Genomic DNA, 51521 nt, shown 5'->3' with positions numbered 1-51521 from the left:
CGACCAGGCGACCTGGCAGCTGGATGCGCCGCTGGGGCCCTCGCTCACCGGTCTCGCCCGCCGGCTGGGGATCGAGGACGACCTCGGTCCGGTGGTCGATGGCGAGTACGCGACGGGCCTGCCGCTCGGCCTCGTTTGAGAATTATTATCAAATTGGCCTAGGGTCGTCGGCATGTGGGCACGAGGCGACTACACGCAGGTGGGGGAGCGGCTGCTGCCGATGGGGGCGGCGCTGCTGGATGCGTGCGAACGTGCGGTCGGTGGGCTGACCGCCACGCGTCTCGTGGACGCCGCCTGCGGGGTGGGCAACGTCGCCCTGCAGGCGGCGGCCCGCGGCGCCACCGTCACCGGTGTCGACCTCACACCCGAGCTGCTGGCGCTCGCCGCCGATCGCGCGGATCGCGCCGGCCACCAGATCGACTGGGTGGCAGGGGATCTCGCGGACCCGGCGACGGCCGACCGCGCCACGTCACGGGGGCCCGCCGACGTGGTCGCGTCGTGCGCCGGCCACGCCTTCGTGCCCGACACCGCGGCCTGCACGGCCGCCATCGCGCAGATGCTCCGCTCCGGCGGGCTGTTCGCCTACACCGCCTGGGAGCGGTGGCCGGACGACCCCTTCGGCCGCCCCCTGGCCCCCTACGTGTCGGTGTGCTCCCCGGAGCGTATGCCGTTCGCCTGGGCGGACGAGCAGGTCGCCGAGTCTCGGCTGGCCCCCTTCTTCGACGACGTCCGGGTCGAGCACCGGCGCCACGACTGGGAGTTCGCGTCGGCGCGCGGTGCGGCGGACTGGGTCCTGCACGTGTCGCCGCTGCACGTGGCCGTCGTGGAGGGGCTGGCGCCCGCCGAGCGGGCCGCCCTGCGGGGTCGCTTCGTCGATGCCGTCACCGAGCACCTCGACGGTGACGGTGCGGTGCGGTGGAGCACGCCATACGTGCTGGTGACCGCCCGCCGGCGGTGAGGGGAGCGGTAGCGTCCGCTCGGCCGTGGCCGCGAGGGCGGCGCCTGGCACGGTCTGTCGGTGGTCTGTGATGGGGTGGGCCCGTGAACGAATCCTCCTCGTGGCGCACGCCCCTCGACCCGCCACCGCAGGCCGGTCGCGCCGCCTCCGACCAGCTCGACGCGGGCAAGCACCAGCGGCCGGGCATCGACCTCGGCAAGCCCGTCGAGGTGCCCTGGGCCGACCGGCACGGCACGGGCCTGTGCCTGTCGGGCGGCGGCTTCCGGGCTGCCATGTTCCACCTCGGGTCGACGCGGCGGCTGGACGAGCTGGGCATCCTCGGGCGCCTTCGCACCGTGTCCGGGGTGTCCGGGGGCTCGATCATCGCCAACCTGCTGTGCGACCCGCGGCTCGGGTGGCCGAGCGGGGCCGGCGGGGACGGCGGGGCCACGCGCATCGAGGGCTTCGAGGAGCTGGTGGCCGGGCCGGCGCGCCGGCTGGCCTCGACCAACGTGCGCACGCCCGCGCTGCTGAGTCGGCTGCGGCCCGACCGGTGGCTGGTCCAGGACGGGGCCGTGCGCGCCATGGCCGACGGGTTCGCGCGCGAGATCGACTGGTGGGCAACGCCGCTGCGTGACCTGGGGGTCGTCGGCGCCTCGACGGTGACGGGGGCGACCGATGTGGCCTACGGCGTGGACTGGCGGTTCTACGACCCCACCGCGGTGCGCCCGGCGGGCTGGATGGGCGACTACCGGCTCGGCTTCGGCCCGCCCCCGCCCTGGTTGCGGGTGGCGGACGTGGTGGCGACGTCCTGCGCGTTCCCGCCCGTCTTCGGGCCGTGGCGCCTCGACGGGCGCGGGCTCGACCTGCGCGGCGGGGTGGCGGGGCGCGAGGCGGCCGAGACCCGCGACGCGATCCGCCGCAGCATCCCGCTGTCCGACGGCGGCGTCTACGACAACCTCGGGCTCGAGCCGGTGTGGAAGGACCACGCCGCCGTCCTCGTCTCGGACGGCGGCGGCGTCTTCCGCGCCCGCACGACCCGCACCCCGCTCGGCCAGATGCTGCGCACCATGTCCATCGCGTCGGACGGGGGCACCTCGGTGCGGCTGCGGTGGCTGCACTCCTCGATGAGCGCGGGCGAGCTCGCCGGCGCCACCTGGGCGCTGGACGAGGTCGTGGGCTATCCACCCGACGTGGTCGAGCTCGTCAACGCGATCCGCACCGACCTCGACGCGTTCACGCCGGGGGAGCAGATGGTGCTCGAGCGGCACGGCTACCTCGTGACCGACGCTCTGGTGCGCGAGCACTCGCCCGATCTGATCGCCGTGGACGCAGCGCTGGACCCGCCCCACCCCGAGGTGGCCGACCCCGAGGTGGCTCGGCGACTGCTGCGCGACTCCGACCGCCGCACGGTGCTCGGCCGTTGGCGCAGCGGCTGATCGTCGGGCTGAGCGGCAGGCCGGGGCTCGCTGCTGCCGAGCAGGGCCCGCGCGGCGACCCGGTGTGCAGGGTGCGCGCTGGGAGCGCGGGGGTGGCGCGCGCCGCAGCCGGATCCACCACGTCCAGCGCGGTCAGAAGGGGTAGGTCGCGATCCGGCTCTGCAGGGTCACCCACTGCAGGTGGCAGAAGGTCTCGAGGTTGGCCCGGGCGCCGCCGAAGTGGCCGCCGCTGCCGGAGGCCTTGACCCCGCCGAAGGGGATCACCGCCTCGTCGTCGACGGTCTGGTCGTTGATGTGCAGCATGCCGGTCTCGATGCGGTCGGAGAGCTCGTATGCCGCCAGCGCGTCACCCGTGAGGACGCCCACCGACAGGCCGTACTCGCTGGCGTTGATCAGGTCGATCGCCTCGTGCACGGACTCGTAGGTCGTGATCGGGGCGACCGGGCCGAAGATCTCGTCGGTGAAAGCCGGGCTCTGCGCCGCCACCCCCGACAGGACGGTGGGGCGGTAGAAAAGCCCGTCGTAGGTGCCGCCGGCGTCCAGCCGCGCGCCGGCGTCGACGGCGCGCGTGACCACGTCGTGCACGCGGTGTCGCGCTGGCGCTCGTCGATGATCGGCCCCAGCGCGTTGGCCGGGTCGGTCGGGTCGCCGACGGTCAGCCGCTCGGCGCGGGTGGCGAGGGCCCGGGCGTAGTCCTCGGCCAGGGACGCGGGCACGAGGTGCCGCCCGGTCGTCATGCAGATCTGGCCCTGGTGCAGGAAGGACCCCCACGCGCCGGCCGAGGCGGCGGCCTCGACGTCGGCGTCGGGCAGCACCAGCAGGGCGTTGTTGCCGCCCAGCTCGAGGTGCACCTGCTTGAGCAGGCCGCCCGCGGTCGCGCCGATCCGGCGGCCCACGGCCGTGGAGCCGGTGAACGACAGGCACGGCACGTCCGGGTGCGCCACGAGGGCCTCCCCGAGGTCGCCACCGCCGGGCAGCACGTGCAGCACGCCCGCCGGGAGACCGGCGTCGGCGAAGAGCTGGGCGAGCGCCATACCGCCCGCGACCGTGGTGCGCGGGTCGGGCTTGAGGACCACGGCGTTGCCGAGGGCCAGGGCGGGCGCGACCGAGCGCATCGACAGGATCGCCGGGAAGTTGAACGGTGACACGACCCCGACGACGCCGTAGGGGACGTAGCGCGCGATCGACAGGCGGGGCTTGGCCGAGCGCAGCACGTCGCCGTAGGGCGCCGCGGCCGTCGCGGCGGCCTCCTGGAGCTCGGCGACGACGAGCCCGACCTCGAAGGCCGCCTTGCCCTGACCCGACCCCGCCTCGCGCACCAGCCACGGCGCGAGCCCGTCCGGCGCCGCCTCGAGGAGCTGAGCGGCCTTGTGCATCACGGCGGCTCGCGCGGGATAGGGCTGCGCCGCCCACTCGCGCTGGGCGTCCCGGGCCTGCTCGACGGCACGGTCGAGGTCCTCGGTGGTGGCGGTCCCGACCTGCCCGAGGGTCTCGCCGGTCGCCTTGTCGGTCACGTCGGCGGGTCGGCCGGAGCCGTCGACCCAGCCGCCGGACCAGACCTTGCCCTCCCAGGGCGTCGTCGCGCTCGTCATCGTCCTTTCATCCTCCGATGGGGTGGTTGGGCCAGCCGGTGTAGCACTCGGCGACGTAGGCGCGGCCCTGCTTGGTCGAGGTCACGGTCTCGAGCTCGCCCATCTGGCGGCGCACGTCGAAGGCGTCCGCACCGGGCGGCGTGTGCAGCATCTGGGTCATCCAGTAGGAGAAGTTCTGCGAGCGCCATACGCGCGCGAGGGCCCGCGGGCCGTAGGTCTCGAGCACCCCGACGTCCTGGGTGTGGAGGGCCTGCTCGAGCACCTCCGCCAGCACCTTGACGTCGGCCAGGGCGAGGTTGAGGCCCTTGGCGCCGGTGGGCGGCACGGTGTGCGCGGCGTCCCCGGCCAGCACGAGCCGGCCGTGGCTCATCGGCTCCTGCACGAAGGAGCGGAAGTTGAGGCGGGCCCGCTCGAAGATCGGGCCGGTCCTGAGCTCGAAGCCGTCCCCGGCGACGCGCGCCTGCAGCTCCGACCAGATCTGGTCCTCGCTCCAGGCGTGCACGTCCTCGTCGGGCTCGCACTGGAGGTACATGCGCTGGATGCTGTCGGTGCGCTGGCTGATCAGGGCGAAGCCGCGGCCGGACTGGGCATAGATGAGCTCGGGGGCGCTCATCGGCGCCTCGCACAGGATCCCGAACCACGCGAAGGGGTACTCCTTGCCGTAGACGCGTCGGCGGGTCTCGGGCACCAGCCGTCGGCACTCGCTGCGCGACCCGTCTGCCCCGACGACATAGGTCGCCCGCAGCTCGTGACGCTCACCGCTTGCGTCCGTGAAGCGCACCGTGGGACAGTCCGTCTCGACGCCGTCGACCTCCACCTCGGTGACCCCGAAGCGCACGTCCCCGCCGTCGCGCTCCCGAGCGTCCGCGAGGTCGATGAAGACGTCCGTCTGCGGATAGAGCCAGACCGAGGCGCCCACGAGCTCCTGGAAGTCGATGCGGTGCCCCTGGCCGTGCAGCCGCAGCTCGACCCCTTCGTGCTCGTAGCCGTCGCGCAGGATCCGGTCGGAGACCCCGTCGAGGAGCATCCGCGCGCTGTCCGCCTCGAGGATCCCCGCACGGTGGGTGGTCTCGATGTCCTGGCGGGTGCGGGTGTCGATCGCCACGGACTCGATCCCGCGCTGGGCGAGCAGGTGGGAGAGCATGAGCCCGGCGGGTCCTGCCCCGACGATCGCGACGGGCGTGGTGCTGACGGTCATGACGAGCCTCCTTGCTGGTCGTGGGTGCAGTCTGTCACCGGGCGCCGAGGAGCGCCCGCGAGACGACGATCCGCTGGATCTGGTTGGTCCCCTCGTAGATCTGGGTGATCTTGGCGTCGCGCATCATCCGCTCGACGGGGAAGTCCGCGGTGTAGCCCGCCCCGCCCAGCACCTGGACCGCGTCGACGGTGATGGCCATGGCCGCGTCCGAGGCGAAGCACTTGGCGGTGGCGCCCGCGACGCTCATGTCGGGGCCGGCGGCCTCGGCCTCCTCCGCGGCGGCGTAGGTCAGCAGGCGCGCGGCGCGCAGCCGCATCTCCATGTCGGCGAGCATGAAGGCCACGCCTTGGAACTCGCCGATCGGTCGACCGAACTGGCGGCGCTCGCGGGCGTAGCGGACGGCCACGTCGAGCGCGCCCTGGGCCACGCCGACGGCCTGCGCGGCGACGATCGCGCGGGTGCGGTCCAGCGTCCCGAGGGCCAGCCGCAGCCCCTGCCCCTCCTCGCCGACGATCCGGTCGGCGGGGATGCGGACGTCGCGCATCACGACCTCGCGGGTGGGGGAGCCCTTGAGCCCCATCTTGCGCTCCAGGCCACCGAGCTCGATGCCCTCGTCCGTGGCCTCCAGGACGAAGGCCGAGATGCCGCGCGCCCCCGCCTGCGGGTCGGTGACCGCGAAGACGACGTAGAGCCCCGCCTCGCCCGCGTTGGTGATCCAGCGCTTGGTGCCCTTGAGGACGTAGTGGTCGCCCTCGCGCCGGGCCCGCGTCGTCATCGCGGCGACGTCGCTGCCGGCCTCGGGCTCGGACAGCGCGAACGCCCCGAGGCACTCGCCCGCGGCGATCCGCGTCAGGTAGCGCTGCTTGACCTCCTCGGACCCGCCGAGCAGCAGCGGCCAGGTGAACAGCTCGTTGCCCCCGATGACCTGCTGGGTCGTGGTGCACGCCCGGGCGATCTCCTCGGCCACGACCGCGGACCCGAGCAGGCTCGCACCCTGACCGCCATACTGCTCGGGAATCCCGATGGCGTGCAGCCCTGCTCGCGTGAGCGCCTCGACCGACTCGCGGGGGAAGCGCCCCTCGGCGTCCACCGCTGCGGCGTGCGGCGCGACCTGCTCGGTCGCGATCTCGCGGGCCAGGGCCCGCAGCTCCTCGTGGTCCTCGTCCAACCGGAACATCGTTGTCCTCCAGGGGGATCGGCGGTATGACGGAAGCGGGGTCGCCGGGTCAGCGCAGACCGAGCAGCCGGGCGGCGTTGTCCTTGAGGATCCCCGGCATGACCTCCGGCTTGAGGCCGAGCTGCTCGGCGTCGGCGATCCACCGCTCGGGCGAGATCAGGGGGTAGTCGCTGCCGAACAGCACCTTGCGGCGCAGCATGCCGCCGGCCGCCTTGACCAGCTCGGGCGGGAAGTAGCGCGGCGACCAGCCCGACAGGTCGATGTGGACGTTGGCCTTGTGGGTGGCCATCGAGATCGCCTCGGCCTGCCAGGGCACGGACGGGTGCGCCAGGATCACCTGCAGCGCAGGGAAGTCCGCGGCGACGTCGTCGAGCAGGATCGGGTTGGAGTAGCGCAGCTTGATGCCGCGGCCGCCGGGCAGCCCGGCGCCGATGCCGTTCTGCCCGGTGTGGAACAGCGCGGGCACGCCGAGCTCCTCGATGGCCTCCCACAAGGGGTAGAACGCCTCGTGGTCGGGGGAGAAGCCCTGCAGCGACGGGTGGAACTTGAAGCCCCGCGCCCCGTGCTCGCGGACCAGCCGTCGCGCGAGGTCCACGGCGGCCGCGCCCTGGAGCGGGTCGACCGAGCCGAAGGGGATGAGCACGTCGGGGTGATGCGCGGCGCGGTCGCAGAGCTCCACGCTCGAGATCCCCGGGTGGCCGAGGTTGGTCGTGGCGTCGACGGTGAACACCACGGCGGCCATGGCGTGCTCGCGATAGCGGTCGGCGAGGAACTCGACCGTGGGGGTGCGGTTGTCCGACGAGCGGAAGTACGCCGCCGAGGCGTCCATCAGCTCCTGGTCGAGCGACAGGCAACCGTGCCCGTCGGACTCGACGTGGACGTGCACGTCGATCGCGGTGATCGTGTCGAGGTCGATGCTGAGCTCAGTCATGGTGGCCCCACTGCTCCTTCACGCGGTTCTTGACGAGCTTGCCGGAGGCGTTGTGCGGCAGCTCCTCGATGATGACGACCGACTTGGGGATCTTGTAGCGCGCGAGCCGGCCGTCCAGGTGCGCGAGCAGCTCTGCCTCCGAGGCGGACTGGCCGGCGCGGAGGCTGACGACCGCTCGACCGACCTCGCCCCAGTGCGCGTCGGGCACCCCGATGACGGCGACCTCCGCGACGGCGGGGTGGGTGTAGATCGCCTGTTCCACCTCGGCGGGATAGATGTTCTCCCCGCCCGAGATGATCATGTCCTTGAGCCGGTCGACGATGCGCAGGTAGCCGTCGTCGTCCATCGTCCCGAGGTCGCCGGTGCGCAGCCAGCCCTCGTCGACGAAGGTCTCGGCGGTGGCGTCGTCGCGCTGCCAGTAGCCCGGGGTGACGTTGGGTCCCTGCACGAGGACCTCGCCGGGGGTGCCGGTCTCGGCGTCCTCGAGGGTCGGCGTCACGACCCGCACGTCGCTGAAGAAGCACGGCGTGCCGGCGGAACCGATGCGGGTGACGCCCTCGTGGGCGCGCAGCATCGTCGCGCCGGGGGAGGACTCGGTCAGCCCGTAGCCCTGGATGATCATGAGCCCGCGGTCGAGGTAGGCCTGCAGCAGCGACTCGGGCAGGGGCGCCCCGCCGGACTGGACGATGCGCAGGCTGGACAGGTCGCGGGTCTCCCACTGCGGGTGGCGCAGGAGCGACAGCAGCATGGTCGTGACGCCGAAGATCCAGGTGATGCCCTCGGTCTCGATCAGCTCGAGCGCCCGGTCGGCGTCCCACGAGGACTCGATGTAGCTCGTGCCGCCCTTGAGGAAGCAGGGGAACATCAGCTGGTTGAGCGCCGCGGTGTGGAACAGCGGCGCGCTGAGCAGGCACCGCTCGTGGGAGGTGAGGTCGAGGTCGACGATCAGGTTGTAGACGTTCCAGGAGATGTTGGCGTGCGTCATCATCACGCCCTTGGGGCGCCCGCTCGTGCCCGACGTGTACTGGATCATGAACAGGTCGTCCAGCGACACCGGCTCGTCCAGCACCTCGTCCGAGCCGCTCTCGAGGACCTCGGCGAACGACGGGTGACCCTCGGCGCCGGCCACGCTCACGGTCAGGACGCCCAGGGAGGCGACGTCCTCGGAGCGGACCATCTGCTCGAAACCCTCGTCCCACACCAGGACTCGCGGAGCCGAGTCCTGCAGGACGAAGGCCGTCTCGGGAGGGGCCAGCCGCGTGTTGAGCGGCACGGTGACCGCGCCGAGCTTGGCCGTGGCCAGCATGGTCAGGACCAGCTCGACGGAGTTCAGCCCGAGATAGGCGACCCGGTCACCGCGCACGACGCCCAGGGCGCGCAGCCCGTTGGCAAGGCGGTTGGAGCGGTCCTGGACCTGGCCGTATGTCGTCCGCACGCCCCGATGGACGAAGGCGACCTGGTCGGGCGACATCCGGGCACGACGACGCGCCCAGGAGCCCATGCCGGCGTCACGCATGCGAGCCCCCTTGTCCTGCAGCTGATCCGGTGTCGGCGGGCGCGTCGATGCCCGACGCGGCCTTGAGGGCGAGCAGGGCCTGCAGCGCCTCGTCGCGGCGGCGGGTCACCTCGTCGAGGTCCTGGCCGGCCATCGCGTCGTCCGTCTGGGCGGCGATGGTGCGGCACAGCTCGGGGGTGAGCTCGGGCTGCCCCAGGTCGGCCCACCAGTCCAGCATCGGTGGCCCGAGGTGCTCGAGCACGTGGCCGATCCCGCCCGGCCCGCCCGACAGGTGCTGGGTGGCGAAGGGGCCGTAGAGCGCCCACCGCAGCCCGGGCCCGGAGGCGATGGCCGTGTCCACGTCCGCGACGGTGACGACGCCTCGGGCGACGAGGTCGTAGGCCTCGCGCCACAGCGCCGCCTGGAGTCGGTTGGTGACGTGGCCGGGCAGCTCGGCGTTGATGCGGATCGGGTGCTTGCCGAGGTGGGCGAAGGTCGCCATGGCCGCGTCGACCGCAGCCGCGTCCGTCCTTGAGCCACCGACGATCTCGATCAGCGGCACCAGGTGCGGCGGGTTGAACGGGTGGGCCACGAGCACGCGCTCGGGGTGGTGCGTGCACGCGTCCTGGAAGGAGCTGGGGGTCAGCCCGGACGAGCTGCTGGTGAGGAGCACGTCGGGCCGGGCCGCGGCGTCGGCCGCGGCGAAGATCTCGCGCTTGACGTCGAGCCGCTCGGGCCCGGCCTCGATGACCAGGTCGGCGTCGCGGACGGCCTCGGCCACCTCCCGCACGAGCGTGAGATCGCCTGCCCTGCCGCCGGTCTCGCGTGGCGGGAGCTGCTCGCGCTGGCGGTCGACGGTGCTGCGCAGGCGCTCCTCGGCGTCCGGCGCGGGGTCGGCGACGACGACGTCCAGGCCGCGGGCGGTGGCCAGGGTGGCCCAGGCCGCGCCGATGGCGCCGGCGCCGACGACGGCGACGCGCGTGATGGCGTCGGGAGCGACATACGGGCTCATCGGTCCTCCTCCGGGTCGGTGGCGCGGCGCGAGTCGGCCAGCGCCACGACGGGATCCAGCGAGGTCGGCACCGCGAGGGCGTCGCGGCTGGCGACCTGCTCCAGGGACTGCCCCTGCAGGATCCGCTTGACGGGGAGCTCGAGCTTCTTGCCGGTGAGATTGCGCGGTATGACGGGAAGCTGGAGGACCTCGTCGGGGACATGCCTGGGGGACAAGGCAGTTCGCAACGCCCGGGCGACGGTGCCGCGCAGCGCGTCGTCGAGGTCGACCCCGTCCGAGAGGCTCACGAGCAGCAGCAGGTGCCCGTTGCCGCCCTCGGGGTCCTCCAGGTGCACGACCAGGGAGTCGGCGACGCCGGGGAGCGCCTCGACGACCCGGTAGAACTCGGCGGTGCCGAGGCGGACGCCACCACGGTTGAGGGTGGCGTCCGAGCGGCCGGCCACATGGCAGGAACCGTTGTCGGCGAACACGATCCAGTCGCCGTGCCGCCACACGCCCGGGTAGTGGTCGAAGTAGGTCGAGCGCAGGCGCTCGCCGTCGTCGTCGCCCCAGAACCCGACCGGCATGGACGGCATGGGGGAGGTGACGACCAGCTCGCCGAGCTCGCCGACGAGCTCCTCGCCGGTCTCGGACCGGGCGTGGACGTCGGCGCCGAGGCAGCGCGCGGAGATCTCGCCGGCCCACACGGGCACGAGCGGGGAGTTCTGCACGAGGCCGGAGCACACGTCGGTGCCGCCGGAGCCCACGTTGAGCTGCACGTCGGGGCCGAGCTGCTCGGCGACCCAGGCGTAGCCCTCGGGCGGCAGCGGCGCGCCGGCGGAGCCGATCACGCGCAGCGACAGGCGATCTCGGCGGTCACGCAGGTCGACGCCCTCCTTGCGGCAGGCCATCAGGTAGCCGGGGCTGGCGCCCATGATCGTGGCGCCGGTCTCCTCAGCGAGCCGCCACTGCCACTCCAGGTCGGGCCACAGAGGGTTGCCGTCGATCATCACGATCCCGGCGCGCACGAGCAGCGAGCTGATGAGGGCGTTCCACATCATCCAGGCCGTCGTGGAGAACCACAGCATCCGGTCGCCGGGGCGCATGTCCCAGGAGAACGCGTGGTTCTTGAGGTGCTCCAGCAGGATGCCGCCGTGCCCGTGCACGATGGCCTTGGGCTGCCCGGTGGTGCCCGAGGAGAAGAGCACGACGAGCGGGTGGTCGAAGGCGACGGCCTCGGTCGGCACCTGCGCGAGTCCGTCGACGCGCTCGGGCTCCGGTGCGGCGTCGAGCAGCTCGCGCCAGGACAGGGCGTCCTCGACGCGCCACGGGCCGTACTCCAGGTCGACGACGTGCTGCACCGTCGGCAGGGCGGCGCGGATCTCGGCGACCTCGGCGGACCGGTCGACGTCCTTGCTGCCATAGCGGTAGCCGCCGACGACGAGCAGGACGGTGGGGTCGACCTGGGCGAACCGGTCGATGACCGCCCGGGGCCCGAACTCGGTGGCGCAGCTCGCCCAGATGGCGCCGAGGCTCGCCGTCGCGAGGAAGGCGACGAGCGACTCGGGGACGTTGGGCACGTAGCCGACGACCCGGTCACCGCGGCGGACGCCCAGTCGTTGCAGGGCGTCCCGCGCTGCTGCGACCTGCTCCCGCAGCTCGCCGAAGGTCAGGTCGACGTCCTCGCGGGTCTGCGAACGCCCCATGACCGCAACCGTGCTCGCGTCCTCGGGTCGGCCCAGCGCGTGGTCGACATAGCTGAGCGTCGCACCGGGGAACCACTCGGCGCCGGGCATCTCGCGTCGTCCAAGGACCTCGCGGTGCGGCATACGGGCCTGGACCTCGAAGTAGTCCCACACCGATCCCCAGAAGCCGTCGAGGTCGGTGACCGACCAGCGCCACAGCTCGTCGTGCGTGGTGAAGCGGTGGCCGCGCTCGCGGGCCAGCCAGGTGAGGTACTGCCCGACCTGGCTGGTGTCGAGGACGTCGACCGGTGGCGTCCAGACGATGTCGCCCTGCTGGACGGGGGTGCCGGGGTCCCAGGTGCGCCAGGTCATCGCGCGTCCTCGGTGACCTTGGCGGCGCGGCCCTCGAGGAAGTCGCGCATGCGGCCCTTGGCGTCGTCGGTGCCCTGCGCGATCGCGGCCATGAGCGACTCCATCAGGTAGCCCTCGCGCGGGTTGGCCTCCGCGATCCGCGGAAGTGCCTGCACCACGGCGAAGTTCGTCTGCGGCGCGTTGTCCGCGATGCGCGCGGCGAGGCCCAGCGCGTGGTCCAGGCCGACGCCGTCGTCGACGAGGTACTGCGCGAAGCCCACCGCGTGGCCCTCGACCGCGTCGTAGCGGCGCCCGGTCAGCATCATGTCGACCATGCGGTGCGCGCCGACCAGGCGGGGGACCCGCACGGAGCCGCCGCCACCCACGAAGAGCCCGCGCTGGCCCTCGGGGAGGGCGTAGAAGGTGGAGCGCTCGGCGACGCGCACGTGGGTGGCCGAGGCGAGCTCGAGGCCGCCACCGACGACCGCGCCCTTGAGCACGGACACGACGGGGACGAGCGAGCCCTCGATGGTGTCGAAGGCGCGGTGCCACATGCGCGAGTGGGCGACACCCGCCAGCGTGTCGCGCTCGGCCATCTCGGCGAGGTCCAGGCCGGCGCAGAAGTGGTCGCCCTCGGCGTCCAGCACGATCGCGCGGACCTCGGGGGCCAGGTTGGTGAAGATGCGCTCCAGGCCGAGGATGGTGCGGTCGGACAGGGCGTTCCGCTTGGCGGGGCGGCTCAGGGTGATGATGCCGACGGCACCCTCCCGACGCAGCGACAGGGTCTCTGGGAACTCGCAACCGTCGTGCACGACACCGGAACTCATGGGATCTCCCCGTTCGTCGCTGAATAGCAGGTTTCCTGATACTGACATGACGGCCAGGCGGCGCGCAAGGGTGCGGCGGTGAATTCTGCGCTCCGTGATGAGGTTGAATGGCGGGGTGACTCACCGTGATCGCTCGCCGGCCCCGTCGCTGCTGTACGTCGTCAAGCAGCTCGAGCTCGTCACGCGCGCGCACCTGGACGCGATCGTCCGTGAGTCCGGTGTCACGGCACTGCAGTACACCGCGCTGACGGTGCTCGAGCGGCGGGAGGGCATGACCTCCGCCGACCTCGCCCGCCACTCCTTCGTGCGGGCTCAGTCGGCCGCCGACCTGGTGGGAGGGCTCGAGCGTCGTGGTCTCATCCGGCGCGACCCGGACCCGACCAACCGGCGCCGCCGCCTGATCAGCCTCACCGAGGACGGCCGCGCCCTGCTGCGGCGCCAGGCCGAGCCCGTGGCCGAGCTCGAGGCGCACATGGTCAAGGACCTCGACCCGGACCAGCGCGAGAGCTTCACCGAGGCGCTGCAGATGTGCCGCGCCGCCCTGAGCGACCTTCCCATGGACGGCGACTGACCCGCCGCGCCCATCGTCCCGCGGGGCGGAAGTGGGGTTTCGCCCGCGCGCTGACGCATGTACACAGGATTCCTGTCATGCGACGCTGACGTCGCGGACCCACCCCCCAGGAGTCGACATGTCCTCGCGCACCCTCCGCCCCTCCCGAGTCACGACCGTCGCGGCTGCCCTGGCTGCCGTCGGCGCCCTGGCCGTCCCCGTGGCACCCGCGGTCGCCGCCGGGTCGCCCCGCAGCACCCAGCCTCGCAGCACCGAGCCCCGCGCCACCGAGCCCCGTGCCACCGAGCCGCGTCACGAGCAGGGCACCCTGCCCGACGGCTCCACCTGGGACATCGCGGTCCCGGCCGGCTGGAACGGCGACGTCATCCTGTTCAGCCACGGGTTCCGCACCGGCGCGGTCAACCCCACCGTGGACGCCGGGTTCGCCCCCACCTCGGCGGCCCTGCAGGCACGCGGGTATGCCGTGGCGCAGTCGTCATACGCCCGGACCGGATGGGCGCTCGGCAGCGCCGTCGACGACCAGCTGGGCGTGCTCGCCGAGTTCAAGGCGCGCATCGGCGAGCCGCGTCGCACGCTGGCCTTCGGCCGGTCCATGGGAGGGCTGGTGAGCAGCCTGCTGGCGGAGCGTCGCGACGCTGACGTCGACGCGGCGATCAGCACCTGCGGACTGCTCGGTGGCGGGCTCAACCTCAACAACTACCAGCTCGACGGGCAGCAGGCCGTCGCCTCCCTGCTGCTGCCCGGCGAGGACGTGCGGCTCACGAAGTTCGCGTCCGTGGAGGAGGCGGCGGCCAGCGCCCAGCGGCTGGTCGACGCCGTCAAGGCGGCTCAGGCCACCCCGCAGGGACGCGCCCGGATCGCGCTCGCCGCATCCCTGATGAACATGCCGACGTGGGCGACGGGTGCGACCCCGCCCAAGGCGCGTGACGCCGTGGCGATCGAGCAGGCGCAGTACACCTACCTGATCGGGTCGCTGACGATGATGATGACGCGACGCGTCGACATCCAGGAGGTCTCGGGCGGGGACAGCGGGTGGAACAAGGGGGTCGACTATGCCCGGCTCCTGCGCCGCAGCGACCAGGCGGGCAACGTGGCCCGGCTCTATCGCTCGGCGGGCCTCGACCTCAAGCAGGACCTGCGGCAGATCACCAGCGACGCCGACGTGACGGCCGATCCCGCGGCGGTGACCTGGCTGAAGCGCACGTCGGCCCCGACCGGACGGCTGCGCGTGCCGGTGCTGACGATGCACACGGTGGCGGACCCCGCTGCGCCGGTGGAGTACACGAGCGAGTACGCGACGAAGGTGAAGCGAGCCGGCTCCGGCGCGCTGCTGCGCCAGGCCTACGTGCAGCGCACGGGGCACTGCACGTTCACGCCTGCCGAGAACGTCGCCGCGGTGCAGGCGATGCAGGAACGCCTCGACACCGGTCGATGGACCGGCGCCGTGAGGCCTCGGTCGCTGCAGCGGGTCGCCGAGGCGGCGAACCTGGCCGGCGCAGCCTTCGTGAGCTATCGACCGGGCGCGTTCGTCAACGACCGGGCCGACCGCGACCCCTACGGCCCGCGTCGCTGACGCCGGTGACCTGATCCTCGACGCCCTCGACACCCTCGGCGAGGTCCGACGGTTGCGCGCTCAGACGGAGCGCAGCACCGCCGTGACCTTGCCGAGGATCGTCGCCTGCTTGCCGTCGATCGGCTCGAAGGCCGGGTTGTGCGGGAGCAGCCACGGGTGACCGAGCTTGCGCTTGAAGGTCTTGACCGTGGCCTCGCCGTCGATCATCGCGGCGACGATGTCGCCGTTGTCGGCGTCGGGCTGCTGGCGCACGACGACCCAGTCGCCGTCGCAGATGGCGGCGTCGACCATGGAGTCGCCGACCACCTTGAGCAGGAACAGCTGGCCCTCGCCCACGACCTGGCGGGGGAGCGGGAAGACGTCCTCGACGACCTCCTCCGCCGTGATCGGGACACCGGCGGCGATCCGACCGAGGACCGGCACGTATGACGCCTGCGGCCGCTGGTCGCGCGCACCCGTCACGTCGGTGCTGTCGTCGGCGTCGGTGTGGAACGCCTCGGGAGCCCAGTCCGGGGAGACGACCTCGATGGCTCGGGGGCGGTTGGGGTCGCGGCGCAGCATGCCCTTGCGCTCGAGGGTCTGCAGCTGGTGCGAGACGCTGCTGACGCTGGCGAGACCCACGGCGTCGCCGATCTCGCGGATGCTCGGCGGGTAGCCCCGGCGCTCGACCGTGTCGCGGATGAACTCCAGGATCTTGCGCTGGCGGACGGTGAGGCGCTGCCCGCCGTCGCGCTCCGGCAGGTTGGTGACCTTGGCCATCGTGCTCGCTCCCTCGATGCCGGCAGGGCCCCTGACCTGCAGTGCTGTGCGGTGGAGACACTCGGGGCGGGGGGTGTGTCAGTGGTGCCTGGTTGAGTGTCTCCCGTGGCCACCAAGGCTACCGGGGTCGAAGGCGTGTTTCAAACACTCGTTCGACGCGAGTCTTCACATCAGCCCCGGGGATGCTGTACTTTCGTACAAGCGTTCTATCGAACGGATGAGCGAGCCACCCCGGCTCGTCGAGAAGGAGGACCCAATGAGTGCAGCTGTTGCGTGGGACGACACCATCGCCCCGGCACGTGTGCCCGGCCGTCCCCGACTGCACCTGGTGCCGACCGGCGACGCCGTCCCGGCCCGTGCACCCCGTCGCCTGCGCTTCACGCGGCGCGGGCGGCTCGCGATGACCCTCACCGTGGCCGTGCTCGTCGCCGTCGCGGCGTTCTCCGCCTGGTCGTCGCTGGCCACCGCGGCGCCCGCCGGCACGGCCGCGCACGTCGTGACCGTCGAGGGCGGCCAGAGCCTGTCCGAGATCGCGGCCCGTGAGATGCCCGGCGTCCGCACGGACGACGCCGTCCTGCGCCTCGTCAAGGCCAACCACCTGCAGAACGACCAGATCATGACCGGCCAGACCCTGGTCGTGCCGGCGTCCTGATCGGGCCGATCTCCCTTCCTTTCCGCCGGGAGCAAATCCGTCCGCTGGGACGTTGACGCTCACGAACGGCCCCGACCGATGTTGCGCCAGAGGGCATCCGGGCACGTCGCACGTGCTCGCTGCAAGACCCTCGGCGCCCATCGCCGTCCGGCGGACGCGGTCGCCTGTCGCAGCAGGCGGGCGGGGCCCATGACCTGCGTCGTGGCGGTCACCATCAGGGGGTGGTGACGCCACGGCGCACCTCTTTGCCTCGTGCCTCGTGCCTCGCGCCTCGCGCCTCGGTCAGTCGGTGGTGATGGCGTCCGGCGAGGCGGTCGGCGCGGACCCGTACGTCTGGTGGAGTGCGGCCACGTAGGTGGCGAAGGCGCCGGCCATGTCCAGTGATCCGCCCAACAGGAGCCACTGCGTCTGCAGCCCGTCCATCATGGCCAGGGCGGAGCTTGCGACCTGCTCGGTGGGGGTCTCGGGTGCGACGGTGCCCGTGCGGATGCCTTCGGCCAGGTCGTCCACGATGGCTTGACGGGCCTCGGCGTAGTGCCGCTGAGTCCAGGCGTGGGCCGGGTGGTCGGGGTCCATCGCCTCGCTGGTCACGGTGACGAAGAGCCGGACCAGCTGTGGCCTGGTGCTGTTGAGCAGGGTGAGCCTGCACAGGCGCTCCAGCACCTGCCACCCGGTGGGCGCTGTCGGCTCGAGGGCATCGAGGTCCTCGCGGTCGCGCTGGTCCCGCAGTGCCAGCACCTCGGCGAGCAGGGCTTCCTTGTGGGGGAAGTGGTGCGTCAGCGCGGTGGGGGAGAGGTCGGCGCCCTTGGCGATCTGCGCCAGCGCTGTGGCGCGGAACCCGTGGTTGGCAAAGAGCTCGAGGCTTGCCGCGATGATGCGCGCGCGGGTCGCGGCGCCGTCACCACCTCGGGGGCGTCCCGGGCCACGGCGGACCCGGTCCGTGTCCGTGCTCATAGGCCGACCTTACCCGCGTGTCTGGGCATGGTCACAGACCCCGCGATGTCCGGCTGCGTCCGTGCGACGAGCGTGCTGCCGCCCACGGGCTCCCAAGATCGATCCGTCACCCCTGGTCGATCAGCTCGTTGCGGCTGGTGCGGACATCGATGGGCTCCTCCGGGCCGGGGATCTGCACGGTGTCGGCAATGGGGATCCACGCGCCGCCGTCCACGCTGTACTCCCCGGAGTAGGTCGCCGTGACGTTGATCGCGAACCTGCCGGCCTTGGGGTAGGGGTAGGTCACGTCGCCGCTGGGGTAGGGCCCACCGGTGCTGGACGTCGGCCCCACCGCGCCGCCGTCCCCGAAGTCGTAGAGGTAGCTCTGGCCGACGGGGCGGATGCGCACGGCGTGGCCGAGCAGGTCGACCGTGCTGATCTCCCCGGGCTCGAAACCTGCTGGTTCCCAGGCGATCTGGACATAGGTGGGCAGCGTCACGAGGGTCCGGCCACCCACGGGCTGCACCTCCGCCATCGGCTTCGCGAACGGCGTGGTGTGGAAGGCCTGCACGATCATGGCCTCCGTCAGCACCGGCTGCGGTGGGGCGACCTGCGCCGGTGCCCCCGGCGCGGGTGGGGCCTGCCCCGGCGCGGCTGGAGCCGCCGGGTCCGGCACGAACCCCGGCACAGCGGTCTCCCACTGTCCGGGCCCGTCCTTGGCGACCAGCGGCCGCGTCTCGAACATGAACGTCGGGAACGTGGCCGTGGTTGCGCTACTTCTGGCGTTCCCCGTTGCCGCCCGCTTTGGGCTAGGGGAGGAATTGCCTCCGCCGCTCTGCTCACGAACTGGCGCACGTCCCGGGACTGGACCCTTCGCGACGGTACGTCGCTCAGAGTTTGGCCGAAGCGTCGCCTTCACAGTGATTCCGGTCTTGGTCGATCCCCCGGTGAACTGGGGCTTGGGTGGTGGTGGGCTCGCTTGCAGGAGCAGCGAGGCGCCGAGGCTGACAATCACACCAGGTCCCGAATCTCTGCGACTTTCCAGCCTTCCCCACTGGGCTCGATATGGAAGGCCCGCTTTGCCGTCGTTGGAGTGCCTTCGGGGGGTGTTGTCTTGTTGCCCTGAAGCACGGCGACGGGTGTCTCGACCACCGATACCTGCACGACTGTCTTTCCGGCGGGATCGAGGCTCGACTCGACCTCATCGGCTGACAGGACCGGCTTTGAGTAGCGCGCCTTAGCGGTCTCCAGGTCGCGGGCGCCGCGTTCAAGGTTCGCGCAGGACTTGCAGGTGGGGAGGCTGAGGGCTGAGATCAGGCCGGTCTTGGGGGTCGTCCAGGCGACGTTGACCTGATCGATGAAGTAGCGCGTGAACGCCTCGGCGCCCTCTGGAGTGTGTGCGCGGGCGGCTGCGGGGATGGCGGGGGCGGCGGCGCTGGTGACGGTCGTCGCAGCCGTGGTGGGGGAGCTGATGGACGTGCTCGCTGAGGAGGTCGCCGTGGGGGAGGCGGCGCTGGTGCCCGGCGTGGCCGGTGGCAGCTCGTGGGTGGCGGTGGCTGACCCCTGGCTCGTGCCCGCGGCGCCCGAGCAGCCGGCCAGGGCGCCGGCGGCGATCAGCCCGGCGGCGGTGAGGAGACGTCCGTGTCCACGCATGGCGTCGAGCCTAGACGTGCGGCGACGCCTCCTGCTTCCGTCATACAGGGGTCTGTGGATAACTCAGGATCAGCGGCGGTCGCGGGTCATCACGGACACCGCGTAGACCATGAACCCGGCCGCCACGAACATCAGCAGGCCGCGCACCAGACCCCCGCTGCGGATCATCAGGGCGACCGCGAAGCAGAGCAGGCCGACGACGAGCGGGGTGAGGGCGCGGCGATCCATGGGTCGAGCCTAGACCGTGCGACCACCACCAGATGTTGGAGTCGGGCCGTCGATCGTCTGGCCCTTCGTCACCATCACGCAGAGTGTCGATACCGACACGATGAGTGCAACACGCCGTGTGACCTGGGACAACACGTCAGGTGGGTGACTTGTTTGATCACGAGGCCGTCACGGGCATAAGATCACTACATCTAGTGGTTACACCGGTGTAAGTCATCCACATGTAGTCCCCAGGGTGAAGCCGGTTACCCACAGGTTGTCAACAAGCCATCCACAGCCGCGTCCACAGGCGGCCGCCGATCAGGGGAGGAGCCTAGCCGTGCACTGCCCGTTCTGCCGCAACACCGACAGCCGCGTCATCGACAGCCGCACGACCGACGACGGCTCCGCCATCCGTCGTCGTCGTCAGTGCCCGGCCTGCCAGCGCCGCTTCACCACGGTGGAGTCCGCGAGCCTGACCGTCATCAAGCGGTCCGGCGCCAGCGAGCCGTTCAGCCGCTCCAAGATCCAGGACGGCGTGAGCAAGGCCTGCCAGGGGCGCCCGGTCAGCGAGGACGACCTCGCCAGGCTGGCCCAGCGGGTGGAGGAGACGATCCGCTCGCAGGGTCACGCCGAGATCGACGCCCACGAGGTCGGCCTCGCCATCCTCGGCCCGCTCCGCGAGCTCGACGAGGTGGCCTACCTGCGGTTCGCGAGCGTCTACCAGGCGTTCGACTCGCTCGAGGACTTCGAGGCGGCCATCACCCTCCTCCGGGCGGAGCACCCGCCCACGGGCGAGGAGCCCGCCGCGGTGGGTCCTCCGGGCCCCTCTCGCACGACCTAGCAGGTCACCGGGGGTCTGTCAGTGGTCGCCCACAGACTGCTCGTATGACGACCGGACCCCGCACCACGACATCTCCACCGCCCCGCCGCGCCACCTGACGGGGACCCAGAGGCACGACATACCGCCAGCAATCCACAGGGAACGGAAGGCACAGCACCATGACCGAGACCGTCGGCGCTCGCTCCGCAGCACGCAAGTCGGCCAAGAAGGGCCTCACCATCGAGCGCATCTTCACCACGCCCGGCGTGCACCCCTACGACGACGTGAACTGGGAGAAGCGCGACGTCGTCCAGACGAACTGGAAGACCGGCGAGACGATCTTCGAGCAGCGTGGCGTGGAGTTCCCCGACTTCTGGTCGGTCAACGCCTCCACCATCGTCACGACCAAGTACTTCCGCGGTGCCGTGGGCACGGACAAGCGCGAGCAGGGCCTCAAGCAGCTCATCGACCGCGTCGTCCTGACCTACGCCAAGGCCGGCAAGGACAACGGCTACTTCGCCACGCCCGAGGACGCCGAGGTCTTCGAGCACGAGCTGACCTACGCCCTGGTCCACCAGGTGTTCAGCTTCAACTCCCCGGTGTGGTTCAACGTCGGCACGGCCAGCCCGCAGCAGGTCAGCGCCTGCTTCATCCTGTCCGTCGACGACTCGATGGACTCCATCCTGAACTGGTACAAGGAGGAGGGGTTCATCTTCAAGGGCGGCTCCGGCGCCGGCCTCAACCTCTCCCGCATCCGCTCCTCCAAGGAGCTGCTGTCCTCCGGCGGCACCGCCTCCGGCCCCGTCTCCTTCATGCGCGGCGCCGACGCGTCCGCCGGCACCATCAAGTCCGGCGGCGCCACCCGCCGCGCGGCCAAGATGGTCGTCCTCGACATCGACCACCCCGACATCGAGGAGTTCGTCGAGACCAAGGCGCGCGAGGAGGACAAGATCCGCGCGCTGCGCGACGCCGGCTTCGACATGGACCTCGGTGGCCGCGACATCGTCTCCGTGCAGTACCAGAACGCCAACAACTCGGTCCGCGTCTCGGACGAGTTCATGAAGGCCGTCGAGGAGGGCACCGACTTCGGTCTGCGCGCCCGCATGACCGGCGAGATCATCGAGCGCGTCGACGCCCGCAACCTGATGAAGAAGGTCGCCAAGGCCGCCTGGGAGTGCGCCGACCCGGGCATCCAGTACGACGACACGATCAACGCCTGGCACACCAACCCCGAGACCGGTCGCATCACCGCGTCCAACCCCTGCTCGGAGTACATGTCGCTGGACAACTCCTCCTGCAACCTGGCCTCGCTCAACCTGCTGAAGTTCCTGCGCGACGACGACACCTTCGACGCCGCCACCTTCCAGAAGGTCGCGGAGCTCGTCATCACCGCGATGGACATCTCCATCTGCTTCGCGGACTTCCCGACCGAGTCCATCGGCGAGACCACCCGCGACTACCGCCAGCTCGGCATCGGCTACGCCAACCTCGGCGCCCTGCTGATGGCGACGGGTCACGGCTACGACTCCGACGGCGGCCGCGCGCTCGCCGCCACGATCACCTCGCTGCTCACCGGTGCGTCCTACAAGCGTTCCGCCGAGCTCGCCGCGGTCGTGGGGCCGTATGCCGGCTACGCCCGCAACGCCGAGGCGCACAAGCGCGTCATGGCCCAGCACCGCGACGCCAACGCCCAGGTCAAGACCCTCGACGAGATGGACTCCTCCATCCACGCCCTCGCCACCCAGGCGTGGGACCAGGTCCTGGACCTTGGTGACAAGAACGGCTTCCGCAACGCGCAGGCCTCGGTCCTCGCCCCCACCGGCACCATCGGCTTCATGATGGACTGCGACACCACCGGCATCGAGCCCGACTTCTCGCTGGTCAAGTTCAAGAAGCTCGTCGGTGGCGGCTCCATGCAGATCGTCAACCTGACGATCCCGCGTGCCCTCAAGAAGCTCGGCTACCAGGACGAGTCGATCGAGGCCATCGTCGAGTACATCGCCGAGCACGGCCACGTCGTCGACGCCCCCGGGCTCAAGACCGAGCACTACGAGATCTTCGACTGCGCCATGGGCGCCCGCGCCATCTCCCCGATGGGCCACGTGCGCATGATGGCGGCCTGCCAGCCGTTCCTGTCCGGCGCCATCTCCAAGACGGTCAACCTGCCCGAGTCGGCCACGGTCGAGGAGATCGAGGACGTCTACCTCCAGGGCTGGAAGCTCGGCCTCAAGGCCCTCGCCGTCTACCGCGACAACTGCAAGGTCGGCCAGCCGCTGTCCGTGCAGGAGACCAAGAAGAAGATCGAGGAGCGCGTCGAGGAGAAGGTCGCCGAGCTGGTCGAGTCCGGCGACGCCAAGGTCGTCGAGAAGGTCATCTACCGCCCCACCCGCCGTCGCCTGCCCAAGCGTCGCACCTCGCAGACCACGTCCTTCACGGTCGGTGGCGCCGAGGGCTACCTGACGGCCGGCGCCTACCCCGACGGTGGTCTCGGTGAGCTCTTCCTGAAGTTCGGCAAGCAGGGTTCGACCCTGGCCGGCGTCATGGACGCGTTCTCCATCGCCATCTCGGTGGGCCTGCAGTACGGCGTCCCGCTCGAGACCTACGTCGACAAGTTCACCAACCAGCGCTTCGAGCCGGCCGGCCTCACGGACGACCCGGACGTGCGGATGTCGCAGTCGATCATGGACTACGTCTTCCGTCGCCTGGCCCTGGACTACCTGGACTTCGACACCCGCTCGATGATGGGCATCTACTCCGCGGAGGAGCGTGCTCGCCAGCTCGAGACCGGGTCCTACGAGCCCGTCAGCGACGAGGACGAGGAGGAGTACGACGAGGAGATCCAGCAGGACGTCGCCACCTCCAAGACCCCGCAGGAGAAGGCCCGCGAGGCCGGCGAGCGCTTCGGCTCCTCGTCGCCCCGCCCGGCCGAGGTGAAGTCCGGCGCCGGTGCGGCCGACGCCCGCGAGGTGTCCCGCGAGATCCACTCGTCCGCCGAGCTGATGGAGAAGCTCCAGGGCATGGCCTCCGACGCGCCGATCTGCATGACCTGCGGCACCAAGATGCGTCCCGCCGGCTCCTGCTACGTGTGCGAGGGCTGCGGCAGCACCTCCGGCTGCAGCTGATGACGAGTTGCGCGGAAGTGTCACGCACGAGTTGCGCGGAGTGTCGCGCAGTTGCGTGAGTGACAGTTCTTATCGTTATCGCTTCTCGGAGCGATAACACCGACAAAGTCGTCGCCCCGTGCCCCTTATGGGGGTTCCGGGGCGAAGGCCGTTCAACAACTGAAGAGAAGAAGCAGTAGGCGAAAAAAGCGATGCGCCCGGCTGGAACCGGGCGCATCGTCGGCAGAACTTGGTCTGCGTATTTTCCACGCACATCAGATCACGTTCCTGTCGTTCGCGTCCAGCCAACCGGCGTGTCACGACCATCTCTAACCAAAGGAACGATTCTGATGCCTGACATGGTTTTTGACGCCTTCAAGGCGTTCGACAAGAAGCTCAAGCTTGACCGCGAGGTCACCGATGAGGCGCGGTCTATCGCTGCGACCCTCGAGACGTGCCTCCACGACGCGGGGCTCTGCCAGTCCCGCCTTCTCCAGGGCTCGTTCGGTCGCAAGACCATGCGGCCCCCGCTCAAGGACGTTGACATCGTCATCGTCCTGCCGGACCGTCTCGCCGGCCAGCGCAGCCAGCCCGGCATGTCCGAGTGGGCTATGAACGAGTTCCGCAAGGCCATCGTTGACTCCAAGTTGTTCCCTGGCGTCGCGTTCGACGTTGAGCAGGCGCACGCCCACGCGTTGCAGCTCAGCATCCCGGGCGTCGACTTCACGGTGGACCTCGTCCCTGCTTTCGAGACCGAGAACCCCGACGACGGCTGGCTGTACATCGCCGACCGCGACAAGGACGAGTGGACCAAGCGCTCCGACGTCCGCCGGCTGAGCAACAAGGTCTCCGCGCGGAACCAGCAGTGTGGCGGTGTCTGGGTGAACCAGGTGCGGCAGGCGAAGCACTCGCTGGACCGGGACCCGAAGGTCAAGGAACTGGTCTGCGGGCTGCTGGTGGAATCGCTGGCCTACGAAGCGGTGACCAAGCGCATGCAGCCCCAGGACGCCATGGTCGCCATCTTCACGGCCGCTGTCGACAAGCTTTCGGGGCCGTACGCCGGACTCGCCCAGGACGACCTCACCCGCAAGTGGTCTGGCGCTGACCGCGCCCAGGTCCTGAGGTTTTTCAAGGAGAAGCTGCGCAAGGCAGTCGAGGCGGTGCGTCTGGAGAGCGCCGGTGATCCTGTCGCTGCAGTGCACATCTGGCGGGACGTCTTCGGCGACTTGTTCCCGCAGACCGACGTGACCTTCACCGAGCGTCTGAAGAGCATCCGTCAGGTCGGCGGGGCGGTGACCTCGAGCGGGCTCTTGACCACTGCTGCAGGGAACGCGCGCCCGGCGCGCCCATGGCGCGCCGTCGACGGGAATGAGGTTGCCACCGTGCGGCCGGCCTCCACTCGCCCCCCGGTGCAGGTGTCTGTGTCGATGGAGGACCTGCTGGCGGATCCCGCTGGCGTGGCCTCCAACGTCACCTCGGGCAACGTGATCTGGGGTGCCGCAAACGTCGAGGGACGCCAGCTCAGCAAGGGTCTCGCGGTCAAGCTGGAGCTGGACCTCCTGCCGGTTCCTGAGGCCGCAGCGGAGGGTTACGGGACGGAGCGAGTCCGCGTAGTCGTGACGCGCGAGCGCAAGGTCCTGGTGTACCCGTTGAGTGGGCGCGGTCGGACCTGGCGTCACCGCAACAATGTCGGCCCCGAGATGCTGTGCCTGCAGTACGCCGGCGATGACCCTGCCCTGTTGTGGCTGTGGGAGGACGGGCTGGGGGACCTGTTGACGCGTGTGCGGCTGCACGTGCTGTCGGAGGAGGTGTTCCGTCGCGAAGGTCAGTGGCCCGGAGAAGAACTTCCGCACGGACGCCCGGAGAACGGCGTGGTGTGGCCCGTCAACAGCCAGGCCATGCGGGAGGCCCTCAAGAAGTGGTCCCGATGAACGACATACTCCGCGCGCTGGTCGGAGACGACGGCAAGGGTGCGGGTTGGCTCATCATCACGGCCATCCTGACCAGCGGCGTCGTGAGCGTCCTTGTCACGAAGTTGTTCGAGCGTGGCGCGAAGCGTGACGAGCGCGTTCGTCAGGGCTACGCGGACAGCACGGCAGCCCTCGTGGCGTGGGGCGAGTTCCCGTACCGCGTCGCCCGCCGCACCTCTGACGAACCTGATGTCTGCGCGGCACTGGTTGGGCGCGGGCATAACGCTCAAGAAGCCCTGGCATGTCGGCGAGCATGGGTGGTCGGAGAGTCGGTCGTGATGAGCGAGGTGTACGCGGCCATCACCAGCCAGCTGCGGCCGCACGTCGGCGCGGCGACTCAGGCCGCCTGGCGACGTCCTCCATCGTCGGGTGGTGCAGGCATGGTTCTGTCTGATGGCCAAGCGCTGCCGCAGGTGGACGTGGACCAGTTCGTAGACATGTGGTGCTTGGTCCTGCGATACCGGTACGGCTGGCGTCGATGGCTGTTCCTGCCGGCGTTGCTTCGGTGGCGGTTGCGGCGCCGCGGTGTGCCGTTGGCGCACCCCGCTGCCCTGGCGGCGCCCGGTCGGTCGTCGGCATCTGCGTCCTTGGCAGAGTCGACCACCTGAGAGCTCACCATGGGCTCCCGGTCGCCGCGCGTAGCGGCGACCGGGAGGCTCAGGGCCTTGCGGGCGTGAGGCGATGCGCCGGTATCGGGTTGGCGGGTGCGGCCTCGTCCCTCGTGGTGGGCATCTCGTCGAGCATGAGGCTGTACCGCACGTCTGGGGTGAGCTCCCACTTCGCTGTGGACCCAATCTCTGCAGAGGCGGCGACGATGAGGCCGGCGTTACTCAGCTCTGGCAGGCGCACCTTCTGAGTCTCCATGTTGCTGGCGAGCCGGACGTCCCCGTCGCGGATCTGCCTGAGCAGGCGAGCCTGGGTGATGGTCAGACTCCGTCGCGCGAAGTGGATGTGCCACAGCGCCTTAAGTGTCTGCGGGTCCACCGTGGTCACGGTGCGGGCGATGCGCACGTCGTGGTGAAGGCGGTGAACGCGCAGTCCGGCCGGTCGCAGCGTCGTGTCGAGACCGTCCAGGGCCGCGAGGACACGCGTGAGGTCCCAGTCCAAGGCATCGGCAAGCGCTTCTACGGGGACAAGCACTTTGACGTCTGCCAACAGGGACCCGACCGTCGCGATGTCGCCGTTGCCGCGGCCGGCCGGGGTGCAAGGGGAGGAGGCGTCTTGGTCGTCGAGGAGTTCGACCAGCTCAAGGGCCAGGATGGAGCCGAGCTTGGCGAGCTGGGCAAGGGTGAGGTCCCATCGACGCGGCCAGCTTCGACGCTGCGGACGACGGCGGTGCTGACTCGCAGGTGTGAGGCGACGTCTCGTTCGGACAGGTGGAGCTCGAGTCGCCGGTCCCGGATGTTCAACCATGTTGAGAGCCGCGCAGAGTTCGACCGACCCGCACCGGCGTAGCTCATCAGCATGTGCTGGGGCGAGCCATCAGCTCTTAAGTCCAGCGCCACAGGCCGCAGCAAGTCGCTCTGCCGGAGTAGCCGCTTGCCGGCCGACTTGTTTCCCTACGACCCGTAGGGAAACCGCCCTTGGTGTGCACCAGAGGTCGGCGCACAGTTCGCCTGCGCCGCTGGCACGGACCGGGCCGGACGCCCGGAGCCTACGATCCGGTCTTGCGCCACCGCGAGGGTCGCTCGCCCGGGACGGCCAGCAGGTCGCCACGCTCGGCGAGCGCGTTCAGGGCCCGGGTGGCGTTGGATTGAGGAACCTCCAGCTGCTGAGCCACCTCGCTCGCAGCCAGCCCGTGTTCCCCGGCCAGACCCTTGAGCCCCAGTACCCGCTCCTGCAGACGCCCGTGCGCTCGACCCTCGGGACGGCGGGTCGCCGCGGGGTTCTCGGCGTCTTCGCGTAGCGTGTCCGCGAAGCGCAAGAGCGCTCGCCCGATGTCCTCGGCGAGCTGGGCGACAGCCCGGCCACCCGGTGGGGGAGTGCTCATGCGATAACGATAACGGACCGACAAAACGATAACGAGTGTCGTCGGGCAACTCGAGCATCCGCTCGACGCAACTCGACAGCTGAGCCCCGGCCTCCGGGCCACCAAGTCCGCTCTGGTTCCGCCAGGAAGACCCTGGCGGGACCGGAGCGGACTTGTGCGTGGGGTTCCCACCAACTGCCCTGGGGCAGGGCGTCATGCCCCAGCGTTGCCTGACCCCAGCATCAGCCGACCCCACCGGCCCGAAAGATCCGGCGGCAGGGCGTAGCCCCCTGCGGCGATGCGCGCTGCCCAGCCCTCTGGGACCCAGGTGCCCTGCTCGAACTGAGGGTGTCTCGGATGTTGTACCCGCGCCCACAATGTGAGGACCAACTCGGCCCAGTCGCTGTCCACAATCCATTGCACAGGTCCCTGGGTGGAATTGCCGGACATCCACAGTTGCCCGGGCCCTATCAGTTGAGCTGACGTGACAGCGGGCCATCCCCATGGCAGGAGGCCTCGCCGAGACTGGAGGTAGAAGCCAGAGTCGGAGACATGGATCAGGCCGTCGTCTACGGGGCACCATCTGGGCGTCGCCGCGTCTGCGGCCGCACGGCGGCGCGAGTTATTGCCCACTGCTCTGCCGATCGCGACCCCCGCCGTGAGGGCAGCCCCGTACGGGCCTGACGCGAAGAAGAAGCCTGAGTCATGCGTGTACGAACCGTTTCCGAGGCTGACGAACTCGTGCAAGACGAATGGGCCGGTCGCCACGATCTTTTCGTCCTCGGCGAGCGAGCCTGGGAAGGTTGTCGGAACGTCGGGTACTTCGTGGAACCGACCACAATCGATGAGATCGTTGATCGTGAACGTGCGCCAGATGGCCGCATCGTGTTGGGACGCCGTGGGCGACATCTAGACCTCCTCCACTTGGCCGAACTCTAGCTGCCCCCGGGGGATGCTTCTAGGTGGCCAAGAGCACGGGGGAACCACTAGGTTAGGGTTACCTAACTCAGTCGGGAGACCAAGCGATGAGCCAGTACGGCGTGCTCGAGCGCACCACCATCGCGGCCTACTCCGCCGCGTTCGCCACGACCATGGCGATGCCGCCACGGCGCGACTTCTATCCCCAGCTCGAGGCTCAGGTGACCGCCCTGGAGCACCTGTCGCCGGCCTTCCGCCGGGTCACCATCGCCGCACCGGGGCTCGCAGACCTCACGCTCACCGGTCCGGACGAGTACCTTGGGCTGTTCATGCCGCAGCCCGCTGGGAACCTTCACGTGCCGGCGAACATGCTCAACCCGCGCACCGCCCTGGGAAAGATGCCCGAGCAGCTGCGGCCGGACCTGCGGTGGTACACCATCCGGGCGCACCGACCTGAGCGCGCCGAGATCGACGTCGACATCGTCTGCACCGGCCACGACGGCCCGGGATCGCGGTGGATCCGGTCGGTCTGCGTGGGGGACGAGGTCGGCCTGCGGATCCAGGCGGCGCCATACGGCAGCGCTCCGCCCGTCGGCCACCACCTGCTGATCGCCGACGAGACCGGGCTGCCCGGCCAGCTCGCGATCCTCGACGCGTATGCCGACGACGACCGACGGCGCTTCACGGCGGTCGTCGAGGTGCCGAGCGAGGACTTCTTGCACGACGAGGCCTACGCGGCCGGCGTGCACGTCGTCTTCCGCGGTGACGACGAGCCCGGCTCTGCGATCCTGCCTGCCCTGCGGGCGTGCGGGATGGCCGACGTCGACTACGCGTGGGTGTGCGCCGAGGCCGCCACCGTCGCCGCCTGCCGGCGTCACCTCGTCAAGGAGCGCGACGTGCACCGACGTCACGTCATGGCGAGCGGCTTCTGGAAGGTCGGCCAGCCCCGCCTCTGACCGACGCGTCGCGGTCAGGATGGGGCGTCGTGATCGGACCAGTCGGCGTGGAGGGGGCGCCGACTGGTCAGTTTCGGCGGGTAAGGGCGTCGACATGTGACCAGTCGGCGAGGGGGGTCCTCAGGGGCGCGGGCCGATGAGTGACATCACCGCTGCTGACGCCGCGACCTGACCGGCCGCCATGGCCATGACGACCGACTGCATGGGCATCGGCAGCGCGGGCACGTGCGCGAGGTCGCCCGCGGCCATGACGCCGGGCAGGCTCGTGCGCTGGAGCTCGTCGACGCGTATGGCGCCGGAGTCGTTGCGGGCGAGTCCGAGCTGCGCGGCGAAGGGCGCGCCCTGGCGCAGGTCCGGTCGCAGGAACAGGACGTCCACGTGCTCGGTGGAGCCGTCGGCGAGCGTGACGTCGACGCCGTCGCCCGTGTCTCGCACCGCGCGGACGGGCGCACCTGCGGGGTCGCCCTCGAGGGGGAGCAGCACCAGCGACCCGGCGACGGGTTCCAGCAGCGCGGTCAGGTGGGCCGCCGGGCCGGTCCCGAGGATGCCGAAGCGTCCCCCGGCGAACTCGTGCGCGTGGCAGAACGGGCACTGCGCGGCGCGTCCGCCCCACAGGTCCTGCAGGCCGTCGACCTGCGGCAGCTCGTCCCGGACCCCGGTGGCCAGGATGACGGCTCTGGCGACGAGGTCCTCACCCGCGGCGAGGGTCACGGCATACGTGCCGTCCGGTCTCGGGGTCACGGTGGTGGCCCGGACGTCGCGCACCTCCACCGTGGGATAGGCCGCGAGCTCCGCCCGTGCAGCGGCGCGCAAGGTGGCCGGGGGAGTGCCGTCCTGACCGATCACGTTGTGCATGTGGGTGACTCGCGCGTTGCGATAGGTGCCGTCGTCCAGCAGCACCGCCTGGCGGTGCACCCGGCCGATCGAGAGGGCGGCCTGCAGCCCGGCCGGGCCGCCGCCGATGATCACGATGTCTGTCGTCATTGTCATGCTCGTCAGCGTGTACCTTCAGGTTGACATGAAGGCAAGTGACGATGCGGGACTGCCGATCCGCGAGGTGGCTCGGCGGTTCGACGTGCCCACCCACGTCCTGCGCCACTGGGAGGACGTGGGGCTGCTCAGCCCGGCCCGCGACGCCAGCGGCTACCGGCGCTACGTACGCGTCGATCTCGTGCGCGTCGCCGTCATCGCCCGCAACAAGCTGATCGGCATGTCCCTCCCGCAGATCCGTGCGCTCCTGGACGAGGGTGCGCCGGGACGCCACCAGGTGCTGGAGGCGCACCTGAAACGCCTGGACGAGCAGCGCCGCGAGCTCGAGCGGTCGAGGGTCATGACCGAGCACTCCCTGCGCTGCCGCGCGCACGACATCGCGCAGTGCCCACGCTTCGCCGCCCTGGTGGCCGACGTCATCGACGGCGGCCCGGTGCCATCCGACTGGGACGCCGCCATCTCCCTGGACGGGCCGCCAGGCGCCAGCAGCCCAGACGCCGCGTCGCCTGGCCACGGCTGACGCTCACGCCGCGGCGCGGGATGCGGCAGGGTAGGGGGCATGGCTCGACGTCGACCTCCCAGGACCCCGCAGCAGCGACCCCAACCCCGCGCCAAGGCGCGGCCTCCCGTCGACGACCTCCCGCTCCTGCCGGAGGTCCGTCGCGCCCTGCGCTCCGACGACCCTTGGGCCGTGGCCATGATGGCCTCCGGCATCGCCTGGACGATGCGCCACCCGGCCGACGTGGCATGGTCCGCCGGGGACCTGGTCGAGAGCTTCGTCGGCGTCGACGTGCGCGAGACCACCGCGCTGCTGGCCGCGCTGGCGCCGATGGTGGACCACGAGCTGTCGGTCACCATCCGTCGCGCGCTCATGCGCCGCACCCAGCCCCTGCCCGCGGCTCTGCAGGCGCTCGCCCAGCAGGTGCCCGTCCGGGGCGCGCACATGACCTCGCCGGGCGATCGGGGCGAGAACCTCTACCTGCAGCTGTCGCTGCCCGACGGCGGCGTGGTGACGTGGTTCGTCTACGTCGACTACTCGCTCGGCACGATCGTCAAGGACGCGTTCTACGCACCCCAGACCATCGACCAGATCTGGGCCTGGATGCAGGAGCGATCTCCTGGCGCCGAGGAGGCCGTGTGGACGGAGCTGAGCCACGCCGACGTCCGCGCCCGGCTCGAGCTGGCGATCGCGCGCCACAACGAGATGCTGGAGGGGCCGGTGTCCGACACCTGGCCCATGTGCCAGCCGCTGCTCGAGGTGTCGCTGGCCACCTGTCCCGAGGGTGGCGACCCCAGGGCCGGTCAGTCCCTGCCCCTGGACGGCGCCCCGCTCGACCTCGGTCCGGACGACCCCATCGACGGGATCTTCTACGAGGTCGACCTGCCCGAGCGGGCCATGGCCCTGGCGATCATCGGGGGGATGGACCTGCCCGACGACGACCCGGAGCTGTACGACGCCATCTGGGTGATGGTGACGGGGCCCTTGGCGCACGGAGGCGACCCGCTCGACCTGTCCGAGGCGGCCGTCGTGGGGATCCTGGAGTCGGTCGCGCCATACCTGCCGCTGACCGACGAGGTCTGGCCGCTGGTGCCGGAGGCCCTCAGGATCATGACGAGGCATGCGGCGCGGGTGCGTTCGTGGCCCGATGGTCAGGAGGAGCGCGTCATCGCGGCGATCGACGCCGCGGAGCGTTTCTACGGCAGCCGTATGACGACGCCCGAGGCTCGCGAGCGCCGCCGTCAGATGCGCGAGGCCACCGCGATCACCGAGTCCGGCATGGAGGGCTACCTCCTCGACTCGCTGGCCTCCGTCGTCGGGGGCCGCGACGTGCTCGACGCCCTGGACACCGAGCCGCTGCCCGACGAGCCCCTGGACCTCACCGGCGTCCCGGAGGCCGCGCGTGACCGCGTCACCGCGATCGCCGCCGTGCTGGACACCGTCATGGAGGATCTCTTCGACGGGGTGGAGGCGCGCACGGCCTGCCGTCGTGTCCTGGCGGCGATCGCGCGGACCGACCACCGGGTGCTGATGCGGGGCCGGGTCGACACGGCCGCCGGCGCCATCGCCTGGATCGTGGCGAACGTCAACGAACTGACCAGTCCGTACGGCCCCGTCACGATGGGCGACCTGATGGAGGCGTGCGGCATCGCGTCCGGGAGCGTCAGCCAACGCGCGACGACCCTCCTGGGCGTGCTGGGCATCTATCGATCCGAGTGGAGCTATGGATCCTTGGAGAACGTCGACCCGTCGTGGCTCGTGGCCGAGGAGCGGGCCGAGCTGGTGGAGGAGCGCGAGGCGGCACGGCGAGGCTGATCCGCGCAGTCCTTGGCGAGAGGCGAAGCGATCGGAGGGGCCGGGGGCGGGCGTCGGGATGGGAGAGTGTCCGGCATGCCTCTCGTTGCCGGCGTCGACACGTCCACCCAGTCCTGCAAGGTGGTCGTCTGCGACGCTGACACCGGTGAGGAGGTGCGTCGTGGCTCGGCGCCGCACCCGGACGCGACCGAGGTGGACCCGCGGCACTGGTGGACGGCCTACGAGGCTGCGGTCGACCGGGCGGGCGGGCTCGACGACGTGGCGGCTGTGTCGGTGGCGGGCCAGCAGCACGGGATGGTGGCGCTCGACGAGGGTGGTGACGTCATACGGCCTGCTCTGCTGTGGCACGACACCCGGTCGGCCGAAGCCGCCGACCAGCTCGTCGCCGACCTCGGTGGCGGTGACCCGAGCGCCGGCAGGAGGGCCTGGGCGGAGGCGACCGGCAGCGTCCCGCTGGCGTCGTTCACGGTGGCCAAGCTGCGCTGGCTCGTCGATCACGAGCCCGAGCACGCGAGACGCGTCGCGGTCGTCGCGCTGCCGCACGACTGGCTGACGTGGCGCCTTCGGGGCGCCGGCTCCCTCGACGACCTGGTGACAGACCGGTCCGACGCGTCCGGGACGGGCTACCTCGACGTGGGGACCGGCGACTACCGGCGCGAGCTGCTGGCGCTCGCCACCCGGGACCGACTGACCGACATCCAGCTGCCGCGGGTGGCCGGGCCAAGCGAGCAGGTGGGACGCGTGCGAGGGCGCTCGCCGCGAGACCTGGTCGTGGGTCCTGGCTGCGGCGACAATGCCGCCGCCGCGCTCGGGCTGGGGCTGTCGGCCGGCCACACCAGCGTCTCCGTCGGCACCTCGGGGGTGGTCGCGGCGGTGTCGGCCACCCCCACCCACGACGCGACGGGTCTGGTCGCGGGCTTCGCCGACGCGGCAGGGGCCTGGCTGCCGCTGGCCTGCACGCTCAACGCGAGCCGGGTCCTCGACGCCACGGCCCGGCTGCTCGGCGTCACGCACGACCAGCTCAGCGAGCTGGCGCTTGAGGGCGACAGCGGCGCCGACGGCCTGGTGCTCGTGCCGTACCTCGAGGGCGAGCGAACCCCCAACCTCCCTGGTGCGACCGGGAGCCTGCACGGCCTCACCCTCGCGACGATGACGCCCCAGCACGTGGCCCGCGCTGCCGTCGAGGGCGTGCTGTGCCTGCTCGCCGAGGGGCTCGACGCGATCCGCGCCCAGGGCGTCGTGGTCGACGACGTCACCCTCGTCGGGGGTGGGAGCCGCTCCCGCGCGGTGCAGGTGCTCGCCCCGCAGGTCCTCGGGGTCTCCGTGACCATCCCCGACTCGGGGGAGTACGTCGCGCGTGGCGCCGCCCGGCAGGCCGCCTGGGTGCTGACGGGTACGCCGGAGCCGCCGGACTGGTCCTCCTCCCTGCGCACCGAGTGCGTCCCGGCCGATCCGCGGCCGCAGGTGCTCGCGCGCTATCGCGAGGTGCGCCCCTGGTCCACGTGAGTCGCGCGGCCTGGTCGACGCGGCTCACTTCAGCCGGGCGTTCACGGCGATGTATGGCGTGCCGCCCCGTGCCCTCCGCCGCCACCGATGACGACGGCCAATTCGTGGCCCGCGTCGTTGGGGTCTGTGACTTCATGGTCGACGAGGCCGGGGTGTCAGCGACTGGTGACCTCAAGCAGTCGCAGACCGGGCACGTCGCGATAGATGCGATCCCCCGCGAGCAGCGGGAGGTCGTGCGCGATGGCGGTGGCCGCGACCCAGGCATCGCCCATGTGCAGCTTGTCTGCGAGGGGGTGACCGGCAGCCCGGCAGGCGGCCCGAACCTCGGCGAACGCCTTGACGACCTCGGTCGTGACCGGTGCCGTCGCATGACGGGCGAGCGGAGCCGCCAGCCCGGCGAGGCGGGCCGGTCCCCACCTGGCGGACAACGCACCGAACCGCAGCTCACCCTCGGTCTGGGCTGCTATCACGATCGTGCGCCCGGTGAGACGACGCCGCCAGTCTGCGACCTGCGGTTCGCGGTCGCGCGCCGTCATCACCACCTTGCTGAACGCATCGGTGTCAAGGAGCACGACTCCCTCAAGCACGTATCGCCGCCAAGAAGTCATCCAGCTCGTCGTCGGTCAGGTCCAACGGTTCTGCGGCGGGCACCGCCTCGCTAGCGGCGATGGCGACACGCAGGGAGACGGGTGGAGCCGTCATCCCCAGGAGCTCGCCGATGTCGCGAGCCCTGCTGACGCGGGGGCCTTCCATGCGGGGTCGGCGAGTCCCCTCGCCCCCGATGAACGGACCCACGACGGTGACCCTCTGGGTCACCAGGGTGGCGGCAGCCTCCGGCTCCGGCACGTCAAGGAGCTCGATGGCGTTGTGAGCGCCATCACGGACCCGGAAGTGACCGGTGCGAGCATCCACCATCTCCAGCACCCGTGCATGGTGGCCTCACCCGGCAACGACGTCCGGCGCTGCCAGGGCACCCGGCTGACAGCACCCGCTTCGAGCGTCTGGGAGCCGACTCCGGGCACGGACACCTCCACCGTGCGAGCAGCCTTGCCGAGCGCGACGATCAGATCGTCCACCGCCGCCGCCACCGAGTCCGAGATCGCCGGCGGACGACGATCGTGCGCCATGCCGTCGACGATGTCCCAGAAGGTCTCGTCGACCTTGGCGGCCAAGGGGTCGATGTCGAGCGCAGCGTCGTCGCCCACGGTGAACACGACCCGTGTGCTCCCTGGGCGCAAGGCCACCCGCACCGAAGCCAGCCTCTCCAGCTCGGCCGCTGCCCTGCCCAGACCAGGTCGCTCGGCGACGGCCCGGGTCAGCCGGTACGTGACGTCTTTGAAGGCGTCGATGATCGCCACGGCGTCGCCTGCGAGCAGGGTGCCGTCGGCGGCGTCATGACCGACAAGCCGGATGTCGAACTCGCGCGTCATCGGGACCACAGCCTTCCTGGTCGCTGGTCACTCCACCATAAAGGCCACGTCGGACACCGCTCGCCTAGCGAGCCCGAGTCAGCAACACGCCGCGCACCGAGCTACGGATTCACGGAACCGGCGCGGCCATCGCCCGAGGGGAAGCTCGCGGTGGTCACTGGTCAAGGGCACTCGTCCTGGGTCTGCGTACCATCAGGGCAGGTGACGAAGTTCTCGCCGTTCTCGTAGGCGTCGAGGAAGCCCGGACTGACGCCCTCAGACTTGAGCTTCTCAAGGTTGGCCTTGGCCTTCGACTCGGCCCTGGCGCGGGAAAGGTTGCCCAGTGCCCACTGGCGGCAAACCTCGCCCGGCCACGTGGCGGGGCATTGCGACCTCGATCGCCTCGACTGGGGTCGGGCCTTCGGCGCCCGCGTCGGCGTGGGAGCCACACGGGTGATCACCCGGCTGGCTGGGGTCGGTGTCGCCAAGGGGGAGGTTGCGGAAGGCATTGCCGTTGCCGAGGCGGTGATGCTGGGAGTGACGGTCACGGTGACGGTTGAGGGGGTCGGAGCGGCTGGCGACGGCGTGTTCGTCACGGCGCTGCACGCGGACATCGTGAACGCCACCGCCGCGGCGCAAGTCGCCCAGCGTCGGGATCTCATCGACATGCCTGGTCGTCCTCGTACCAGTAGAGCCCGTCTGGGCATGCGTGCTCCTTGGCGATGCGATCGGCCTCCTCGACCTGGTCGTTGATCCAGGCCTCGTGCTCGGCCTGCTCCTCCGGGGTGCGGCATACACCGGTGGAGTCGTAGACACGGCACTCCTGCGTCGGCTTGGTCGGTGTCGGCGTCCCGCATCGGGTGGCCTTGTCGGTGAATGTCCACCGGGTCTTGTAGCCGTCGGCGATGCGGTACCCGGACTTCGCGCGTGCGGTGACCATGGCCTCGGATCCGGACCACTCCATCTGCTGGTCGTAGGTGATCCCGCGAACCTCCGGCGTCCTGATCTGGTCGTTCTCGGGACCGCAGACCACCTGGACCGTCGGGCGCTTCGTCTTGACGACGGTCCTCGGGTCCAGAGCCTTCGTGGCCTTTGGGGTGGCGGATCCCGCGTTGCCGGCGGGCGACGGCACAACCGCACTGGCTGGGCCTGTGGAGGCCACGGGGCTGGCCGTCACCGTCACGGTCTTGACCGGCGTTGGTGCCTGCGCGGCGGGCGTCGGCGTCGAGCTGCAGCCGGCGACCGCGAGCGCGGCGATCCCGACGATGGTGATGCGGTGCATGTGCTTCCCCCTGAAGGACGGCCCCTCGGCCGTCACGGATCACTCTGCCCGGTGGACGGGCGGGCGGAGGGGGATTCCGCCGAAGTCGCCTCAGCCGTTCGCCGGTTGGCCGAGCGTGCGGGAGACGGCATGCCCAGTCGATCGCGACGCCGCTGATCATCGGGGATCTGGTCACCGAGACCGTCGTCACGTCCGCGCGGCTCTACGTCGCCGTGCTGTCGGCCCTCGGAGCCCTGTCCTACCTGCTGCTCCTCGGCACGGTGGAGCGCCTCGAGTCCTGAGCGTCCACCAGCGGACCCGGCTGACCGGGGTGCCCTGCGCCCCGGTCAGCTGCTCGCGAGATGGATCTCCTCGGCGGGATCGTCGTCGCTGACGTCCATCCGGTCGACGTCGAACCGCTCGTCGAGCGCGGCGTACTCATCGGCCGGGACCCGAGAGACGGCGTGGATCTGGGAGAAGAAGTAGTACATGGCCATGTCACGGGTGTGGTCGTAGGCCTTCATCCGGCCGTCGCAGTAGCCGCCGATGCAGAAGCTGACGCGACGGTCGGTGATCCCGTCCTGGTCCGTGCGGTAGCGGATGTCGAGGTGGTAGAGGCGCTCCGGACCGCGCAGGGCCGTGCACAGCAGCTGCACCTCCTCGTCGCTGAGACGGGTGTTGACCCGTCGCACGACGTCGGGGGTGTCGCCCCACGCGCCCAGGTCGTCAGCGACCACGCGACCAGTGATCTCCTCGGCGGCGGCATGGAGGTGGAACTCGCCCATCTCGAGCGCGGCCTCGTGCTCCCGGCGCTCCCAGTCTCCCCACCCGGCCTCGACCGCGTCGTCCGCCGTGTCCAGCTCGGAGTCCTGTCCTGGCCCCTGCAGGGTGTCCAGCGTCTCGGTGCCGAAGATCCGCGCCAGCACAGGGGGACACCGGTCCGGGTCCGCCATCACCGGGTCGGCGTGCCACCGATGGCCCCAGCTCTGGCCGTGCAGCCAGTCCTCCAGCACCGCCACCATGGCTTCCTCGCCGGCCTGCTCGCCGAGGTAGGCGCGGCCGAGGCTCGACGTGCCGCCGAGGGCGTGCAGCCCGAGCAGCTGCGACTCCTGCCAGGCGGGCTCCAGCCGCGCGTCAGGGTCCACCGTGCTGGTGACCGCGAGATCGCAGACGACCTCGTCGTCCCCGTGCCAGTGATGCGCCAACGGCGACCGCCAGTGCGCGCACGCCTGGGCGAAGACCGGTGAGGTGGCGTACCCCTCGGGCATGTCTGCCAGGAGGGACAGCAGCTCGGCGCGGGCCTGGCAGCAGAGCCCGCAGTCGTGGAGGGTGCTCGTCAGGGATGGCAGGAGCTCCCAGCGGCGGCTGCGCTCCTGGGTCCAGTGCGCGCCCGACAGACCCCATGAGCAGATGACGTCCAGGACGATCTCGGAGGGGTCGATCAGCAGCGTGGCGTCCCACCGCGGCCCGGGGGCCACTCCCTGGGGGTCGGACGTGATCACTCCCAGCGTGAGGCCGGCGCGCAACGCCATACGAACCTCGTCGGTCGTGGAGCCCGTGACGCGGGCGAGGCGGCTGATCTGCCTGCGGCCCACCTCGCTCCAGGTGGTCGTGGGCACCGGTTCGCGCGCGATGAGCTCCCAGACAGCCAGCAGTCGTATGACGAACCGACGCAAGGCCGTGGCGGCCGCATCATCGATGGCTCCCTGATCGACGGGCCACAGCGGCGGCGTCGGCCCCTCGAGCGAGACGCCGTCTGGCGGAGGCGCGGACGTAGTCCGACGGATGCTCTCGTCCAGGCCCGGGCACAGGTGCAGCCAGCCATCGGCACGGCCCACGTAGCCGCACGCGACCGCGGCGCCCACCATCGTCGCCACGTCCTCGGGGGCGCCCCGAAGGACGTCCACCGCGTCGGCCTCGGGGATCGACCCCCCGCGGTCGGCCATCACCCGCAGGAGGTGGAGATAGGGAGTGGCCATGCGCCGAACGTCCGGGAGCACGTTGTCCGGGTCGCCCAGCATGGTCGCGAGCTGGGTGAGGTCACGCGGGCTGATCGGTCCGTAGCCGTTGCGGCGCAACGACGTCAGGCGCACGGTCATGAGGTCCTTGAGCTCGTCGGTCGTCTTGTCCGCGAGCCATCGCACGTAGGGGTGAGTTGAGGTCGGCATACGGCCAGCCTGCCGCCCGTCCATCCCCGGGCCGGCCCGTCATCCACAGGTGGGGCACGCCGGCCGTCCGGAACGCGACAGCCTGTGGACAAGGTGGCCTGTTCTAGGGTCTTGTCCATGGAGCCGACCGATCTCGACGACCTGATGGCAGCCCTGCGGACGTGGGCCGGCAAGCAGAAGCGTGCCTACGACGAGAACCACCTCGAGACCCTGCTCGGGCTGCGCCAGATGAGGCAGGATCTGGCGGCGACGCAGTGGCCGGGCGGGTCCGTGAGAGAGACCTACGAGCAGGCATGGTTGTCGCACGGGCCGGTGGCCGCGCCGGACGTCGAGACCGCCGCGCAGACCGTGGAGACCTTCGTGCGGTTCTTGCGGAGCACCGGTCGGCTGTCGCACGGCTCGGGGGAGGCCAAGCTGCTGGCCAAGGAGGCGCGCCAGGGGGCGTCCTACGTCCAGGAGCACGGCGGTGACCGGACCACCTGGGGCCAGAACAAGGTCTTGATGGACTTCGGTGAGAGCCGGGGCATCTCGCTGCTGGGGGCGGCTGACCTGGACGAGGTCCAGACGCGTCTGTCCGAGATCATGGAGCAGTGGAACGCCCTCCCGGACGACGAGCGGCGGGCCCTGATGCCGCTGCCAGGGGGAGGTATGTCGCTCCCGACGATCCCCGATCTCGGCACCGTCGGTGGGGGTGACGGCCTCGGCCCGGAGGACGACGGTCTCGAGGAGCTGGTCGCCGACATCGCCCACGAGATCGTCCGCCCCGGGGAGGTGCCGGCCGTGGTCGGCCCGGACTCGCGACCGCTGGCGGACTACCTGGACCACGCCGCCGGCGACGCGTTGGCCCTGCTGGGCATGGTCGCGGTGCACGCGCAGCTCGACGCCGACGCCCCCGACGTCACCCCCGACGTGTTCGACGACGCCTGGGACACGATCCCCTTCCTGCAGGACCTCGCGCGCTTCGTCGCCTGGGTCCGGGAGGCGGGCGAGGTGCAGCTCACCGCGACGGGAAATCTGAAGCGTGCCGACGCCGCCCACCTGTGGGAGGCGCTGGGGCTGGACGCGCGACCTGGAGGTGAGAGCGCCGACGGCACCTATGCCTGGCGCAGCGCAGCGGACTGTGCTGCTCTGGAGCGCCTGTTTGCGACGGCGGTCGTGATGGACCTCGTCGCGCTGCAAGAACGCCGGCTCCTGCCAGGCGCTGGTCCCAGGGGCGACGCGAACCCCGGTGCCTCGGCTCTCATCGCGACCGTCGAGACCATCGCCGCCCACCGCGACGTGGACCTGATCGGCGCTCAGGAGGCGGTGTGGATCTATGCCTGCCAGGTGGCCTGGGCGCTGCAGCGGCCCGTGACCCGTGAGGAGCTGACCGACTTCCTCGGGGGCTGGTCGGGGCTCTGGCGGGCCGGAGAACCAGGGAGTGCAGGACGGGCGCGGGTCGTCGACCGAGCCGTCGCGATGGCCGAGTACCTCGGGCTGGTCGACCGCGCCGGCACGGGGTGGACGGGGAACCCGCGGGGTGTCTACGCCCTCGGCCTGTGGGCCTCGATCGCCCTACGTCGGGCTGGCGAGGTCGGCTGATCCTGCCGTTTGCCCACGGCGCGCCACGACTCCCGCCTAGCCTGCACTCAACGAGGTTGCGAGGGGGCAGCGATGACGGCTCGGGCGATACCGCAGGATCCGCAGCACGACACCAACAGTGAGCGGGGGGTGTGGGAGCGGCTGGTCGCTGCCCTGCCTGACGACGCCGTGGTGCTGTCCGGGCTCCGACTCACCGACGAGACCAAGGACCACGAGGCTGACCTCGTCCTGCTGCTGCCGGGCGAGGGGATCGTGGTGGTCGAGGTCAAGGGAGGCGGCTGCTCGCGCGACGCACAGGGGCAATGGTGGACGACCTCGGGCCACGGCCGGCGACGCATCGACCCCGTCCGCCAGGCCCGCCAGACCCGTTATGCCATCAGGGACTACGTCGAGCGCGACCCACGGTGGCGCGACTCGTCGCGCACCCGGATCCGGTGGAGCCACGCCGTGGTCATGCCCTACACAGCGATCGACGACGACTTCGACACCCCGGACTGCCCGCGGTGGATGATCCAGGGCCGGGGCGACCAGGGCGACCTGGCAGATCGGTTGCGCGCCATACCCGCCCGCGCCTCTGACAAGCGAGCGCCCACGGACGACGACGTGAGACTGATCGTCGAGATCCTGCGCGGCAGAAGGCTCCCCGTGGAGGACGTGACGGCCGAGGCCGACGAACGTGCCTCTCGCGCAGACCGGCTCACGGTCGAGCAGGCCACGTTGTTGGGGGTGACGCGGCTGCTCAACCGGGTCGAGGTGCGCGGGGGAGCGGGCAGCGGCAAGACCGTCCTGGCGCTCGCCCAGGCCAAGGACCTGACGCGCGGCCGCGACGACCGGGCGCCTCAGCGGGTGGCTCTGCTGTGCTACTCGATCGGCCTGGCGGAGTACTTCCGTCGCGAGCTGAAAGGCTTGAGCCGCAAGCGGACTCCGGCGTTCGTCGGCACCTTCGAGGAGCTGGGGCGGTCCTGGGGTGCCGAGGGCGGCACCCGGCAGGACGGCGACTTCTGGGAGCGTCGCCTGCCCGACCGTATGGCGGACCTGGCCGCCGCACTGCCCGACGGGGAGAGGTTCGACGCCGTCATCGTGGACGAGGCGCAGGACTTCGCGGACGGGTGGTGGCGGCCGCTGATGAACGCGCTGCGCGACGAGGAGACGGGCGGTCTGTACGTCTACACCGACGAGAACCAGCGCGTGTTCGCCCGGTTCGGCCGCCCACCCGTGCCCCTCGTCCCTCTCGTCCTCGACCACAACCTGCGCAACACCCGACAGATCGCCGACGTGTTCGCCCCGCTCACGCCGATGCGGATGCGGCCCATGGGTGGAGAGGGGCCTGCCGTTCGCCTCGTGGCCTGCGCCGCCGACGAGGCCGTCGAACGCGCCGACGACGTGGTGGAGGAGCTGCTCGACCGGGGCTGGCGCCAGCGGGACGTCGCCCTCATCACCACCGGCGCGCGGCACCCGGTGCAGGTCGAGCGCTTCGACGAGCACGACCCCCAGGCCTACTGGCGATCGTTCTGGGAGGACGACGACGTGTTCTACGGGCACGTCCTCGGGTGCAAGGGCCTCGAGCGCCGCGTCGTGGTCCTGTGCGTCAACGAGCACGAGCCGCGCGACCGCGCCAAGGAGAAGCTCTACGTCGGGTTGTCCCGGGCGACCGACGAGCTGGTGGTGGTCGGCGACCCGGAGGTCATCCGGCGGACGGCCGGCGATGCGGTGATCGACCGCCTCGGATCGCTCTGAACCATCACCGCAGGGGCACCCGTCGGCCCGCGCGCGCCGCGAACTCGTCGAGGGCAGCGAGGATCTCGGACCATCCCGCGTGGATGCCGTGCACCTCGTGACCGAGCCTGCGCCCCTCTGCGGCGGAGCGGACCGCGGAGTCGGCGAACACCTGCAGGATCGGGTCCGGGTCGCCGTCGCGGTACGCGGTGAGGGCCTCGACATGCCTCGGTCCGGAGGCGAGCAGGTCGGCGGAGATCGGCAGGGCGACACGACGCGCCAGCCGACGAGCGGCCTGGGGCTGCTTCTGACGATGGCCCGCACCATGCAGGTCGAGGAGGCCGACCGGGGGCCGGGCACGGCTTGACGCTCGGCGGGATACGGTCGTGCGGTCGGCGAACCCCCGTGGGGCGAGCCGAGCGAGACCGTCATCCACCCAGGAACGGGAGCACCTGTTGGAGCACGCCACCCAGGACGTCGTCGTGACCGCACCCTGCGGGACCCTCATCGGCCGCCGCGCCGGAGAGCTCCTGCAGTTCAGGGGGATTCGCTACGGCAGGGCCCAGCGCTTCGCGTCGCCGGTGCCTGAACCCGACGCGACGGAGCCGGTCGACTGCCGCGACCCCGGGCCGTCCGCCCCGCAGCTGCCGGTGCCCTTCCTCGACGAGGCCTTCGGTCCGGCGACGCACGGCCTGCGCCAGGACGAGGACTGCCTGCGCGTCGCCGTGACGGCGCCGGCGGTCCCGCGCGCCGAGGGTCCGCTGCCGGTCCTGGTGTGGATCCACGGCGGGTCCTACACGAGCGGGACCGGTGACGGGCCCGGCTACGAGCCCACGTCCCTGGTCACCGAGGGCGACCTCGTGGTCGTGTCCGTCACCTATCGCCTCGGGCTGCTCGGCTATCTCGGGGACGGCGGGGAGCGCGCCGCGAACCTCGGGCTGATGGACCAGCTGCTCGCGCTGCGGTGGGTGCGGCGCAACGTCGCGGCGTTCGGCGGAGATCCCGGGCGGGTGACCGCCGTGGGGCAGTCCGCGGGCGCGGACGCGGTGCTGCACCTCGCCGTCGCGGGTGCGGGGGAGGGGCTCTTCGGCCGCGCGATCGTGCAGAGCCCGCCGCTCGGCATACGCACGGCTCGAGCGGCCATGGCGCAGGCCATGGCCGAGGCGACCGCCCACGTGAGCCGGGACAGCTCGCTGGAGGAGGTGCTCGCCGCCCAGGCGGACGCCGAGCGCGTGGCGCGGGCGTTCCGCCTGCCCTCGGCCATGCCGTTCTCGGTGCAGTACTCCCACCCGCCCCTGCCCGCCGAGGAGGACATGGATGCCGCCTGGGACGCCGTCGCCCCCGACGTCGACCTCTTCATCGGGCGCACGACCGAGGAGGCGCTGCTCTTTCTCCCGCGCCTCGAGCCCGTCGCCAAGCTGACGAGCCTGCCGGTGGTCGGCGGGCGGGCGCGGCGGGCGCTGGACGAGGTGGCGACGCACGTCGTCTACGGCCGCGGCATCGACGCCCTCGCGCGCCGATGGGTGCAGGCCGGCGGCACCTGCCGCAGCTATCGGCTCTCGTGGTCGGTCCCCGGCAACGCCTATGGCGCCTGTCACGCCATCGAGCTCCCCCTGCTCTTCGGCGACGAGCGCGTATGGCGCCACGCCGCCGTCCTTCGCGGAGCCCGCTGGAGCGACGTCGACGCCGCCGGGCGCCGGCTGCGGGCGCTGTGGGGGGCGATCGCCTGGGGCCGGCCCTTCGACGAGCTTCCCCAGGAGCCAGGCGTGCTCACCCATGCGGTTCCGAGACCCCTTGCGCCGCGGCGGCTTCGACGGAGCGGCTCGTGAGTGCCCGCCAGGCGCGCATCCCCGTGATCGCGCTGTCGGGCTCGCTGGGCAGCGGCAAGACGACCCTGCTCAACCACCTCCTGCGGACCGGCACGGGGCGGATCGGTGTGGTGATCAACGACTTCGGCGACATCAACGTCGACGCCTTCCTCGTCTCGGGGCACGTCGACGCGGCCATGTCGATCAGCGGCGGCTGCCTGTGCTGCCTCTCCGACCCCACCGAGCTGGACCGCGCGCTGGAGTCGCTGGCGCGCCCCGAGCTCGACCTGGACGCCATCGTCGTCGAGGCGAGCGGGCTGGCCGAGCCGCGCGAGCTCGCGCGGCTGATCGTCAGCAGCGAGGTGAGACGGGTCCGCTTCGGTGGTCTCGTCGAGATCGTCGACGCCGCGGCGTGGGACGAGATCGGCTCGTATGACGAGCCCCCCGTCGCGACCGACCACCTCAAGGTGGCGTCGCTCCTCGTGCTCAACAAGGTGGACCGGGTGGCTCCCGATCGAGTCTCGCTGCTGGAGAACGTGATCCGTGAGCTCGTTGGTGAGAAGCCCATGGTTCCTGCGCGATTCGCCCAGGTGGACCCGGACCTGCTCTACGACTCCATCGAACGCCCCGAGCCCACCGGACAGCTCAGCCTCGTGGACCTGCTGCGCGAGGAGCAGCAGGAGCACGGGCACCTCCACCACGGGCACGAGCACGACCACGGGAAGGCACACGGGCACGAGCATGCCCACCACCACTGGCAGTCCGTGAGCGTGGACTCCCCGTCGCCCGTCGACCCGCGTCGTCTGCTGGACCTGCTCGAGAGCCGCCCGGCCGGGCTCTATCGGGTCAAGGGGGTGGTGTGGGTGGACGCACCCGGGCACCGCCAGCGGTGGGTCGTCCAGGCCGTCGGTGGTTGGGTGGCCTTCGAGCGGGGGCCGTGGCCGTCGGGTGCGGAGCGGCGCACGCAGCTCGTCGCGATCGGCACGGGGGTGGACGAGGCGGCGGTCGCGTCCGACATACGAGCCTGTCTGTCGGACGAGGGGGTCCTGGACCCCGAGCGGGTGACGCCGCTGCTGCGCTATGTCGTCCGCTGAGCAGCCCACAGAAAGAAGGAGAAAACCGGAGGGGTGCCTGCGCGCGCCGACGGGGCTGGTGGTTCACTACTGTCAGAGATCGCCGTGACCGTCCAGGAGGACCCATGCCGAGCACCGCAGCCAGCGCCGAGCCGGACCGTGTCGAGACGGTCGACGGCCCCGAGCGGGAGCGCGACCTGGACGGCGACGAGCAGGACGACGAGACCCCCCGCGGCCCGGGGCTGGTCCGGCGGCTGCTGCCGTGGGCCTTCATCGCGCTCGCGCTGCTCGGCCTGCTGATCTGGGTCTATGCCGTCTGGCTGCGGCACGAGCTCGAGCCCGATCAGCTGCCGATGCCCGAGCACCAGGAGTGGATGGCCTGGGGCGGTCCGATCCTGATGCTCCTCGGCGGTCTGCCGGCGTTCGGACTCCTGCTGTGGCGCTACCTGCGCCGCCCCCGCACCGCCTGACCGGTCTCGCTCGGGACGTGGGCGGCGGACGGCAGCGTCAGCGTCGGTGGCGGGCGTCCTGCGCCCCGCCGACGATCTGACTGATCGCGGTCCGATAGGCCACCCACGCCACGGCCGCCGTCAGCGGGTCCGCGACCCGCGGCATCCCGGTCACCGCGATCCGCTGGCGCCACCGCAGCTCGGTGCCCGGGCGCCCACCGGGCAGCAGCACCGGGCGTGCGACGGCGTAGATCGCCCCGCGAACCACCCTGCCCCGCTTGTCGATCCGGCACTCCCACGGTCCGTCGCCCTCGGGGGTGGTCACCGAGACGGTTTCCATGTCGTCGTCGAAGCCCCACGGCCCCACCGCGGTCCGGGCGCGGACGAGCGCGCCCTCGACGTCCAGCCGGCCCTCGGGGACGGACGACGTGACCACGGTGAGGGGGATCGAGGCGGTATGCCGAGAGGCCGACCACAGGCGGCGCCAGACGACGTCCCGCGGGAGGGGTAGGCGCAGCGTGATCGCAAGCTCGGCCATGACGTCAGTGCCCGGCCAGGACGCGGGCGCGGTGCGGCTTGGTGGGAAGCCGCGTGACGTCGAAGGAGAGGTTGCGTGGATCCACCTGCAGGTCAGGGCGACTCAGCGCGGCGACGGTGATGGCGAGGACGCCGACCGCGATCTTCTCGCCGGGGCAGCGGTGTCCCGTGCGGACGTCGCCCCCGCCCTGCGGGATGAAGTGCTCGACCGACTCGCGGTCGACGTCGAGGAAGCGGCGCGGGTCGAAGGTGCGCGGCGAGTCCCAGTGGCGTTCGTCGAGATTGGTGCCCACGACGTCGATGAGGATGCGGTCGCCGGCCTTGATCTGCTGGTCCTGCCAGGTGAAGTCCTCGCGGGCGATCGACGGCAGCATCGGCACGAAGGGGTAGACGCGGCGCACCTCCTCGGCGAAGGCGGTCGCCTCACGACCCCCGGCGAGGGTGCCGCGCTCGTCGGCCTCGGCGGCGAGCCGGGGTGCCCACCAGGCGTTCTCGCGCAGCGCCAGCGCAGCGAAGGCCGCGAACCGCGACACGGCGATGGTGGGGCGGACGACGTTCTGCAGCTCCACGCCGGCGGTGTGCTCGTCGAGCAGCCGGCCCTGCAGGTCGCGGTGCTCGCTGACGACCCGCAACGCCGTCCCCTCGGGCGGCTGCAGCTCGCCGGCGCGGGTGCGCCGGACCAGGGACGCGGCCCAGCGGTCGCAACGGGCCCGGTTGACCCACGCCAACAGGTGCTGGGGGCCGAGCGCGCCGAAACCGTCGACGATCTGGGCGAGCCGCCGCGCCCACACGTCCTGCTCGACCTCGGGGACCTCGATCCCCGCCCAGGTCATGACGGCGCGTCCGTAGGCCAGGACCGCCGTCTCGTAGACGTCGCCGGAGCCCTCGCGCTGCCAGCGGTCGACGGCCCGGCGCCACTGCTCCTCGACCAGGGGGAGGAGCCGGGCGACCTGGGCGTCGTCATAGGCCAGGGAGACGAACATCGCCTTGCGGTGCCGGTGCTCGTCGTCGTCCAGCCCGTGCACGGCGCCCGCGCCGAACAACGGCCCACGCACCGGCAGCGGCATGGCGCCGTGCCGCTTGACGCGGGAGGTGTCGTAGAACAGGCGCACGCCCTCGTCCCCGCGGACGAGCAGGGCCCGACCGCCCAGGAGGCGCAACGGGATCCGCGCGACGGACCGCGGGTCGACGGCGCTCAGCTCGCGCCGCCAGGCGTCCGAGAAGGCATATCCGCGACGGAGGAAGTCGAGGGTCCGGTCGGTGCGGGTGGTGTCGGTGCGGCTGGCCATCGTGGTCTCCTCAGGTCGGGTCGCGCGGCGCCTTCACGCGGGGTGGTCCGTCAGGGCTACGGGCGCGCATACCCACGGGGTGGGCGGCGAACCGTGGCCTTGACCCTCCGATCGGTCGGTGCAATGCTCCAGGATATGACTCCAATGACGGAGGAAAACTCCAACGGCGCCTCCGGCCTGCTCGCGCGGGTCCGTGGAGTCATCCCGTCGTTGCCCGCCGGCCCCGCCCGCGTCGGGCGCGCAATCCTCGACGACCCCGCCGGCGTCTCCCGGATGACCCTGCGCGAGCTGGCGGGCGCCACCGGCACCAGCGACGCCACCGTCCTGCGCCTGGCCCAGGCGGCCGGGGTCGGGGGCTACCGCGACCTGAGACTGGGTCTCGCCGAGGCGGTGGGATCGATGTCCTCCGCCGGCCGCGACGGGCGGCTCACCGCCGACATCACCCGCGACGACTCGCCCGTGGACGTCCTGGCCGCGCTGGCGGAGGAGGAACGGTCCGTCATCACCGACACCGCCGCCTGCCTCGACCCGGAGGTCCTGGCGGCGGTGGCTGACGCTGTGGTCGCCGCAGGTCGCGTGGTCGTCGTGGGCATCGGGGCCTCCGGGCTCGTCGCGCGCGACCTGTCGGCCAAGCTCGAGCGGATCGGCCTGCACTCCCGCGGGCTGACGGAGGTGCATCAGGCCGTCACCGCGTCCGTGCTGCTCCGCCCCGGCGACGTGCTCGTCGTCGTGTCCGCCTCGGGGTCCACGGTCGACGTGCTCGAGCCGTTGCGGATCGCCCAGGAGCGAGGCGCCCGCACCGTCGCCCTCACCTGCCACCCGCGCAGCGCCGTCGCCGTCGCCGACCACGTCCTCATGAGCGCCCCCGGCCGCGAGCACCCCGTGCGCCCGGCCGCGATGAGCTCGCGCACCGGCCAGCTGTTCGTCGTCGACGTCCTCTTCACCCTCGTCGCCCAACGCTGCTTCGACCGGGCGAGCGAGGCCATCGCCGACTCGTACCACGCCCTGCGGCACCGCCACGGCGAACCGCCCAGTGCGCCACCGGGATCCGCCGCCCGGAGCACCACCGCCACCCGCACGACGCCGGCTGATCAGAGCCAGCCCCACCTGCAGGAGTCATGACGATGCCCGACGAGCCCCACGGCCCCGACCTGTCGGCGCTCACCACCGAGAGCATCGACGACCGCCACGCCGACCTGGACACCCTGTCCACGCGTGAGCTGGCGGTCGCGATGAACGCCGCCGACGCCGCCGTGACGGACGCCGTCGAGGCCCAGCTCGACGCCATCGTGGCCGTGGTCGAGGGGGTCACCGAGCGACTGCGGCGGGGAGGACGACTCGTGTATGCCGGGGCCGGGACCGCCGGGCGTCTCGGCGTGCTGGACGCCTCGGAGTGCCCGCCCACGTTCGACACCGACCCGTCGCTGGTGGTCGGCCTCATCGCGGGCGGCGAGGTGGCGCTGACCACCGCGGTCGAGGGCGCCGAGGACGACCGCGAGCTCGCGATCCGGGACCTGGACCGCATCGGGCTGACCGACGCGGACACGCTGGTCGGCCTGTCGGCGTCGGGGCGGACGCCATACACGGTCGAGGCCGTGGCCGAGGCGCGCCGCCGGGGAGCGCTCGCCGTCGGGTTCGCCTGCAACCAGGGCTCGCCGCTCGCCGCCGCGGGGCACCTGGCCATCGAGGTCGTCGTCGGCCCCGAGCTGGTCGCCGGCTCGACGCGGCTCAAGTCCGGGACGGCGCAGAAGCTCGTCCTCAACATGATCTCGACGATGGCGATGGTCCGGCTGGGCAAGACCTACGGCAACCTCATGGTCGACGTGCGCGCCACCAACGACAAGCTGCGCGCCCGCGCCCACCGCATCGTCACCACCATCACCGGCGCGCCCCCCCAGGACGTCGAGCGCGCCCTCGACGAGCACGGCGGGCGGGCCAAGCCGGCCGCCCTCGCGCTGCTCACCGGGCTCGCGCCGGCCCAGGTCGACGCCGCCCTCACCCAGCACCACGGGGACCTGCGGGCCACCTTCACCGCACTGACGAAGGAGTCATGATGGCCGACCCACGCACCATCGCGAGGCAGGCGGTCGACGCGCTCGGCGGCCGCGCCAACATCACGGACGTCGAGAACTGCATCACCCGCCTCCGTGTCACCGTCGGCAGCCTGGACCGGGTCGACGAGTCGGGGCTGCGCGCCATCGACGGGGTCCTCGGCGTGGTCATGGACGACACCGTGCAGATCGTCCTCGGGCCGGGCCTGGTCAACGAGGTGGCCGACGCCATGGCCGAGGAGGCGGAGGCGGAGGCGGGGGCGGACGGCATACGGCCTGGATCTCCCGAACGCACCGACGCAGCCGGGCTGCACGAGCGGGGCGAGCAGATCCGGGGCGACCGCAAGCGGCGCAACCAGACACCGGTCAAGGCCTTCCTGCGGCGGATCGCCAACATCTTCCTCCCGCTGATCCCGGCGCTGATCGCGTGCGGCATCATCGCGGGGCTCAACGGCGTGCTGACGAACTTCGTGACGCGCGGGTGGGCGCCCTGGGCGGCTCCGGTCACGCCGGTGCTCGCGGCGGTGGCCAGCGGTTTCATGACGCTGATCGCTGTCTTCGTCGGCATGAACGCCGCCAAGGAGTTCGGGGGCACACCGATCCTCGGGGGGGCGGTCGCGGCGATCATCCCGTTCGCCGGCGTCGCCAAGGTCACCATCGCGGGCGAGAAGCTGGCGCCCGGGCAGGGTGGCGTGATCGGCGCGCTCCTGGCCGCGATCCTGGCGGCCTACCTCGAGCGGTGGGCGCGGCGCTGGGCCCCTCGCTCGCTGAGCATGCTCGTGGTGCCGACCTTCGTCGTGCTGGTGGCCGGCGTGCTCACGATCTTCCCGCTCATGACGCTGTCCGGGTGGCTCGCGCAGGGCATCGGCGACCTCGCCAACGGCCTGCTGCAGCACGGTGGGGCGCTGGCCGGGCTCGTCCTGGCCGGGCTGTTCCTGCCGCTGGTGATGCTCGGCCTGCACCAGGCCCTCATCCCGATCCACACCACCCTGATCGAGCAGGCGGGCTACACGGTGCTGCTGCCGATCCTGGCCATGGCCGGCGCCGGACAGGTGGGTGCCGCGATCGCGCTCTACGTGCGGCTCAAGCGCAACGCCGGCATCCGATCGACCATCAGGTCGGCGCTGCCGGCCGGGTTCCTGGGCGTCGGGGAGCCGCTGATCTACGGCGTGACCCTGCCGCTGGGGCGGCCGTTCATCACCGCGTGCGTCGGCGGTGCCTTCGGCGGGATGTTCGTCGGGCTGCTCAACCAGCTCGGCACCACGGTCGGCTCGACGGCGATCGGCCCGAGCGGGTGGGCGCTGTTCCCGCTGACCAACGGCAGCCGGGGGATCGGTGCGGCGATCGCCGTGTATGCCGGGGGCCTGGTCGTCGGGTACGTCGCGGGCTTCCTGGCGACCTACTTCTTCGGCCTGAGCAAGGCCGAGCTCGAGCGCCTCAACGACGACGGGATGGACGCCGAGCCGGAGCGGACATCAGCAGAGAGGGTCTGACGAGCTGGTCCGCGGGACAGGCGAGCTGGGGCTGTGCAGGTGATGGTGGCACCTGCACAGCCTGGCTGTCACAGCTTGACGTCGACGCCGCCGGAGAAGGCTGAGTCGTGAAGGACGAGCTTGGTCAGCTTCGTGCCCTTGGGCACGTCGAAGAACAGGTTCCCCTGGACGGCGTTCCCAGGGTTGATGTTCTCCATCCAGACGCTCTGGGTGTTGTTCGCGGAGGCGTCCGTGATGGACGCCATGGAGTTGGCGCTGTACTCGGACTCCCCGGCAAACGCCTTTTGCGAGTCGGCGAACATCATCTGGGGAGCCTTGTCCTTGTTCCGGACGCGAAGGGTCACACGGCAGAACTCGCCCTGAGCCTTCTCAGCCATGAAGTCAGGGCCCACCGAGGTGATCCCGCACTTGACCGACTTCACCGTGAACTCGAACTTGCCATCGTTGACGGGCGTTCCGATGCCGGCGGCCGGTGCCTCGGCAGCCGGCGCCTCCTGCGCCTGGGTCGTGGCCGGGGCGGCAGGAGCCTTCGCCGGAGCGGCCGCGGCCTTTGCGGCGACCGGCGCGGAGGCTGTGGCCGCGGGGGAGGAGGGGGCGGCCGTGCTCGATGACGCAGGCTCGTTGCCACCTCCCATCGCTGACCCGAATGCACCAAGCAGAACGACCGCCATCGCACCCGTGAGGATCTTGTGCCGTGCGAACCAGTTCTTCTGAGGCGCCGGGCTGTTGGCAGGGTTGGGGGTCAGAGCAGGGTCAGTCATTCGGCGTCCTCGACGAAGAAGTTGAAGGCTCACCGATCGGGAGCCTGGCAGAACGTAACCCGCTGGTAACAACGAGGCAAGCGCCCCGGCTCGCGCCGGCGTCGAGGTCTGGCGTGAGAGCTAGTCCCTTCGGGGCAGGTCGTCGTAGTCCGCCGGGCAGGTTGGATCGATACAACGTGTGTTGTCGGGTGGTTACCGCGGCCCGGACGGCGATCATTGCGCTCGTGCTCGAGGGGCAATGAGTGACGTAGATCACCTAGGATTCCCGGCCTGCATTCCACCTGATCGGCGGTGCGCCTCCCGCAGGCGCCGCCATCTGATCGACGGCGCGCCTGCCCCGGCGCCGCCACACCCGCCGGGGGTAAAGGCATCGGCCTGGGGAACGACGTTGGCTGCCAGCCTCGTCT

45 protein-coding genes and 1 pseudogene are annotated in these 51521 nt (G+C 71.3%); 21 read left to right on the top strand and 25 right to left on the bottom strand.

All coding sequences use genetic code 11. The annotated features are described in order from the left end of the window. Positions 1-172: 172 nt before the first annotated feature. Both B4K29_RS16175 and B4K29_RS16170 read left to right on the top strand, forming a co-directional pair. Positions 173-958 (top strand): class I SAM-dependent methyltransferase, encoded by a 786-nt coding sequence (locus B4K29_RS16175; protein WP_286968141.1) that lies wholly within the window; start codon positions 173-175, stop codon positions 956-958. Positions 959-1041: 83 nt separating this feature from the next. Further along, on the top strand, positions 1042-2376 hold the full coding sequence (locus B4K29_RS16170) for a patatin-like phospholipase family protein (RefSeq protein ID WP_286968140.1): 1335 nt from the start codon (positions 1042-1044) through the stop codon (positions 2374-2376). Positions 2377-2508: 132 nt separating this feature from the next. Here the strand turns inward: B4K29_RS16170 and B4K29_RS16165 are convergent, their stop codons facing one another. The 9 genes and pseudogenes from B4K29_RS16165 to B4K29_RS16125 form a co-directional block, all read right to left on the bottom strand. Continuing rightward, entirely contained in the window at positions 2509-2952 is a 444-nt protein-coding gene (locus tag B4K29_RS16165) for an aldehyde dehydrogenase family protein (RefSeq protein ID WP_286968139.1), read from the bottom strand. Positions 2953-3041: 89 nt separating this feature from the next. After that, positions 3042-3968, bottom strand: a pseudogene (locus B4K29_RS16160) (aldehyde dehydrogenase family protein); the annotation flags it as partial. Positions 3969-3975: 7 nt separating this feature from the next. Further along, complete coding sequence (locus B4K29_RS16155; protein ID WP_029211690.1) at positions 3976-5166, bottom strand: 4-hydroxybenzoate 3-monooxygenase; 1191 nt, start codon at positions 5164-5166, stop codon at positions 3976-3978. Positions 5167-5200: 34 nt separating this feature from the next. Continuing rightward, a complete protein-coding gene (locus tag B4K29_RS16150) occupies positions 5201-6343 on the bottom strand; it encodes an acyl-CoA dehydrogenase family protein (protein ID WP_029211689.1) in 1143 nt (380 codons plus the stop codon). Between the two features lie 49 nt (positions 6344-6392). Then, positions 6393-7274: an amidohydrolase family protein gene (locus B4K29_RS16145; protein ID WP_019287082.1), complete on the bottom strand. Its 882-nt coding sequence runs from the start codon at positions 7272-7274 to the stop codon at positions 6393-6395. After that, positions 7267-8790, bottom strand: coding sequence for an acyl-CoA synthetase (locus tag B4K29_RS16140; RefSeq protein WP_286968138.1), 1524 nt, complete (start codon positions 8788-8790; stop codon positions 7267-7269). Before B4K29_RS16140 ends, B4K29_RS16145 begins: the two co-directional genes overlap by 8 nt. Continuing rightward, positions 8783-9781, bottom strand: coding sequence for a 3-hydroxyacyl-CoA dehydrogenase NAD-binding domain-containing protein (locus B4K29_RS16135; RefSeq protein ID WP_286968137.1), 999 nt, complete (start codon positions 9779-9781; stop codon positions 8783-8785). Before B4K29_RS16135 ends, B4K29_RS16140 begins: the two co-directional genes overlap by 8 nt. Next, positions 9778-11817 (bottom strand): acetoacetate--CoA ligase, encoded by a 2040-nt coding sequence (locus B4K29_RS16130; RefSeq protein ID WP_286968136.1) that lies wholly within the window; start codon positions 11815-11817, stop codon positions 9778-9780. The genes B4K29_RS16135 and B4K29_RS16130 overlap by 4 nt, the downstream gene beginning before the upstream one ends. Beyond that, positions 11814-12623: a crotonase/enoyl-CoA hydratase family protein gene (locus B4K29_RS16125; RefSeq protein ID WP_286968135.1), complete on the bottom strand. Its 810-nt coding sequence runs from the start codon at positions 12621-12623 to the stop codon at positions 11814-11816. Before B4K29_RS16125 ends, B4K29_RS16130 begins: the two co-directional genes overlap by 4 nt. A gap of 115 nt (positions 12624-12738) precedes the next feature. Here B4K29_RS16125 and B4K29_RS16120 point away from each other — a divergent pair, with 115 nt between their 5' ends. Together B4K29_RS16120 and B4K29_RS16115 are read left to right on the top strand one after the other, a co-directional pair. Next, a complete protein-coding gene (locus tag B4K29_RS16120; RefSeq protein WP_286960872.1) occupies positions 12739-13194 on the top strand; it encodes a MarR family winged helix-turn-helix transcriptional regulator in 456 nt (151 codons plus the stop codon). A gap of 118 nt (positions 13195-13312) precedes the next feature. After that, positions 13313-14767 carry an alpha/beta hydrolase family protein gene (locus tag B4K29_RS16115; protein ID WP_286960871.1) on the top strand — a complete coding sequence of 485 codons (1455 nt, stop codon included), beginning with the start codon at positions 13313-13315 and terminating at the stop codon, positions 14765-14767. A 60-nt stretch (positions 14768-14827) separates the two neighbouring features. On the opposite strand, the gene lexA is transcribed toward B4K29_RS16115, so the two are convergent. After that, positions 14828-15526, bottom strand: coding sequence for a transcriptional repressor LexA (gene lexA, locus B4K29_RS16110; RefSeq protein ID WP_286968134.1), 699 nt, complete (start codon positions 15524-15526; stop codon positions 14828-14830). Between the two features lie 256 nt (positions 15527-15782). Here lexA and B4K29_RS16105 point away from each other — a divergent pair, with 256 nt between their 5' ends. Continuing rightward, positions 15783-16178: a LysM peptidoglycan-binding domain-containing protein gene (locus B4K29_RS16105; protein ID WP_029211681.1), complete on the top strand. Its 396-nt coding sequence runs from the start codon at positions 15783-15785 to the stop codon at positions 16176-16178. Positions 16179-16460: 282 nt separating this feature from the next. Here the strand turns inward: B4K29_RS16105 and B4K29_RS16100 are convergent, their stop codons facing one another. The 4 genes from B4K29_RS16100 to B4K29_RS16085 form a co-directional block, all read right to left on the bottom strand. Then, a complete protein-coding gene (locus tag B4K29_RS16100) occupies positions 16461-17132 on the bottom strand; it encodes a TetR/AcrR family transcriptional regulator (RefSeq protein WP_286968133.1) in 672 nt (223 codons plus the stop codon). Positions 17133-17238: 106 nt separating this feature from the next. Further along, the gene (locus tag B4K29_RS16095; RefSeq protein ID WP_286968132.1) at positions 17239-17856 is read right to left on the bottom strand and encodes a PKD domain-containing protein; all 618 of its coding nucleotides are present in this window, start codon (positions 17854-17856) and stop codon (positions 17239-17241) included. Between the two features lie 266 nt (positions 17857-18122). After that, positions 18123-18764, bottom strand: coding sequence for a DUF6318 family protein (locus B4K29_RS16090; RefSeq protein ID WP_286968131.1), 642 nt, complete (start codon positions 18762-18764; stop codon positions 18123-18125). 69 nt (positions 18765-18833) lie between these two features. After that, positions 18834-18992 (bottom strand): hypothetical protein, encoded by a 159-nt coding sequence (locus B4K29_RS16085; protein ID WP_156911335.1) that lies wholly within the window; start codon positions 18990-18992, stop codon positions 18834-18836. A 319-nt stretch (positions 18993-19311) separates the two neighbouring features. On the opposite strand from B4K29_RS16085, the gene nrdR reads away from it, so the two are divergent. The 4 genes from nrdR (at position 19312) to B4K29_RS16065 (ending at position 25473) form a co-directional block, all read left to right on the top strand. Next, the gene (gene nrdR / locus B4K29_RS16080; protein ID WP_286960864.1) at positions 19312-19815 is read left to right on the top strand and encodes a transcriptional regulator NrdR; all 504 of its coding nucleotides are present in this window, start codon (positions 19312-19314) and stop codon (positions 19813-19815) included. A gap of 158 nt (positions 19816-19973) precedes the next feature. Further along, positions 19974-22916 (top strand): vitamin B12-dependent ribonucleotide reductase, encoded by a 2943-nt coding sequence (locus B4K29_RS16075; RefSeq protein WP_286968130.1) that lies wholly within the window; start codon positions 19974-19976, stop codon positions 22914-22916. A gap of 329 nt (positions 22917-23245) precedes the next feature. Continuing rightward, positions 23246-24826, top strand: coding sequence for a nucleotidyltransferase domain-containing protein (locus B4K29_RS16070; RefSeq protein WP_286968129.1), 1581 nt, complete (start codon positions 23246-23248; stop codon positions 24824-24826). After that, positions 24823-25473 carry a hypothetical protein gene (locus B4K29_RS16065; protein WP_286968128.1) on the top strand — a complete coding sequence of 217 codons (651 nt, stop codon included), beginning with the start codon at positions 24823-24825 and terminating at the stop codon, positions 25471-25473. The genes B4K29_RS16070 and B4K29_RS16065 overlap by 4 nt, the downstream gene beginning before the upstream one ends. Positions 25474-25522: 49 nt before the next feature. Here B4K29_RS16065 and B4K29_RS16060 read toward each other — a convergent pair whose 3' ends face one another. Next, positions 25523-26278, bottom strand: coding sequence for a hypothetical protein (locus B4K29_RS16060; protein ID WP_286968127.1), 756 nt, complete (start codon positions 26276-26278; stop codon positions 25523-25525). Positions 26279-26519: 241 nt separating this feature from the next. Continuing rightward, on the bottom strand, positions 26520-26855 hold the full coding sequence (locus B4K29_RS16055) for a helix-turn-helix domain-containing protein (RefSeq protein WP_286968126.1): 336 nt from the start codon (positions 26853-26855) through the stop codon (positions 26520-26522). 1004 nt (positions 26856-27859) lie between these two features. Here B4K29_RS16055 and B4K29_RS16050 point away from each other — a divergent pair. Further along, positions 27860-28708 carry a siderophore-interacting protein gene (locus B4K29_RS16050; RefSeq protein WP_286968125.1) on the top strand — a complete coding sequence of 283 codons (849 nt, stop codon included), beginning with the start codon at positions 27860-27862 and terminating at the stop codon, positions 28706-28708. Between the two features lie 120 nt (positions 28709-28828). Here the strand turns inward: B4K29_RS16050 and B4K29_RS16045 are convergent, their stop codons facing one another. Further along, positions 28829-29698, bottom strand: coding sequence for an NAD(P)/FAD-dependent oxidoreductase (locus B4K29_RS16045; protein ID WP_286968124.1), 870 nt, complete (start codon positions 29696-29698; stop codon positions 28829-28831). Between the two features lie 28 nt (positions 29699-29726). Here B4K29_RS16045 and B4K29_RS16040 point away from each other — a divergent pair, with 28 nt between their 5' ends. From B4K29_RS16040 to xylB, 3 genes are all read left to right on the top strand, one after another. Continuing rightward, positions 29727-30218, top strand: a complete 492-nt coding sequence (locus B4K29_RS16040) for a MerR family transcriptional regulator (protein ID WP_286968123.1) — start codon at positions 29727-29729, stop codon at positions 30216-30218. Between the two features lie 39 nt (positions 30219-30257). Continuing rightward, on the top strand, positions 30258-32012 hold the full coding sequence (locus B4K29_RS16035; protein ID WP_286968122.1) for a DUF6398 domain-containing protein: 1755 nt from the start codon (positions 30258-30260) through the stop codon (positions 32010-32012). Positions 32013-32087: 75 nt separating this feature from the next. Beyond that, complete coding sequence (xylB, locus tag B4K29_RS16030) at positions 32088-33518, top strand: xylulokinase (protein WP_286968121.1); 1431 nt, start codon at positions 32088-32090, stop codon at positions 33516-33518. Between the two features lie 155 nt (positions 33519-33673). On the opposite strand, the gene B4K29_RS16025 is transcribed toward xylB, so the two are convergent. The 4 genes from B4K29_RS16025 to B4K29_RS16010 form a co-directional block, all read right to left on the bottom strand. Beyond that, on the bottom strand, positions 33674-34105 hold the full coding sequence (locus B4K29_RS16025; protein ID WP_286959759.1) for a PIN domain-containing protein: 432 nt from the start codon (positions 34103-34105) through the stop codon (positions 33674-33676). A gap of 225 nt (positions 34106-34330) precedes the next feature. After that, positions 34331-34948, bottom strand: coding sequence for a hypothetical protein (locus B4K29_RS16020; RefSeq protein WP_286968120.1), 618 nt, complete (start codon positions 34946-34948; stop codon positions 34331-34333). Positions 34949-35585: 637 nt separating this feature from the next. Then, positions 35586-36209: a hypothetical protein gene (locus B4K29_RS16015; protein WP_286968119.1), complete on the bottom strand. Its 624-nt coding sequence runs from the start codon at positions 36207-36209 to the stop codon at positions 35586-35588. A 326-nt stretch (positions 36210-36535) separates the two neighbouring features. After that, complete coding sequence (locus B4K29_RS16010; RefSeq protein ID WP_286968118.1) at positions 36536-38356, bottom strand: hypothetical protein; 1821 nt, start codon at positions 38354-38356, stop codon at positions 36536-36538. Positions 38357-38473: 117 nt separating this feature from the next. On the opposite strand from B4K29_RS16010, the gene B4K29_RS16005 reads away from it, so the two are divergent. Next, complete coding sequence (locus B4K29_RS16005; protein ID WP_019287108.1) at positions 38474-39937, top strand: hypothetical protein; 1464 nt, start codon at positions 38474-38476, stop codon at positions 39935-39937. Between the two features lie 72 nt (positions 39938-40009). Continuing rightward, positions 40010-41674, top strand: coding sequence for a nuclease-related domain-containing DEAD/DEAH box helicase (locus B4K29_RS16000; RefSeq protein WP_019287109.1), 1665 nt, complete (start codon positions 40010-40012; stop codon positions 41672-41674). Between the two features lie 4 nt (positions 41675-41678). On the opposite strand, the gene B4K29_RS15995 is transcribed toward B4K29_RS16000, so the two are convergent. Continuing rightward, on the bottom strand, positions 41679-42089 hold the full coding sequence (locus tag B4K29_RS15995) for a hypothetical protein (RefSeq protein ID WP_286968117.1): 411 nt from the start codon (positions 42087-42089) through the stop codon (positions 41679-41681). A gap of 46 nt (positions 42090-42135) precedes the next feature. Here B4K29_RS15995 and B4K29_RS15990 point away from each other — a divergent pair, with 46 nt between their 5' ends. The 3 genes from B4K29_RS15990 (at position 42136) to B4K29_RS15980 (ending at position 45004) form a co-directional block, all read left to right on the top strand. After that, on the top strand, positions 42136-43482 hold the full coding sequence (locus tag B4K29_RS15990) for a carboxylesterase family protein (RefSeq protein WP_286968116.1): 1347 nt from the start codon (positions 42136-42138) through the stop codon (positions 43480-43482). Next, positions 43479-44555, top strand: coding sequence for a CobW family GTP-binding protein (locus B4K29_RS15985; protein ID WP_286968115.1), 1077 nt, complete (start codon positions 43479-43481; stop codon positions 44553-44555). Before B4K29_RS15990 ends, B4K29_RS15985 begins: the two co-directional genes overlap by 4 nt. Before the next feature lie 104 nt (positions 44556-44659). Further along, the gene (locus B4K29_RS15980; protein ID WP_286968114.1) at positions 44660-45004 is read left to right on the top strand and encodes a hypothetical protein; all 345 of its coding nucleotides are present in this window, start codon (positions 44660-44662) and stop codon (positions 45002-45004) included. Between the two features lie 37 nt (positions 45005-45041). On the opposite strand, the gene B4K29_RS15975 is transcribed toward B4K29_RS15980, so the two are convergent. Together B4K29_RS15975 and B4K29_RS15970 are read right to left on the bottom strand one after the other, a co-directional pair. Continuing rightward, complete coding sequence (locus tag B4K29_RS15975) at positions 45042-45521, bottom strand: hypothetical protein (protein ID WP_286968113.1); 480 nt, start codon at positions 45519-45521, stop codon at positions 45042-45044. Between the two features lie 4 nt (positions 45522-45525). After that, a complete protein-coding gene (locus tag B4K29_RS15970) occupies positions 45526-46809 on the bottom strand; it encodes a cytochrome P450 (protein ID WP_286968112.1) in 1284 nt (427 codons plus the stop codon). Between the two features lie 144 nt (positions 46810-46953). Here B4K29_RS15970 and B4K29_RS15965 point away from each other — a divergent pair, with 144 nt between their 5' ends. Genes B4K29_RS15965 through B4K29_RS15955 form a run of 3 tightly spaced genes read left to right on the top strand, consistent with a single transcriptional unit; the run spans position 46954 to position 50353 of the window. Beyond that, on the top strand, positions 46954-47931 hold the full coding sequence (locus tag B4K29_RS15965) for a MurR/RpiR family transcriptional regulator (protein ID WP_286968111.1): 978 nt from the start codon (positions 46954-46956) through the stop codon (positions 47929-47931). Between the two features lie 2 nt (positions 47932-47933). Beyond that, complete coding sequence (gene murQ / locus B4K29_RS15960) at positions 47934-48863, top strand: N-acetylmuramic acid 6-phosphate etherase (protein WP_286968110.1); 930 nt, start codon at positions 47934-47936, stop codon at positions 48861-48863. Continuing rightward, the gene (locus B4K29_RS15955) at positions 48863-50353 is read left to right on the top strand and encodes a PTS transporter subunit EIIC (protein WP_286968109.1); all 1491 of its coding nucleotides are present in this window, start codon (positions 48863-48865) and stop codon (positions 50351-50353) included. The genes murQ and B4K29_RS15955 overlap by 1 nt, the downstream gene beginning before the upstream one ends. Before the next feature lie 68 nt (positions 50354-50421). On the opposite strand, the gene B4K29_RS15950 is transcribed toward B4K29_RS15955, so the two are convergent. Beyond that, entirely contained in the window at positions 50422-51114 is a 693-nt protein-coding gene (locus B4K29_RS15950) for a DUF4352 domain-containing protein (protein ID WP_286968108.1), read from the bottom strand. Between the last annotated feature and the right edge of the window lie 407 nt (positions 51115-51521).

Origin of the sequence: Arsenicicoccus sp. UBA6765, assembly GCF_002453335.1 — a bacterium.
Lineage (GTDB): Bacteria > Actinomycetota > Actinomycetes > Actinomycetales > Dermatophilaceae > Arsenicicoccus > Arsenicicoccus bolidensis.
Note: the sequence above shows the minus strand (reverse complement) of the source record. Positions and strands in the feature narration are given on the sequence as shown.

Bases quoted from the DNA above. Each gene is read 5' to 3' on its own strand.
- B4K29_RS16175 (WP_286968141.1), top strand. From the start codon at position 173: ATGTGGGCACGAGGCGACTACACGCAGGTGGGGGAGCGGCTGCTGCCG.
- B4K29_RS16155 (WP_029211690.1), bottom strand. From the start codon at position 5,166: ATGACCGTCAGCACCACGCCCGTCGCGATCGTCGGGGCAGGACCCGCC.
- B4K29_RS16150 (WP_029211689.1), bottom strand. From the start codon at position 6,343: ATGTTCCGGTTGGACGAGGACCACGAGGAGCTGCGGGCCCTGGCCCGC.
- B4K29_RS16145 (WP_019287082.1), bottom strand. From the start codon at position 7,274: ATGACTGAGCTCAGCATCGACCTCGACACGATCACCGCGATCGACGTG.
- B4K29_RS16140 (WP_286968138.1), bottom strand. From the start codon at position 8,790: ATGCGTGACGCCGGCATGGGCTCCTGGGCGCGTCGTCGTGCCCGGATG.
- B4K29_RS16135 (WP_286968137.1), bottom strand. From the start codon at position 9,781: ATGAGCCCGTATGTCGCTCCCGACGCCATCACGCGCGTCGCCGTCGTC.
- B4K29_RS16130 (WP_286968136.1), bottom strand. From the start codon at position 11,817: ATGACCTGGCGCACCTGGGACCCCGGCACCCCCGTCCAGCAGGGCGAC.
- B4K29_RS16125 (WP_286968135.1), bottom strand. From the start codon at position 12,623: ATGAGTTCCGGTGTCGTGCACGACGGTTGCGAGTTCCCAGAGACCCTG.
- B4K29_RS16115 (WP_286960871.1), top strand. From the start codon at position 13,313: ATGTCCTCGCGCACCCTCCGCCCCTCCCGAGTCACGACCGTCGCGGCT.
- lexA (WP_286968134.1), bottom strand. From the start codon at position 15,526: ATGGCCAAGGTCACCAACCTGCCGGAGCGCGACGGCGGGCAGCGCCTC.
- B4K29_RS16105 (WP_029211681.1), top strand. From the start codon at position 15,783: ATGAGTGCAGCTGTTGCGTGGGACGACACCATCGCCCCGGCACGTGTG.
- B4K29_RS16100 (WP_286968133.1), bottom strand. From the start codon at position 17,132: ATGAGCACGGACACGGACCGGGTCCGCCGTGGCCCGGGACGCCCCCGA.
- B4K29_RS16095 (WP_286968132.1), bottom strand. From the start codon at position 17,856: ATGTTCGAGACGCGGCCGCTGGTCGCCAAGGACGGGCCCGGACAGTGG.
- B4K29_RS16090 (WP_286968131.1), bottom strand. From the start codon at position 18,764: ATGCGTGGACACGGACGTCTCCTCACCGCCGCCGGGCTGATCGCCGCC.
- B4K29_RS16085 (WP_156911335.1), bottom strand. From the start codon at position 18,992: ATGGATCGCCGCGCCCTCACCCCGCTCGTCGTCGGCCTGCTCTGCTTC.
- B4K29_RS16075 (WP_286968130.1), top strand. From the start codon at position 19,974: ATGACCGAGACCGTCGGCGCTCGCTCCGCAGCACGCAAGTCGGCCAAG.
- B4K29_RS16070 (WP_286968129.1), top strand. From the start codon at position 23,246: ATGCCTGACATGGTTTTTGACGCCTTCAAGGCGTTCGACAAGAAGCTC.
- B4K29_RS16065 (WP_286968128.1), top strand. From the start codon at position 24,823: ATGAACGACATACTCCGCGCGCTGGTCGGAGACGACGGCAAGGGTGCG.
- B4K29_RS16060 (WP_286968127.1), bottom strand. From the start codon at position 26,278: ATGGTTGAACATCCGGGACCGGCGACTCGAGCTCCACCTGTCCGAACG.
- B4K29_RS16055 (WP_286968126.1), bottom strand. From the start codon at position 26,855: ATGAGCACTCCCCCACCGGGTGGCCGGGCTGTCGCCCAGCTCGCCGAG.
- B4K29_RS16050 (WP_286968125.1), top strand. From the start codon at position 27,860: ATGAGCCAGTACGGCGTGCTCGAGCGCACCACCATCGCGGCCTACTCC.
- B4K29_RS16045 (WP_286968124.1), bottom strand. From the start codon at position 29,698: ATGACAATGACGACAGACATCGTGATCATCGGCGGCGGCCCGGCCGGG.
- B4K29_RS16040 (WP_286968123.1), top strand. From the start codon at position 29,727: ATGAAGGCAAGTGACGATGCGGGACTGCCGATCCGCGAGGTGGCTCGG.
- B4K29_RS16035 (WP_286968122.1), top strand. From the start codon at position 30,258: ATGGCTCGACGTCGACCTCCCAGGACCCCGCAGCAGCGACCCCAACCC.
- xylB (WP_286968121.1), top strand. From the start codon at position 32,088: ATGCCTCTCGTTGCCGGCGTCGACACGTCCACCCAGTCCTGCAAGGTG.
- B4K29_RS16020 (WP_286968120.1), bottom strand. From the start codon at position 34,948: ATGACGCGCGAGTTCGACATCCGGCTTGTCGGTCATGACGCCGCCGAC.
- B4K29_RS16015 (WP_286968119.1), bottom strand. From the start codon at position 36,209: ATGCACCGCATCACCATCGTCGGGATCGCCGCGCTCGCGGTCGCCGGC.
- B4K29_RS16010 (WP_286968118.1), bottom strand. From the start codon at position 38,356: ATGCCGACCTCAACTCACCCCTACGTGCGATGGCTCGCGGACAAGACG.
- B4K29_RS16005 (WP_019287108.1), top strand. From the start codon at position 38,474: ATGGAGCCGACCGATCTCGACGACCTGATGGCAGCCCTGCGGACGTGG.
- B4K29_RS16000 (WP_019287109.1), top strand. From the start codon at position 40,010: ATGACGGCTCGGGCGATACCGCAGGATCCGCAGCACGACACCAACAGT.
- B4K29_RS15980 (WP_286968114.1), top strand. From the start codon at position 44,660: ATGCCGAGCACCGCAGCCAGCGCCGAGCCGGACCGTGTCGAGACGGTC.
- B4K29_RS15975 (WP_286968113.1), bottom strand. From the start codon at position 45,521: ATGGCCGAGCTTGCGATCACGCTGCGCCTACCCCTCCCGCGGGACGTC.
- B4K29_RS15970 (WP_286968112.1), bottom strand. From the start codon at position 46,809: ATGGCCAGCCGCACCGACACCACCCGCACCGACCGGACCCTCGACTTC.
- B4K29_RS15965 (WP_286968111.1), top strand. From the start codon at position 46,954: ATGACGGAGGAAAACTCCAACGGCGCCTCCGGCCTGCTCGCGCGGGTC.
- murQ (WP_286968110.1), top strand. From the start codon at position 47,934: ATGCCCGACGAGCCCCACGGCCCCGACCTGTCGGCGCTCACCACCGAG.
- B4K29_RS15955 (WP_286968109.1), top strand. From the start codon at position 48,863: ATGGCCGACCCACGCACCATCGCGAGGCAGGCGGTCGACGCGCTCGGC.
- B4K29_RS15950 (WP_286968108.1), bottom strand. From the start codon at position 51,114: ATGACTGACCCTGCTCTGACCCCCAACCCTGCCAACAGCCCGGCGCCT.